The following is a 57671-nucleotide window of genomic DNA, read 5'->3' as shown; positions in this document are numbered from 1 at the left end:
CCGCGGTGACCGCCGCCATCACCAGCGGCAACGGGACGCTCGTGGGCACCGCCACGGTGAACGCCGTGAACGGCATCGCGACGTTCACCAACCTGCGGGTGAACGGCAGCGGCGCGCAGACGATCACGTTCAGCAGTGCCGGGCTCACCAGCGCGGCGTCGGCGAGCTTCACCGTGACACAGGTGGCCGCGTCGCTGAGCGTGCAGACACAGCCTGCCGGTGCGTTGAGCAGCACGCCCTTCACGACGCAGCCCGTCATCCGCATTCTCGATAACGCGGGCCTGGTGGTGACTACCGGGAGCGGGGCCTCGCTGGTCGTGACGGCGGCGAAGGCGACCGGTACCGGCACGTTGGGTGGTACGCTGACGGCCACTGCGTCGAACGGCGTCGCGACCTTCACCGATCTCGCGATCACCGGCAGTGGCGCGCACACGCTGTCGTTCAGCACGACCGCGCCGGCGCTCACTGTCAATTCGGCGAGCCTGACGGTGCTGGCTGGCACCGCCACACAGGTCGCCATCTCGACGCAGCCGGCGGGCGCGGTGAGTGGCGTGGCCTTCACCACGCAGCCCGTGGTGCAGCTGCGCGACGCCGATGGCAACGTGAGCACGAGCACGGCCGCGGTGACGGCCACCGTCGCGAGCGGTGCCGGGACCCTCGGTGGCACGACCACCGTGAACGCCGTGAACGGCGTCGCCACGTTCACCAACCTGGCCATCACGGGGACGGGCGCACATACACTGACCTTTACCAGTGCGGGGCTCACGAGCGCGACGTCGGCGAGCTTCACCGTGACCGCCCCGCCGGCGACGCAGCTCGCGATCACGACGCAGCCCGGGGGGGCGGTCAGCGGCGTGAATCTCACGACGCAGCCGGTCGTCGAAGTCCGTGACGCGGGTGGGGCGGTGGTGACCGGAAGCACCGCTCCGGTGACGGCCGCCATCACGACCGGGAACGGCACGCTCGTCGGGACGGCGACGGTGAACGCGGTCAACGGCATCGCCACCTTCACCAACCTGCGCGTGAATGGCAGCGGCGCGCAGACGATCACCTTTACCAGCGGCAGTCTCACGAGCGCGGCGTCCACCAGCTTTACCGTCACGCAGGTCGCCGCATCGCTCAGCGTGCAGACGCAGCCGGCGGGGGCCGTGAGCGGTAGCGCGTTCACGACGCAGCCGGTCGTGCGCATTCTCGACAATGCCGGGCTGGTGGTCACCACCGGCAGCGGCGCGTCGCTCGTCGTCACCGCCGCCAAGGCCACGGGGACCGGCACGCTGGGCGGCACGCTCACCGCCACGGCCTCGAACGGCGTCGCCACCTTCTCGACGCTGGCGATTACCGGCAGCGGCGCACACTCGCTGCAGTTCACGACGGCGTCACCGGCCCTGTCGGTGAACTCGACCAGCTTCACCGTGGCGGCTGGCGCGGCAGATCAGCTGGCGATCACGACGCAGCCGGCGGGTGCGGTCAGTGGTCTGGCCCTCGGGACGCAGCCCGTGGTGGAGATCCGCGACAACACCGGCACCCTGGTCACGGGGAGCACGGCGCCGGTCACGGCCGCGATCACGACGGGCACGGGCACGCTGGTCGGCACCGCCACGGTCAATGCGGTTGGCGGCGTGGCCACCTTCACGAACCTCCGCATCGATGGCAGCGGAGCGCACGTGATCACCTTCAGTAGTGGCTCGCTGACGACCGCGGTATCGAACAGCTTCACGGTCACGCAGGTGGCGGCCGCGCTCAGCGTGCAGACAGAGCCAGCCGGCGCCGTGAGCGGCACCGCGTTCACCACGCAGCCGGTGGTGCGAATCCTCGACAACGCCGGCCTCGTGGTCACGTCGGGCAGCGGGGCCTCACTGGTGGTCACGGCCGCCAAGGCCACCGGCAGTGGCACGTTGGGTGGCACGCTCACGGCGACCGCGACCAACGGGGTCGCGACATTTGGCACGCTGGCCATCACCGGCAGTGGCGCGCATACGCTGCAGTTCACCACCGCGTCTCCCGCATTGTCGGTGAACTCGAGCAGCTTCACCGTGATCGGACCCGCCACGCAGCTCGCCATCACCACCCAACCGGCGGGCGCGGTCAGCGGCGTGGCGTTCACCACGCAACCCGTCGTTGAGGTCCGGGATGCGAGCGGCAATCGCGTCACCTCGAGCTCGGCGCCGGTCACGGTCACCATCGCCACCGGCACCGGCGCCCTCGTCGGAACGGCCACCGTGAACGCAGTGAACGGCGTCGCCACCTTCCCCGATCTGCAGATCAACGGCAACGGCAGTCATACCCTGACGTTCTCGAGCGGCGCGCTCACCGACGCGACCTCGAACGCGTTCACGGTGACGCAGGTCGCCGCCTCGCTGGTGATCACCACGCAACCGGTTGGTGGCACCAGCGGCACGCCGCTCACCACGCAGCCGGTGATCGAGATCCGCGATAATGCCGGCCTCCTCGTGACCACCGGCACCAGCGCCACGCTGCCGGTGACTGCCTCCATTCAAGTCGGGACCGGTGGGACGCTGAGCAACGCCGTCGTCACCGCGAGCGGTGGGATCGCCACGTTCAACACGCTGACCCTCACCGGCACCGGCAGCTTCACGCTCCGCTTCGCCACCACCGCGCCCGCGCTCACCGTGGACGCCGCCCCCATCACCATGAACCCGCTGGATCATGAGTAGCACATCCCGCGGTCCCAGCTCCCGCAGTTCCAGCTTCCGAGGTTCAGGCTTCCGCCTGTCCCTCTCCGTCCTGTTCGCCGCCACACTCGCCGCCTGCACCCAGGACAGCACCACCACGCCCATTCCCGTCGCGTCCATCGCGCTCACGCCTGAGAACGCGAGTGTCAGCGCGGGTGCGACGGTGCCGCTCAGCGCGACGCTCAAGGATGCGGCCGGCCAGGTCGTCACCGGCCAACCCATCACCTGGTCGAGCAACAACACGGCCGTGGCGACGGTCTCGCGCTCCGGTGTGGTCACGACGTTGAGCCCGGGCAGTGCGCGGATCGCCGCCAGCTCCTTCGGGAAGAGCGCCACGGCTACGATCACGGTCACGGCCAAGCCGGTCGCAGCGGTCGTGCTTTCACCGGCGTCGGTGAGCATGCAGGTCGGCACGACGTCGCTGCTGCAGGCGCGACCGGTCGATGCCGATGGCGCGACGCTCACCGGGCGCAGTGTGGCGTGGAGCAGCAGCAACACCGCCGTCGCGACCGTCAGTCAGACGGGTACAATCACCGCGCTCTCCCCCGGGGCCACGACGATCACGGCGACCAGTGAAGGGCGCAGTGCCCAGTCGGCGGTGACGGTGACGCTTCCCGCCGTGAACTCCGTGACTGTCACGCCGACGCGAGATACCATTGGTGTCGGCACCGAGCGCCAGCTCACCGCCGTGTTGCGCGATGCGGCGGGCAACGCGCTCACCGGTCGTGTGCTCACCTGGGGCTCGAGCAACGTCGCCGTGGCCAGCGTCTCCTCCACCGGGTTGGTCGTCGGGGTCGCGCCGGGCACGGTCACGATCACGGGGACCAGCGAAGGCCGTGTCGGCAGCGCCACCATTGTCGTGCTGGCGCGCCTCGCGAGTGCCGTCATTCTCACGCCGGGCTCTGGCACGTTGGTGGTGGGCACCACGCAACCGCTCACCACACAGATCACCGATGCGCTCGGCAATCTGCTCACCGATCGACCGGTCAGCTACGCGAGCGACGCGCCCGCCGTCGCGAGCGTCTCCGCCACCGGTGTCGTGACCGCGTTGTCGGCGGGCACCGCGCGCATCACGGCGACCAGCGAAGGGAAGTCCGGCACCGCCACGTTCACGGTCATCCCGATTCCCGTGGCGCGGGTGGACATCACCCCAACACCCGTCGTGCTCTTGCCCGGTGGCATCCAGCAGCTGACGGCGGTCGCGCGCTCGGCGAGCGGGGCCATCCTGACCGGGCGCACGGTGACCTGGGTCAGCGGTGCGCCGAGCGTCGTGACCGTGTCCTCGACGGGGGTGCTGACGGCGGCAGGGAACGGAGTCGCTGTGGTGCTCGCGCTCGTGGACGATGTCGCCGGATCGGTGACCGTGACGGTGGGGCCGCCAGCGATCGCGTCCATCACGATTTCACCGGCGAGCCCGTCGGTGAGTGTGAACACCAGCCTGCAACTCACCGCCACGCTGCGCGACGCCTCCGGCAACGCGCTGGCGGGGCGCAGCATCACGTGGACCTCGGCCGATGAATCCATCGCGTTCGTCTCGAGCACCGGACAGGTGTTGGGGCTCAAGCCCGGCACGGTGCGCATCACGGCCACTTCGGAGGGAGTCAGTGCCTCGACCGTCCTTACGGTTCGCTGAACCGCGGCGCGCCCTGCTGTGCGGCGTGCTGCTCCTGGGCGCGTCCGCGCTCAGCGCGCGCGCCCTCGATGCCCAGCAAGGGCCGCCACGGCTGTCCCCCAAGCGCACGCTGACGGTGGGACCGGCGCCAGGCTGCGACGTGGTCCCGCCGGGGCAGGCGCCCGCCGCGCGTCGCGACAACGCCGAAGCGCGTCGCTTGGCGACCGCCGGGCAGGAAGCCTCGCTCGTGGGTGATCAGACCGCCGCGCGCGATGCGTTCCTGCGTGCCGCCCAGCTCAATCCCGGCGACGAACGGATCGCCTACGACCTCGCGCGCGCCCTCGAAGAACTCAACGATTCCACGCGCGCCGTGACAGAGCTCTGCCGCTATCTCACCCTGTCGCCGGCGGGTCGTGAAGCCGCCGACGTGCGCGATCGCCTGCAGCGGCTCGTGCCGCAGGCCAGGCAGCGCACCGCCGAGAACGTGCAGGTGCAGTTCCGGCTGGGGCTCTCCTTCTTCGACGACGGCCGCTACGACGCTGCGCAGAAGGCGTTCGACGACGTGGTGCGCGACGCCCCCAAGTCGGCCGAAGGGTGGTTCAATCGCGGGCTCGCGCGCGCCGCGCGTGGCGACCGCGCCGCAGCGCTCACCGATCTCGAGCAGTATCGCGTGAACGCGCCCACAGTGGACGATCGCGTTGAAGTCGGGCGCGCCATCGAAGTGCTGCGTCGCCCGGTGTACAGCCCGGCGGGCGCGTTCGCGCGCAGCCTGATCCCGGGCGTCGGGCAGTTCTATGTCGGGCACACCATCCGTGGGGTGCTCACGCTCGTGGCCAGCGGTGCCGGCCTCGGCATGGCGATGGTGCAGCAGACGACGACCGAAACGATCAACTACACCGATCCCAACGGCGTCCCCGCGCCCTACACGCAAACGACGCAGCAGCGCAAATACTTCACCGCCGGCGCGGGCGCGGCAGTGGGCATGACCATCATCGGCCTGATCGACGCCACGGTGGCCGCGAACAAATCGCAGCAGGGCGCCTCCATTCTCGCCCCGCGCACGCCCCGCGCCGCGCTGGTCCCCATCGTCACCCCCCGCGGCGGCGGGCTCTCGGTGGCGGTACGCTTCTAGGCGCGCCGTACGTCGATCGTGCCTGCTCTGCGGAGGGGCGGAGGGGCTGAGCAACGGAGATCGGTTTGCACTCTCTTCGTTGCTTCGCCTCTCCGCCCCTCCGCATGTCAGGTACAACCAGTTCGCGGCATCGCCGTAGCGTGCTACTTCGCGCCCGCCTTGAACGCGGCGATGCTGTTCCGCGTGAACTCGCTCAGCACCAGCGTCCCGCTCATCGCCGCGCGCTCGGCGAGGAGCGCATCCCACGATTCGGTCCCCGCCCAGAAGACGCGCTTCATCATCGCCATCGCCTCCGGGTTGGCCTTGGCCAGTACGGCTGCCTGCGCGTCCACCGCCGCGTCGAGCGCCGCGACATCGGGTACGACCTTCGCGTAGAGCCCGCGGCGCTCGCACCAGGCCGCGTCGCGCCAGTCGGCGTCCACCGCCATCTGGCTGAAGCTCGCCAGTCCGATCTTCTTCTCGATCACCGGGCCCACCACGAACGGGCCGATGCCGACGGCCAGTTCACTGAGCTTGGCCGACGCCTTCTCCACCGCAAACGAGAAGTCGGAGGCGGCGATCAGTCCCACCGCACCGCCGGCCGCCTTGCCGTGCACCCGGCTGATCACGAACTGCGGGGCGCGGATCATCGCCAGGATCACCCCCGCAAAGCCGCTGAAGAACTGCTGCCCCTGGTCCCGGTCGGAAATCGCGGCCAGCTCGTCAAAGGAGGCGCCGGCGCAGAATGGGCCCGTGCCGCCACTCTGCAGCACGATCACGCGCACGGCCGGGTCCTGGCTCACGCGCGTGATCGTCGCGGCCAGGTCGCGTAACAGGACCCCGGGGAGCGAATTGCTCTTGGGGTGAAAGAACTCGACGCGGCCGATACCAGCGGACACGTCGGTCCGGACGTAGCCATCCGGACCCGTTTCGGAGGGGGAATTGGTGGCGGGTGTCATGGCCCGGAAGATAGTCCGGGAATTACATTACTGAAGCAGTTTCCCACCTACCCGTCTGCGCATGTCTCCCACGACGACCGTTCCTGCCGACGACGCGGCCCAGCTGGCCGCCTTCGAAGCCCGTATTGCCGCCGGTGAAAGCATCGAGCCCAAGGACTGGATGCCCGACCGCTATCGCCAGCAGCTCACGCGCATGATGTCGCAGCACGCCCACTCGGAAATCGTGGGCATGCTCCCCGAGGGCAACTGGATCACGCGCGCCCCAAGCCTGCGCCGCAAGCTGTCGCTCATCGCCAAGGTGCAGGACGAGGGCGGCCACGGCCTCTACATCTACTGCGGCACCGAGACGCTCGGCGTCGATCGCCAGGAGCTCATCGAGCAGCTGCTCGACGGGCGCGCGAAGTACTCGAGCATCTTCAACTATCCCACGCTGTCGTGGGCCGACATGGGCGTGATCGGCTGGCTCGTCGACGGCGCTGCCATCGTGAACCAGACCGTGCTCGCCAAGGCGTCGTACGGCCCGTATGCGCGCGCGATGGTGCGCATCTGCAAGGAAGAGAACTTCCACAAGCGCCAGGGCTACGAGATCTGCTCGGTGCTCGCCAAGGGCACGCCGGCGCAGAAGGCCATGGTGCAGGACGCCGTGAACCGCTTCTGGTGGCCGTCGCTCATGATGTTCGGCCCCAGCGATACGAACTCGCCGAACAGCGCCGAGCTCCTCAAGTGGCGCGTCAAGCGCAAGACGAACGATGAGCTGCGCCAGCGTTTCGTGAATCTCACCGTGCCGCAGGCGATCGCCATCGGCCTCACGCTCCCCGATCCGGATCTCCGCCTCAACCCGGAGACGGGCGACTGGGAGTTCGGCGAGATCGACTGGAGCGAGTTCTACGACGTGCTCAAGGGCAATGGCCCCTGCAATCGCGAGCGGCTCGAGGCGCGCCGCAAGGCGCACGAAGACGGCGCCTGGGTGCGTGCCGCCGCGGCCGCCTACGCCGAGAAGCAGCAGGCGCGTTCGTCCACTGCGGCCGCCTGAGGACACCACTCATGAGTGACCACCAGCATCCGCTCTGGGAAGTCTTCACGCAAGGCAGTCACGGCGAGCCGTTCGAGCACGCCGGCAGTGTGCACGCACCCGATGCCGAACTCGCCCTGCAGAACGCGCGCGACGTGTATGCCCGCCGCGGCGAAGCCGTGAACCTCTGGGTGGTGCCGAGTGCGGCGATCGTCGCGTCGGCGCCAAGCGACGCGGGCCCGTTCTTCGACCCCGGCAACGACAAGGCGTATCGCCACCCGCAGTTCTACGTCGCCCCGCGCGGCGTGCGGATTTTCTGATGGCCGCCGAGCAGGCTCCCATGGGCGGCCAGGCGGGTATCGTCCACAAGCAGCCCGACTTTCAGGTCGCCGCGCCGCGGCGCGCGCCCATCGCCGATCCGCTGGTGGAGTATCTGCTGCGTTTGGGCGACGATCGTCTGGTGCTCGGCCACCGCATGAGCGAGTGGTGCGGGCACGGGCCGATCCTCGAGGAAGACATCGCGATGTCCAACATCGCGCTCGATCTCATCGGGCACGCCCAGTCGCTGCTGCAGCTCGCCGGTGAGCTCGAAGGGCAGGGGCGCGATGCCGATGCGCTCGCGTACTTCCGCGACGGTGTGCAGTACCGCAACTGCCTCATGGTCGAGCTGCCGAATGGCGACTTTGCGTTCACCATGGTGCGGCAGTTCCTGTTCGACACGTACAGCGTGCTGCTCTGGGACGCGCTCTCGCGCTGCGAACATCCGCAGCTCGCCGCGATCGCCGCCAAGAGCCTCAAGGAAGACAAGTATCATCTCCGCCACTCGAGCGAGTGGGTGGTGCGCCTCGGTGATGGCACCGAGGAAAGCCACGCGCGGGCGCAGGCCGCGCTTGATCAGCTGTGGCGGTATGTCGGTGAGCTGTTCGATCACGACGAAGTGAACGACGCCGTGGCCGGCGAAGCGCTCATCGCGGTGGATCACGCCGCCATTCGCGCGCTCTGGGAGACGATGGTGAAGGATGCGCTCCAGCGCGCCACGCTCACGCTGCCGGCGGAGCAGGGCACGCGCCGCGGCGGTCGTCGCGGCCTGCACACCGAGCACCTCGGCCACATGCTCGCCACCATGCAGAGCGTCGCGCGCGCGCATCCCGGCGCCTCGTGGTAAGCATGTCGGACGCGCCGCCATGCTGACGCGCGACGAGATTTTCGAGGTGCTGCAGACCGTGCCAGACCCCGAGGTCCCCGTGATCTCGGTGGTCGAGCTGGGTGTGGTGCGCGACGTGGTGATCAGCGGCGAGGCGGTCACGGTTACCATGACGCCGACGTACAGCGGTTGTCCCGCCATGAGGGAGATGGAGGCGGACATTCGCACGGCGCTCAACGCCCGTGGTATCGCGCAGGTGGATGTGCAGCTGGTCCTGTCGCCGGCATGGACAACCGACTGGATCGGCCCCGAGGCGCGCGAGAAGCTGCGGAAGTATGGCATCGCGCCGCCGGGCAAGGCCGAGCCGCAGGGGCTCGTGATGCTCACCCGAGCACGTCAGCCCGTCCCGTGTCCCCGGTGCGGCTCGCGCGATACGCGGTTGCAGAGTGAGTTCGGGAGTACGGCGTGCAAGGCGATTCATACCTGCAACGCCTGCCGCGAACCCTTCGACGAATTCAAGGCGCTCTGACGAGCGCGAGGGCGCGGAGGCTTTTGAGGAACGCCCCTGGACTTCGCCTGGGGCGTTTTTCGTTGCTTTCGCGGAGCGGGCGCGGAGCGCAGCTCACTTTGTTCGCCGCGGGTAGCGAAAGATTACGGCGGGGTGACGGTGCGGTAATGCGGATCCATAGGCTGGTGGCATGGATGACGCGAATGAGATTACCCGCACGATTATCGGCGAAGCCATCGCGGTGCACCGCAAGCTGGGGACGGCGGCGCGCGAGGTGAGCTATGAGACGCTGCTGATGGCCCGTCTCGAACAACGCGGCCTGCACGTCGCACGACAGGTGGAGATCGACGTGCGCGACAGCGGCATCGTGCTGCATCGTGCCTGTCGCATGGATCTCGTGGTCGAGGAGTGCGTCGTCGTCGAGATCAAACGCGCCGTCCGCTTTGCCCCTCTCCACAAGAACCAGCTGCTCACGTACCTCCGCTTGTCCGGCCACCGCCTTGGTCTACTGATTGACTTCGGCCGCCAGCGACTGGTCGACGGCGTCATCCGCGTGGTCAACGACTACGACGGCCCCCCACTCCCTCCACGGTCAGGCAAGCGAAGCGCCGCCTGACTCTCCGCGTCCCCCTCCGCGGAAGGAATGAAAAACGCCCCCGGGCGAAGCCCAGGGGCGTTTCCTCATTCACCTCCGCGTCCTCGACGGGCAGAACCCGTTAGCGGAGCTCACCAAACGAGACGCGGCCAGCCTTTGCGTCGGCCGGGCGGCAACTGGTAGGCGGGTTCTGCCCGTCCAATAGCTGCCAGACTTCCACCCGACGGTTCGGGCTCTGCGCCTGCTTGTTGTCGGCAGACACGCGGCCACGGTTCGCCGGCGGCGGCTCCGGCTCGCTCGCGCCATCGCGCGACACGACGCACTGCTCACCGAAGCTGTTCGTGAAGATGCGATCCTTGATCGACTTCGCATCCTTGCCCGCGAGCTTCAGGATCTGCTTGGTGACCATGTCGGCGCGGCTCTTCGCGAGCTTGTTGTTGTACGCTTCCGAGCCGTACCAGTCGGTGTGGCCTTCGACCGAGATGCGGAGCGTCGGGATGCGCTTCATGGCCTCGACCACGACCTTGAGCGTGTCCATGCCCGACTTCAGCACCTGCGCCTTGTCGAAGTTGAAGAGCGTGTAGTCGAGCGCGATGCGCGCGGCCGGCTTCACGACTTCCTTGCACTCGACCGAGGCCGACGCCGTCTTCGTGCTGCCGTACGCCGTCTTCGAGACCGTGATCGTCGTCGTGCCGGCGGCGTTGCACGTCACGGTGCCGTTGCTCACCGACGCGATCGCCGGGTTCGTCGAGCTCCAGGTGATGGCGCCGAGGTCCACGTTGTCCGCGTCCGTCGCCTTCGAGGCGAACGACAGCGTCTTGCCCACATCCGTCGAGCCCGAGGTCGGCGTCAGCGTGAGGTTCCACGCCGGCGGCGGCACGGTGACCGTGGCCGACACCGAGCGGGCGAGCTTCTTCTGCGTACCCGAGCAGGTGATCGTGGCCGTGCCGTACTTCACGCCCGTCGCCACCGCGCCGTTCGTGACCGTCGCGATCGCGGCGTCGCTCGTCGAGCAGGCGAGGTCCTTGATGTTCTTGAGCGGAATGACCTTGCCCTTCATGTCGGCGGCGCTCAGCGCGAACTGCTTCGTCGCGCCGCGGTTCACCGTCGCCGAAGCCGGGTCGATCTTGAGCGCCCAATCCCACTTCACGGACTCGCCGCCGCACGCGCCACGGAGCGCATACGTCGCACCGATGCGCAGGCCGCCGTTCGTCGACGTGCCCGTCAGCGCCTGCTGGTTCGGCGACGGGTTGTAGTCCACCAGGGCGTCGGCCCGCGCGCCCCACTTGCCACTGCCACACAGCTTCACGCCGAGCATGCCGGCGAAGCCGTCTTCGTACTTGTTCGGCGTCGCGCGGCCATTGAACACCGACTGCAGGTAGCCGGCGCCAAGAATGATCTTGGCCTTGCTGCCCGCGGGCAGCGTCAGCGTGCCCAGGCCACGCCACGGCGTGTAGGTGATCTTCTCGAACGGCGCGACCTGATTCTCGGTCTTGCCATAGTTGCCGTTCACTTCAACGCCCAAGCCCTTCCAGATCTGCATGGCGAGCATGCCACCGATCCCGGGGACTTCCTTCTTCATGCGAAGGTCTTCGTCGAGCTTCGTGAACTGCCCGAACGCGCCAATCTCGATGCGCTTGCCGATATCGCCCGTGAGCCCCTGCGCCTGAACCATCGGCGCGGCGACCACGGAGGCCAGCAGCGAAAGTCCGACCAAGCTTTTGTTCATGGAGTCCTCTGTGATAGAGCCGAAAAACGGACCGCCAGCGTCCGCCGGCCCCGTGGGCACGCATGCCAAGGGGCCTGTCGAATACTAAGCCATTGTGCCGGCGTGCGATACGTCACGTTTACCCCCCTCGAGGGTGGTGATGTGTGCACGTGAGGACGAGACGATCGGAAGGCGGTGTGCGTTTCGTCACGCGCCGGCACTGTTACAGCGCCAGCAGCGCATCCACGGCCCGGCGCACGGCGGTTACCGTCGGGACGACCGCGTCCAGCAGGGTGGGGTGGTACGGCACCGGAATGTCCTCCGGGGCCAGCCGCTGGACCGGGGCGTCGAGGTGCCAGAAGGCCTCCTGGGCCACGGCCGCCGCAATCTCGGCGCCGAACCCGGCCGTCCGGTTGTCCTCGTGGACGACCAGGCAGCGCCCGGTCTTGGCCACCGAAGCAAGCACAGCCGTCTTGTCCCACGGCGCGATGGTCCGCAGGTCGAGCAGCTCCACCTGTCCATCCAGATCCGCCACCGCCTCGGTGCAGCGATGCACCATCGCGCCCCAGGTCACCAGCGTCAGCGCCTCGCCCTCGGCGACCACCCGCGCCTTGCCGAAGGGCAACACGTAGTCGTCGCCCGGGTACCGCGCGCTGCCGTCGCCCGTCATGAGCAGCGAGCGATGCTCGAAGAAGATCGTCGGGTTCGGGCTGCGCATCGCCGCCCGCAACAGCCCCACCGCATCGGCGGCGTTCGAGGGAATCGCCACCTGCCAGCCGTACGCGTGCGCAAAGCGCACTTCGTCGGAGAGCGAGTGCCACGGATCCCCGACATCCTTGCCAAAGCCGCCCGGCATGCGCACCACGATCGGTGCGGCAAAGCGGTTCGCCGTGCGCCACCGCATCGTGCCGGTGTTGTTCAGCTGCTCCGTCGCGGGGTCGGCATACTTGCGAAACTGAATCTCAGCGACCGGCACCAGCCCGCTGATGGCCATCGCCACCGCCCGCCCGATGATCCCTTCTTCCGAGAGGCTGGTGTCGAACACGCGCTCCTTGCCGAACTGCTTCTGCAACCCTTCGGTGACGAGATGCACGCCGCCCTTGCGGCCCACGTCTTCACCGAACACCACGACCTTCGGGTTCACCGCGAGCTCGTGCCGCAGCGTGCGGCGCACCGCCTCGGCAAAGCGCAGCAGCTCGCCGTCTTCATTCGCGATGTCGGTCCCGCCCAACGCGTCGCGCTCGGCGCGCGAGAGCCCGCCCATCGCGTCGTACCCCACGGCGGGGTCGGCGTACAGATGCTGCGCGATCGTGGTCGGGTCGGGCATCTGGCGCGCACGCGCGCGGTCCACCGCAGCGATCACGTCCCGCTGCACCTCGGCTTCGAGCGCGGTCCACTCCGCGGCGCTCATCAGCGCCGGCACGAGATACTCGCGCAGTCGCGGGAGCGGATCCCGTTCGGCGTTGGCGGTGATCTCCGCCTCGGTGCGGTACCCCTTCTGGTTGTCCGGACCGGAATGGCTCGAGAGGCGCGGGACCGTCAGCCGCACCAGCGCCGGACCATTGCCGCCTCGCACATGCTCCACCGCTTCCTGCAACAGCCCCGACGCGTCGTGCGGATCGGTACCGCTGCCGTCGCGAATGAACAGATTGCCGAAGCTCGCCAGATTCTTGGCGATGTTCGCGCCCGGCGTCTGCATGTCCCCGCGCACGCTGATGCCGAGGTCGTTGTCTTCGATGTAGAAGAGCATCGGCAGCCGCAGCGTCGTCGCCATCGTGAGCGCGGCCCAGAAGCCATTGGTGGCCACGCTGGCATCCCCGCCGAGCGAGACGCTCAGGCAGCGATCCCACGCCTCGTCACGCAGCGTGTCGCGATGGTAGACAATGCTCTGTGCCCAGCCCGCCGCGGGGGTGTACTGCGACCCCACATCGCCGGCCATCGGCAGCACGGTGCAGCTGTCTTTCCCGGGGAGGTTGCACACCACGCCGATGTCGCGCCCGCCGCTGAACCCGCCGGCGCGCCCGAGCGGGCTGCCGTGCGCGTCTTCAAGGCTCAGCCCAAGCGACAGCAGTAGCGGTCGTGAGCGGTAGTAGGCGCCGGCGCCGTCGCGCTTGCCCGTGAGCAGCGACCCCAGAATAACCTGCGCCATGTCGTGACCACGCGCCGAGAACTGGTAGAGCACCTGGTGCTCACGCGGAACCGACGCACGATTGCGGTTGGTCTGTTCTTCGAGGTCATCGAGGGCGCGCGACGCGAGCGTGGTATACGCGATGCGGCGCCAATCGAACCCGGGGCGGGGCCCGTCGGTGCGCCCAAACAGGCGGGCGACCGGCCGGGTGGCAGTCTTGGCTGGCATAGCCACCTAATCTGCCTGCCGAACCCCCGGAGTGGCAGGGCGGCCCAGGACGCGGCTCGCGGTATTCAGCAGGGAGATCGGCGGGCTGCCGTCCACCGCGATCAGCACGAGGCGCACCGCCGAGGTGGCCGCCGGAATGCCGACGCCAAGCAGGACCAGCAGCAGATTGGCGGCGAGCCAGGGGGCGACCCACTGCTGGACCAGTGCGCGGTCCTTCTTCCACACCCACGCCGCGATGGCGGCTCCGTTCACCACCAGCAGCCCGCCAAGGGCCCAGACAAAGGCGGTCCAGCCGATCGTGGTCAACCAGGCGGCGAGATTGGACGTCATGCGCGCGGCTCCTGAAGGAGACACCGGGAGAGGTGGGACGACCAGTGCACATTACGCCCCGAACCGCGAATGCGCGAGCACCGCGCACGCGCGCGCCGGCGCGTGTGGTGACCCGGCGCCATCGGCAGGGGCGGGTGCTAGTTTTGACCGGATGTCTCCCACCTCCCCCTCCCTCCAGGTCGAGCGGGGCGACGGCGTCCTGACGCTTACGCTGAACCGCCCCGACGTTCTGAACAGCTTCAACCGCGAGATGGCGCTGGCGCTGCAGGCCGCGCTCGCGGACGCCGCCACCGACCAGACGGTGCGCGCCGTGGTGCTCACCGGCGCCGGCCGTGGCTTTTGCGCCGGACAGGATCTCGCCGAAGCGCTGCCGCAGGATGGCGGCCCCATGCCGGATATCGGCGAGATCGTGAAGGCGAGCTACAACCCGATCATCCGCGCCATTCGCACGCTCGAGAAGCCGGTACTCTGCGCGGTGAACGGTATCGCCGCCGGTGCGGGCGCCAATCTCGCGTTCGCGTGTGATCTCACCATTGCTGCCGACGACGCCAGCTTTGTGGAGAGCTTCGCCAAGCTCGGGCTCATTCCCGATACGAGCGGCACGTTCTTCGTGCCGCGCCTGGTGGGCATGCAGCGTGCCACGGGGATGTTCTTCCTCGCCGAGAAGATGCCGGCGGCCAAGGCGAAGGAGTGGGGACTGATCTGGGATGTGGCGCCCAAGGCCGAACTGATGGATCGCGTGATGACGATGGCGAAGCAGTTGGCCACGCAGGCGACGCGTGGCTTCGGGCTCACGAAGCGCGCGCTCAACGCGAGCTTCGCCAACGGGCTCGACGCGCAGCTCGACGTGGAAGCGCAGGCGATGCACGAGGCGGGGCGTACGGCGGACTATGAGGAAGGCGTGCGCGCGTTTCTCGAGAAGCGGGCCCCCGTGTATCGCGGCGCGTAACGGCCCATGACCGTGACGAGCGAAACGCCAGTCGGCGTGGTCGGCGCCGGCGCGATGGGCGCCGGTATCGCGCAGGTTGCCGCGATGCACGGCCATCCGGTCGTGCTCGCCGATGCCATGCCCGCCGCCGTGGCGCGCGCGAAGGCGGGGCACGCCAAGGCGCTGGCGCGCGACATCGAGAAGGGACGCCTGACGAGCGAGCAAGCCGATGCCGTGCTCGCCCGCATCACGTACGTCGAGGGGGTGGACGACGCGGCGCTCCAGGCATTTGCCCCCTGCGGCGTGGTGATCGAAGCGATCATTGAACAGCTGGCGGCCAAGCAGGTGCTCTTTCGCGCGCTGGAGGCCGTGGTGGCACCGGACGCCATCCTGGCGAGCAACACCTCCTCCCTCAGCATCGCGGCCCTCGCCGGCGCCTGCGCACGCGGTGAGCGCATGGTGGGTGTGCACTTCTTCAATCCGGCCACGATCATGCCGCTGGTGGAGATCATCCCCGCCATCGGCACGGCCGACACCGTGCGCGATGCGGCGCGCGCCCTCGTGACGAGCTGGAAGAAAGTCACCGTGCTGGCCGCCGACACGCCGGGGTTCCTGGTCAATCGCGTGGCGCGACCGTTCTACGGCGAAGCGTTGCGCGTGCAGGAAGAGGGCATCGCCGATATCGCCACGATCGACTGGGCCCTGCGCACCATCGGCGGCTTCCGCATGGGGCCGTTCGAGCTGATGGACTTCATTGGCCACGATGTGAACTTCGCCGTGACGCGCTCGGTCTTTGAGGGCATGTACCACGATCCGCGCTACCGGCCGAGCATCGCGCAGCAGCGCCTGCTCGAAGCGGGGTGGCTCGGTCGCAAGAGCGGCCGTGGCTTCTACGACCATCGCGAGGGCGCCGCGACCCCGGCGGCCACGGAGGATGCGGCGCTCGCGCAGCGCATTGTCGATCGCATTCTCGCGATGCTGGTGAACGAAGCGGTGGAGGCGGTGCATCTGCGCCTGGCGTCGCCGGCCGACATCGAGCTCGCCATGACCACCGGCGTGAACTATCCCCGCGGCCTCCTCGCCTGGGGCGACACCATCGGTCCAGCCACCGTGCTCGCGCGTCTCGAGGCGCTGCAGGCGGAGACGGGGGACATGCGCTATCGCCCGAGCGTGCGGCTCCGGCAGGCCGTGCGCGCCGGTGCGTCGCTCCTCAGCGCCGACCGGTATGTCTGACACGGTGCCCCCGCCGAGCGCCCCCGAGATCATCACGCACCTCATGGCGCGTGACCGGTTCTCGCAGTGGCTTGGTGTCGAGGTGGTGGAGTCGGCGGTGGGCCGCTCGGTGCTTACCATGACGGTGCGCGAGGAGATGGTGAACGGCTTCGGCACGCTGCACGGCGGCGTGCTCTTCAGCCTGGCCGACAGCGCCTTCGCCTTCGTGGTGAACAGCGGCGGTCTCCTGAGCGTCGCTATCGACTGCACCATCAGCTTCCCGGTGGCCTGCAAACCCGGCGATCGCCTGCGCGCGGTCGGGGTGGAACAGAGCGCCTCCAATCGCCTCGCCTTCTGCGAGGTCACCGTCACCAATCAGGACAACGTCACCGTGGGCTTCTTCCGCGGCACGGCGTACCGCACCACGCGCCCGCATGTCATCGGGCAACACTTTGCGTAACACCAACCGCGCTCCCCATGTCTGAGTTGCAGCAGGCGTTTCTGGTTGACGGCGTGCGGACCCCCATCGGCAATCTCGGTGGGGCCCTCTCGCCCGTACGCGCCGACGATCTGGCCGCGCACGCCATCACCGCGCTCCTGGCCAAGGTGGCCGAGCGCTTCGCGGTGTTCGATGTGAAGGACATCGCCGATGTCATTTTGGGCTGCGCCAATCAGGCCGGTGAGGATAATCGGAACGTGGCGCGCATGGCGGCCCTGCTCGCGGGGCTCCCGGTGAGTGTGCCGGGGGAGACGGTGAATCGCCTCTGTGCCTCGGGGCTCACCGCCGTGGCCAACGCCGCACGCGCCATCAAGGCCGGCGAGGGCAGCGTGTACATCGCCGGCGGTGTGGAAAGCATGACGCGCGCGCCCTACGCCATGAGCAAGGGCGCGACACCCTTCGCCCGCGACGTGCAGCTCTTCGACACGAGCCTCGGCTGGCGCTTCGTGAACCCGCGCATGAAGGCGCTGCACGGCACCGACAGCATGGGAGAGACGGCCGAGAACGTCGCCGCGCAGTATGGCGTCTCCCGTGCGGATCAGGATGCCTTCGCGGTGCGCTCGCAGCAGAAGGCCGCCGCGGCCCGGGCCGCGGGACGGTTTGCGCGCGAGATCGCGCCGGTGATGATCCCGCAGAAGAAGGGCGATCCGGTGGCGGTGGCGCAGGATGAGTTCCTCCGCCCCGACACCACGATGGACACGCTTGTCAAGCTCAAGCCCGCCTTCCGGCACGACGGGCAGGGGAGTGTCACTGCCGGCAATTCGAGTGGCCTCAACGATGGCGCGGCGGCATTGCTGCTCGCGAGCGGTGCGGCGGTGGACATGAACCGGTTCGAGCCGCTCGCGCGCATCGTGGCGAGTGCGGCGGCCGGCGTGGAGCCGCGCATCATGGGGATGGGCCCGGTTCCGGCCACACGGCTGGTGCTCGAGCGTGCGGGGCTCACCCTCGACCAGGTCGATGTGATCGAGCTCAACGAGGCGTTCGCCGCGCAGGGACTCGCCTGTCTGCGCGAGCTTGGCGTCGCCGACGACGACGCTCGGGTGAACCCCAACGGCGGCGCGATCGCGCTCGGCCATCCGCTCGGGATGAGCGGCGCCCGCCTGGCGCTGACCGCGGCGTATCAGCTGCGGGAGACCGGCAAGCGCTACGCCCTCTGCACGATGTGCATCGGCGTGGGGCAGGGGTTTGCGATGATCCTCGAGCGCGTCTAGCGGCGACTCAGCATGATCTACGCCTTTGACGGGTTCATTCCGGTGGTGCACGAGAGCGCGTGCGTGCATCCGCAGGCGGCGGTCACCGGCAACGTGATCATCGGCCGCGACGTCTACATCGGCCCCGGCGCCGCCATTCGCGGAGACTGGGGCGGCATCGTGATCGAAGACGGCTGCAACGTGCAGGAGAACTGTACGGTGCACATGTTCCCCGGTGTGGTCGTGACGCTCGAAGCGGGCGCGCACATCGGCCACGGCGCCATCGTGCACGGGGCGCGCATTGGCGCCAACGCCCTCATCGGCATGAACGCCGTGATCATGGACAATGCCGTCGTGGGTAGCGGCTCCATCGTGGGCGCGCTCACCTTTGTGCCGGCCGGGATGGAGATCCCCGCGCGCAAGGTGGTCGTGGGGAACCCCGCCAAGATCGTGAAAGACGTGAGCGACGACATGCTCGCGTGGAAGACCGAGGGCACCGCCCTCTATCAGCAGCTGCCGGCGGCGATGCGCGAGCGTTGGCGCCCGGTGGAGCCGCTGCGGGAGCTTCCCGCCGACCGGCCCACGCAGATGGCGATGCTCGCCACCTGGCAGCAACGAAAGACCGAGACACCAACCCCCAAGGAGTCGTGATGTACCGGCTGCAGAACTACGCGCTCGGTCAGTGGGTGGCCGGCAGCGGCCCCATGAGCGATCTCATCGATGCCGTGACCGGCGAAAAGATCGGCGAGACGTCGGCGGCCGGTCTCGACTTCAAGGCCATGCTGCACTACGCCCGCACGGTGGGTGGCCCGAAGCTGCGCGCCTACACGTTCCATGAACGGGCGCTGATGCTCAAGCGCATCGCGATCACGCTGATGGAGCGCAAGGAAGAGTTCTATCCGCTGTCGTATCTCACCGGCGCCACGCGTGGTGATTCGTGGGTGGATATCGAAGGCGGCATCGGCACCTTCTTCGCCTACGCCAGCCGCGGGCGCCGCGAGTTCACCAACGAGCGCTTCCACATCGATGGCCCCACCGAGCCGCTCTCGAAGAACGGCACGTTCGTGGGGCGGCACATCATGGTCCCGATGGAAGGCGCCGCGGTGCACATCAACGCCTTCAACTTCCCCGTGTGGGGCATGCTGGAGAAGATGGCGCCGGCGCTGCTGGCTGGTGTCCCCTGTGTCGTGAAGCCCGCCACCACGGGCAGCCATCTCTCTCACGCGGTGTTCAAGGCCATCCTCGACACCGGCGTGCTCCCCGAGGGCGCCATTCAGCTGATCTGCGGCGAGGCCCGCACCCTCCTCGATCATGTCGAGGAGCTGGATGTGGTGGCGTTCACCGGCTCGGCGGCTACCGGGCAGAAGCTCAAGGCGGCACCGGCCATCATGGGCCACTCGGTGCGCTTCAACATGGAAGCGGACTCGCTCAACTGCTGCATCCTCGGGCCCGACGCGGCACCGGGCACCGAAGAGTTCGACCTGTTCATCAAGGAAGTCACCCGTGAGATGACCACCAAGGCGGGGCAGAAGTGCACCGCCATCCGGCGTACGATCGTGCCGTCGGGGATGGAGGAGGCGGTCATTCAGGCACTGGCGAAGCGGCTGAGCACCACCACCATTGGGGCGCCGACCGCCGAGGGTGTGCGCATGGGCCCGCTCGCCAGCCGCACGCAGGTGCGCGCCGTGGGCGAGAGTGCCGATCGCATTCGCCTGGCCACGGAACAGGTCTACGGGGTGACCGACTTTGCGGTGATCGGCGCCGATCGTGACAAGGGCGCCTTCTACGCGCCGGAGTTGCTCTACTGCAGCGATCCGCTCCATCGTCTGGAGCCGCACGACATCGAAGCGTTCGGGCCGGTGAACACCATCATGCCCTATCGCGATCTGGGTGAGGCGGTGCAGCTCGCCCGCCTCGGTCGTGGATCGCTCGTGGGGTCACTCGTCACGCACGATCCCCACGTGGCGCGTGAGGTCATCCTGGGCACGGCGCCCTATCACGGCCGCATGCTGGTGCTCGACCGCACCAGCGCGAAGGAGAGCACCGGGCACGGCTCGCCGCTCCCCAATCTCGTGCACGGTGGCCCCGGCCGCGCTGGCGGCGGTGAGGAGATGGGCGGGGCGCGTGGCGTGAGCCACTACCTGCAGCGGGTCGCGCTGCAGGGGAGCCCCAACATGCTCACCGCCATCACCCGCGAGTGGACGCGCGGCGCCGATGAGATCACCGACGCGATCCATCCGTTCCGCAAGACCTTCGATGAGCTCGAGGTCGGCGACACGCTGATCACGAAGTCGCGCACGATCACCCTCGAGGATATCGAGGCGTTCGCCACGCTCTCGGGTGATACGTTCTACGCCCACATGAACGACGAGCACGCCCGCAGCAACGGCGTGTTCGAAGGGCGGGTCGCGCACGGGTACTTCATCGTGTCGGCCGCGGCCGGGCTGTTCGTGCAGCCGGATCTGGGGCCCATGCTCGCCAATTACGGACTCGAGAAGCTGCGCTTCACCAAGCCGGTGTATCCGGGCGACACCATTCACGTGCGCCTCACCGTCAAGCAGAAGACCAAGAAGGACACCCCCGAGGGCACCATTCCGCAGGGCGTCGTGGAGTGGGACGTGGAGGTCTTCAACCAGCATCAGGAGCCGGTGGCGGTGTACTCCATCCTCACGCTCGTCCGTCGCAGCACCGCCGCCGCGGCGGCCTGACGATGGCCACCGCCGCCTCCACCACCGCGACGCGCAAGATCGACCGCAGCATCGTCGAAGGGCCGATCGGCCCCGCGGTGTGGAAGGTGGCGTGGCCCACCGTCCTGCAGAACGTGATTGCCGGTCTGCAGGGAATGATCGACCATGCGCTGGTGGGGCAGTATGTCGGCTTCGCCGGAAACGCGGCGATCGGAGTGGGCTTCCAGATCTTTCTGGTGGTGATGGTCTTCATCTCGTCGCTCTTCAGCGGGATGGGCGTGCTCGTGGCGCGCTACGCCGGCGCCGGCGACGAAGCCAGCATGAACAAGGCGGCGAGTCAGGCGTTCCTCCTCGCGCTCATCCTGAGCGTCGGCGTGCTGGCGCCCATCGGGTACGTGGCCGCGCCCTTCCTGCTCGGCCTCGTGAACGCCGCGCCGGCCGTACAGCACGAGGCGCTGCCGTATCTGCGCATCATGTTCGTCTTCGGCTTCGGCATGATGCTCTTCTTCATGCTGGGCGGTGCGCTGCGCTCGGCGGGCGATGCCAAGACCGGGCTGCGCCTCGGCATCGCGCTGACGATCGGCAACATTGCCTTCAACGTGTTGCTGATCCGAGGGCTGGGGCCCATCCCGGCGATGGGCACGGCTGGCGCTGCCGCCGGCGTGATGATCTCCAGCGGGCTCGTGGCCGTGTACTCCATCTACAAGCTGTTCAGCGGCACCTGGGTAATCGACTTCCGCGGCATGAGCTGGAAGCCCGACTGGGAAATCATCCGCGCGCTCTTTCGCTTCGGGCTCCCTACCGGCCTGCAGGGGATCGCGATGAACATCGCCGGCGTGCTGCTGCTGCGATTCATCGGCGGTACCGCGCAGAGCGCCGAGGCGCAGGCCGCGTATGCGGTGGGGTATACGGAGCTCTTCTCGCTCGTGACGTGGACCAGCGTGGGCTTGATGGGCGCGGCCGCCGCCGTTGCCGGTCAGAACCTCGGGGCCAAGCAACCGGAGCGTAGCCATCTCGCCGTGCGCGAAGCCGCCAAGATCGGGCTGGGCATCGCCGTCGTCGTGGGCGCGCTCTTCCTGCTCATCCCGGGCCCGCTGCTCGCGATCTTCGGCATGCACGAAACGGACGTGGTGCGCATCGGCCGCGAGCTGCTCGCCTATCTCAGCATCTCCGGCCTGTTCATTACGGTCGCCCTGACGTTCACCGGCGGCCTGCAGGGTACCGGCGATACGCGCAGTCCACTCTATATCTCGCTCATCTCCCAGTTCGCGCTGCCGATCGGCTTTCTCACCTTCATGCAGACGCAAGGCCGGTTGGAGCCCCACCACATCTGGCTCGCGATCGTGATGGGGCACTTCCTGCGGGCGGTGCTGAGCGTATGGCGGTTTGAGCAGGGGGCGTGGAAGAAGATCCAGCTGGGGGTGAGGTAGGCGCGCTGGCTGAACTGGAGAGACAAGAGGCGAGCGGGAGTTGGGGACGTGTGCATGAGTGGCGTGACGATCGCCCCAGCACTCACGCTCGTCACTCCCACTGCCACTCGCCTCTCGCTTCTCCATTGCCATAAGCGCGCGCCAGCGCGCGCCCGCGCCGCGCAGCAAGCGCTCCTCAAGGAACCCAGTCCTGGCCGGCGCGGTACACGCGTCATGCCCCGCGCCGGCCTCCCCCTCCGCCACGCCCGCGATGCGTTTGCGATTTACGCGGGCGTGCGTCTGGTGCTCAGCGTCGCCGTCTCGGTCGTGCACCTCGATCGGGTCGAGGGCCGCCCGTGGCTTGGCGTGTCCACGGTGCTCTGGAGTGTTGGCGTCTCACTGCTGCTCTCGGAGGTCGACCTCCGCCGCGCGGGCGCCCCGGAGCTGCTCGCGAATCTCGGGATCGGACAGCGCGAGCGGCTGCTGATCGCGGCGCTCCCGATGTTGGTCGCCGAAACGATCCTGCACGCGGCCGGTGCGTGGTGGTGGTGAATCCGTCGCCGCTCCTCGAAGCCGACGGCGTCAGTCTGCGTCGTGCGGATCGCTGGATTCTGACGTCGGCGAGTCTGCGTGGGCGCCCCGGAATCGTCACGGCGCTGCTCGGCCGAAACGGAGCCGGGAAGACCACGCTGCTGCGATTGCTCGTAGGCGATCTGGCCCTCGAAAGCGGCACCGTACGCTGGGAAGGCGCACCGCTCGAGCGGCCCTCGCGCACGCGGCTGGCGCGCCTGGGCGTCTGCTTTCTGCCCGCGCGCGAGGTCCTTCATCCGCGCGTGGCCGTGGCGAAGCAGTTGGGTTGGATAGCCCGTGACGCGGACCGTGTTCCCGGCGTGCTGGACGCGCTGCGGCTGACGGCGCTGGGCGCTCAGCGTCCGGCCGCGCTGTCCGGGGGCGAGCGCCGTCGCGCCGAACTGGCCGCAGCGCTCGTGTATGCCCCGCGGGTGCTCGTGCTCGATGAGCCGCTGCGCGGCCTGGCACCGCTCGATGCGGCGCTCATACTCACCACACTGCGCACCTTTGCGGCCGATGGCGGCGCGGTGGTGCTGACGGGGCACGAGCTGCCGCTGCTTGAGGCGCAGGTGGATCGCGTGACGTGGTGCTATGCGGGGACCACCCGCGAGTTCGCGAGCTTCGCGGAGGCGGCGGGGGATCACGCCTTTCGACGGGAGTTTTTGGGGGGGCGGTGAGGGTTGGCGCGCGCTGCCGCGCGCCTGTGGCAGTGGAGAGGCGAGAGGCGAGGGGGAGTGAGAGCCGCGAGCCGGGGTGATGAGTGCACCCTCATCACCCCAGCGCGACACCCAAACTCCCCCTCGCCTCTCGCTTCTCCAGTTCAACCAGCGCGCGCGCCTTACCTTTGCACGCGCGACACCAGCTCCCAATACCGCCGCACCCCGTCCACCCCGCTATCTCCCACAAACCCCGCCAGTGGCGACGTGAGTTGCGTGGTGTGGTACCCGGCCACATTCAGCGGATGCGACCCTTCGCCGCCGAACCAGCTGCGGATCACCACCGCGTTCGGTTGCCGCGGCAGCGCCCGCACCGCGCGTACGAAGGCCGCGAACCGACCGTCGCGAATGAGGTAGTCCTCGACGTTGCTCGTGTAGAGCACGCTCACGGCGTCGCCGCGCTCCTTGAGGACGGTGCCGAGTTTGCCGAGGACGGCGCCGGAGAGATCGCCCACGACCGGCACGACGAGATTGCGGCGCTCGAGTGACTGCACCACGCGAAACGCCGTGTCCGACGCGAGATAACTCGATTGCCGCCCCAGGAGATCCCGCTCGCGCAGCAGCTCGCCCAGCGTCGGGTAATACCACTGCGGCGGCCGCCCGGTGGACGTGAAGCGCAATCGGACGCCGTCGGTGATGAAGGCGGTGTGAAAGCGGGTGATCGTCGCCAGATCCGCCGCCGTCAGAGCGATGCCGCTGGCCGCGACCTGCTCACGAACCACGCGCAACGCCCGTTCCCGGCTCGTGGCTGTCGCGGGCGTGCGCTCTGCCCACGCGACGAGTTCGTCAATCGAGACCGGCACCGGCGCCGACGGCATCGGGCGTCCGGTCCAGAGCGCCAGAAACTCCTGCCGCGAGCCGGCGGCGGCAAAGAGCGCCTTGAAGAGCAGGTGATGCAGCAGGTTGTCGCGGCGAATGTCGGCAATGATCGCCAGCCGCGGCTGCACGCGCGCGATGTAGTTGAAGTTCTGGTCCGGCCCCACGCCCACGTAGACGCCGCCGCGCACCCCCCGCGCGTCCAGCAGCGACAGCGGATGCAGCAGACTCTTCTCGTTGGAGATGAGGTTGTCGGTGTCGAAGTATCCACCGGCATCGCTCAGCCGCGCCGACAGCGCCGCAAACTGCGCCGTCGAAAGACTGTCGCGCGCCCCCTGCGCCCCAAGGGGAGCAACCGCCGCCGCCATCGCCATGACCCACCCAACAACTCGTCTCACATCCCCCCGCAGTTCCCGCCCCATGTATACGCCCCACGTATACGCCCCATGTATACGGCTCACGTATGCGCCCCACGTATACGCCTCACGTATGCGCCCCACGTATGCGCCCCACGTATACGCAGTTCAGCCTATTTGCGCCGAGGCGCCCGCCCCGACGTCGTCCAGATCACCACCACTCCGCACCCCGCATTGGCGCCCGCAAACTCCCCCGGCACATCACTCGCGCCCGTATACACCTCGATCCCCTGGATATCGCGTACCGGAATCACCGGCCCGAACGCGTTGTCCACGCGCTCATCGACGACATAGTCGGGGAAGCAGCCCATCGGCGCGCGCGTCATCTGCGCGGCACAGAAGCTCCCCGCGCACGAGAACTTGATGCCGCGGAGCGTGCGCATCGCGTCCTGCAGGGAGCCGTAGTTCCCCTGCTCGATATCGGCGCGCGTGAGGTACTGCCCGCGCCCCGTCTGGCGCCGGCGCTCGAAGTCGGCGTAGCGCCGGCCGAGCGCGGGATCCGCGGTCACATCCACCTTCGCGAGCCGCTGCGCGCCCTTCGCGCTGTCGGCCGGCGTCGTGATCGGGGTGCCCAGCGGATCGAGGGAGAAGTCCTTCTCCATGACCTCGCGGGCGGCAAAGGCGAGGGAAATGCCGCCCCGCGCGTACCCCTCGCGGCTGACCAGGAACTTGTGGATGCCGACCTTGAGCCCGCTCAGCACGAAGCGGCCGAGGGAGTCGGTCTTGACGCTGAGCCCCGCCGAACTGGACGCAACCGTCGCATTGGCAAGCGGTTGCCCGGTCGTCGCGTCCAAAATCCGTCCCTGCAAGGATGCGGTTTGTCCCGCTGCGATTCTGCTAAATCCCAAAAAAACTGTGACGAACGGCAGGATGCATCGGCCGATGTAACGGATGAGTTCGTCCTTCATACCCGATAACTCCATGCGGAATAACAACGTAGGGACGGCGTGACTGAAACAATACGAAACATTGACGGTTTCGATTACCTGCCACAAAATGGGACGCGCGGAAAAGACGAGTTGTCGAGCCGCATTAGACCGGGACGGTCGTCCCAAAGCCAGGAGCCTGAATGCTACACCTCTCGCGTCGGCTGCTCGCCGTCGCCACGGCAGCCCTGCTGCCGCTTGGCGGTTTGGCGGCGCAGCAGAACGCCACCGTGACGGGTAAGGTCACGTCCAACGGCGAACCCCTCGGTGGTGCCCAGGTCGGCATCGTTGAGGTGGGCGTCGGATCCGTGACCGATGCCCAGGGTCGCTTCACCTTTACGGTGGATCTCGCCCGCGCCGGTGGCAAGCCGGTCACCGTGCTTGCCCGTACGATCGGCTATCGGCCGAAGAAGCACATCCTCACGCTTGTGGCGGGTCGGAACCAGCAGGACTTCGACCTGGAAAAGGACATCCTGAACCTGGACGCCGTCGTGACCACGGGCGTCTCCGACGCCACGTCGCAGAAGAAGACGACGTTCGCGGTGGCCGCGGTCGACAACTCGCAGATCAAGGAAGCGCCCGCCACTTCGCCGCTCGGCGCGCTCAACGGCCGCGTCGCGGGCGCCAGTGTGACGGCGACCTCCGGTCAGCCCGGCTCGGCGCCGGCCATCCGCCTGCGCGGCCCGACGAGCCTGACCGGCTCGCAGGATCCGCTCATCATCGTGGACGGCACGATCTCGCGCATCTCGCTCGCCGACATCAACTCGGAAGACATCGAGCGCATCGAGGTCATCAAGGGTGCCGCGGCCAGCTCGCTCTACGGCTCGGACGCCGCCAACGGTGTCGTCCAGATCTTCACGAAGCGTGGCGCCACGCTGGCCGCCGGCCAGACGAGCGTGACGGTGCGCAACGAGATGGGCTCGAGCGAACTGCGCAACACCATCCCGAACAACATGTCGCATGCCTGGCAGATGAATGCCGCCGGCACCGACTTCGCCCGTGACGCCGGTGGCAATCGCATCCGCGAAGCCGACGGCATCTCGGACAACAGCTACCCGGTCACGTTCAACCAGCTCGACCAGGTGTTCCGCCCCGGCACGTTCATGACGAACTACGTGTCCGTCGGCCAGCGGAACCCGTCGTCGAACTTCAATGCCTCGTTCCAGAACACCAAGGATCAGGGCATCGCGAACATCCTGAGCGGCTTCAACCGCCAGAACTTCCGCATCAATCTGGACCAGGAGCTCAACTCGAAGCTCGACTTCCAGACGGGTGCGTTCTATGCGCAGTCGAAGGCCGACCAGGCCGACGAAGGCGCGGGCACGGCGTGGTTCGGCCTCCGCTTCCTCGAGCCGAACATCGACCTGCGGGCGACCAACCCGGATGGCTCGCCGTACAAGGCCGCCATTCGTCAGGCGCCGGCGTCGGGCAACGTGTCCAACCCGCTCTACATCTGGAACAACGTCAAGAACGCCAACGAGCGCACGCGCTTCACCGGCACGTTCAAGGCGCGGTACCGCCCCACGTCGTGGCTCACCGCCGAAGGCAACACCAACTTCGACAAGTCGAGCCGCAACTACCGCTCGTACACCCCGCTCGGCTTCATCGGCTCGACCGGCACCACGAGCAAGGGCAACATCTACAACGAAAGCGGCTCGACGCGCGCCTACAACCTCGGCGGCACGCTCACCGCGATCAAGAACACCAGCTGGTTCACCAATACCACCAAGCTCGCGTGGGTCTACGAAGACCAGCTCAACACGCAGGTGTCGGTGTTCGGGACGGCGCTCTCGGTGCCCAAGGTCACCGAGTTCTCGGCCGCCTCGCGTGACCCCGAGAACCCGATCATCCCGGGCTCGTTCACGCAGCCGATCCGCAACCAGAACTACTTCGCGATCACCACGTTCGACATCAAAGACAAGTTCATCGTCGACGGCCTCGTGCGTCGCGACCAGTCCTCGCTGTTCGGCAAGGATCAGCGCAACAAGCTCTTCAAGCGCCTCTCCGGCGCCTATCGCGTCTCGGAAGATCTGCACATCCCGGGCGTCGATGAATTCAAGCTCCGCGCCTCCTACGGCGAAGCCGGTCTGCGCCCCGTGTTCGACGCGCAGTACGAGCAGTTCGCCATTCAGGGCGGCAGCCCGGTCAAGATCACGCTCGGCAACCCGAACCTCCGTCCGGCGTTCTCGCGCGAAATCGAAGGCGGCTTCAACCTGACGATGCTGAAGCAGCGCCTGACCTTCGAGTACAGCTACTCGAGCAAGATCACCGACGACCAGATCCTCAACGTGCCGGTGTCGGCGGCGTCCGGCTTCCAGAACCAGTGGATCAACGCCGGTACGCTCTGGGGCAAGACGCACGAACTCCTCATCGGCGCGGTGCTCGCGTCGAAGAAGGATTTCCAGTGGCGCCTCAATATCGCGGGTGATCGCACGCGCCAGGAGATCACCAAGCTCAACGTGCCGCCGTTCCTCGTCGGCCCGGTGGCCAACACCACGATCTTCCGTCTGGCCGCGGGCCAGCCGTTCGGCGTGATCTACGGTTCGCGCTGGGTCCGCTCGGCGGCGCAGCTCAACGACATGATCACGAACAAGAAGCTCACGGGCGCGGCGACGGACTATCAGCTCAACGAAGAGGGCTACTACGTCTCGAAGACGAACTGGCGCACGATCAACGAGCGGCCGATCAAGTACGTCGACGGCACGGGCAACTCGCTCTTCACGATTGCGAACGTGAACCCCGACTTCAACCTGAACTTCAACTCCCAGATCAACATCAAGAGCCTCGCCATCACCGGCGTGTTCAACTGGGTGAAGGGCGGGCAGATCTACAACTACACGCGCCAGTGGCCGTTCTTCGACGAGCGCGACCCCGCGTTCGACCAGCGCGGCAAGAAGGCCGAAGAGAAGAAGCCGACGGCGTACTACACGACGTTCTACAACAACTTCGACGCGAACGAGTACTTCGTCGAAAACGGCACGTACGTCCGACTGCGCGAACTCGCGGTCAACTACACCCTGCCCGCGGGTCTCGTGAAGCACTTCGGCATGACCGATGGCCGTACGGCGCGCTTCGGCGTCGTGGGTCGTAACCTGTTCACCAACACCAAGTACTCGGGATACGATCCGGACGTGTCGGGCGGCGGCGCGAATCCGTTTGCGTATCGCGTGGACTACTTCACCTACCCGATCTTCAAGACGTTCACGTTCATGCTGGAGCTCGGACTGTGAGCGCCGCCAACCGGACCATCCAGATGAAGCGCATCCTTCCTTTCGGGATCGGCGCGTTGCTGCTCGCCGGGTGCAACTCGCTCGACGTCACCAACCCCAACGCCCCGGACGCCAAGCGCGCCCTCGCCGACCCGGCCGCCATCGAGGCGGTCGCCGGCGGTACGCTCCGCACGTGGTTCAATACGTATGACGGCATGGAGGGCGGCGGTCCGCTCGTCACCATGGCGCAGACGTTCTCCGCGTCGTGGAACAACTTCAACATGAACTTCTACTCGTCGATCGACGCCGATGGCACGCGCAACACCCGCGCGTACCAGAACGATCTGGCGTCGGCCGGCCGGACGACGGTCGTCCAGTACTGGCAGGGCTATTACAGCGTGCTCTCCAGCGCGACGGACGTGCTCACCGCCATTCGCAAGAACGGCCTCGTGATCACGAGCCCCGCGCAGACTAAGCGCGCCGAGACCATCGCCGTGCTCATGCGCGGGGCGGCGCTCTCGGGCATTGCCCTCAACTACGACAAGGGCTACGTCATCGACGAGAACACGGACTTGGGCGCTCTGGCGTACAAGAACCGCAAGGAAGTCCGTGATGCCGCCATCGCGGCGTTGAACGAGGCGGCCACGCTCGCGTCGGCCAACACGTTCACCACGCCGGCCGGTTGGACGAACGGCGTGTCGTACTCCAACGCCCAGATCGCGGCCATCGCCAGAACGATGGCGGCCATGACCCTCGCGTACTATCCGCGCACGGCGGCGGAAAACGACGCGGTGGACTGGAACACGGTGGCGACGCTGGCGTCGCAGGGCATGTCCGGCGGGTCGAACAACTTCGACTTCGTCTTCACCGGCGACGGCTGCAGCTCGTGGTGCCACGAGATCCTGTACTGGTTCGACGCCTTCGACGGCGGGCGCGTCAGCACGCGCGTGGCCAACCTGATGGATCCGGTGACGCAGCGGCATCCGTATCCGGATGGCGGCAACCGCCAGCCGAACAGCCCCGACAAGCGTATGGGCAACGGGTCGTTCGGTCCGAACGATCCGGGCTTCATCGACGGCTTCGGCACGATTCCGAAGAACGCCGGGGCGGGTACGGACTTCGTGTACTCGTCGTACGAGATCTTCCGCCCGGCGCGCGGTATGTACCACCAGTCGAACATCGGCCACATCCGCTATGATCGCTCGGGCGAGCAGTCGCCCGCCGGCATCTACGGCGGCTACGGCCCGGCGCCGGTCATCAGCGCGACCCAGAACGATCTGCTCTGGGCCGAGGCGGAACTCCGCCGCACGGGTGGCAGCCTGGCGACGGCGGCCACGCTGATCAACAAGACGCGTGTGGGGCGCGGTGGCCTCTCGGCCGCCACGGCCGCGGAAGGGCAGGCGAGCCTGCTCACCAAGCTGCTCTACGAGCAGGATGTCGAGCTTCTGGGCCTCGGCCCGGTGGGCTACTACAACCGCCGCCGCGTCACGGGCGGGCTGCTGGCCGGTACGCCGCGCGAAATGCCGGTGCCGGCGAAGGAGCTTGGCGTGAAGGGCGAAACGTTCTACACGTTCGGTGGCTCGGGGCTCGCCAACAGCCCGACCCCGCCGTAAGCACGCGCTGCGCACAACGCCGGGAGGCCGGGCCGAAAGGTCCGGCCTCTCTGGCATTTTGGACGGCACTGATTGAACGTTCGCGCACCTATGCGGACTCTGCGAATCGCTCTGGGTAGTCTCACCGCGCTGGCCGCGGTCAGCGGCGTGGCCTGTCGATCGGAACAGCCGGCGCCCGCATCATCGCGGCCTCGCACCGTGCCCGCGATCCCATGGCCGGCCGCGCTGCCGCTCACGGGCCGACTCACGACGACCGGTGCGGAGTGGCTGGCGGCGCGCGCGTCGCGGGCCGATTCGGTGGGCGTGGTGCGCGGCGACTCGGCGATTCGCCTGCGCCTGTGGCCCATCAGCGACGCGCCAACCGCCAGCATGCGGCAGCTCTGCGGAGCCATGGCACTTGGCCGCGCGCCGCGCCTCGCACTCGACACGCTGGCGCTGCCCGCCGACAGCACGCTGCCGGCGCTGGGGCGCCGCCGGCTCACCGATACCGTCGCTGCCGGCGGGGCGCGCGATCCCATCGGCGTGCGTTGGATCGTGCCCGGTGCGCAGGCGCAGTACCACTTCGAAGGCGTCACTCGCGATGGCGCGCAGCGGGTGAGCTTTCGCTGGCCGGTGCGGAGCGATACGAGCGTGCGGCTCCCGGTCGGCGCCCCGGATTCGGTCATCGAGGCGGCGCTGCAGCCGAGCCCAGACTCACTCGACGCACTCGTTCGCCGCGTCGTGGCGAGTGCGACCACATCACCCGTCGTTCCCGCCGACGATGCGCAGCCCCCGCGGCAGGTCGACGCGGTGGCGCTCGTCTCCGACCTGCCGTTTCACGTGGTGGCGCTGCCGCTGGCATGTCCAACGGCCACGTATCGCGTGCCCATGATCGCTCGCGTGGAACAGCGCGTGCGCATCCCGGTAAAGGCGGGCGATGAAGTGGACGCCTTCGCCTCGGTCGAGTACGGCGCCGTTCAAGTGGCCTTCGAGGAGGCCGGCCTCGACGCGCCGTCCGCGCGCTTCACCAGTGTCCCGCGGGCGCGGGTTGTGGCCGCGGCGGACGGTGCGGTGACCCTGCGTCTGGCCCTGCAGGTCGTCTCCAAGCAGCAGCGGGCCGATCAGAACGTGCTGCTCCGCCTGACCCGACGGCATCCATAGCGCGACGAACAGCGGGAGGGGCGCTCGGCGCGTAGTTTCGAACGGACCTTCACCCCCCTCCCATGGCTCACGCGCCTCTCGTGCCTGTTGTTGCTGCCCTGTCGTGGCGTCGCCTGCGTCAGGCCGCGGCTGGCATCTCCCTCGCTGCCGTGCCCCTCGCCGCGCAGCCGATCAAGAGTATCGCCGGGTTTCTGTCGCCGGCGTCGCCCCTCACGCTGGTGAGCGCCGAGAAGGCCGACCGCATCGCGTGGATGGCGTACGACAAGGGCCTGCGCAATGTGTACACGGCCGCCGCGCCCACCTTTGCGGCCGTTCGGCTGACGAACTTCACGAAGGATGACGGGACCGATCTCACGGACGTCGAGATCAGCGCCGACGGGTCCACCATCGTGTTCGTTCGCGGTGGCGCGCCCAACCGCACCGGCTGGGTCGCGAACCCCGGCCACAATCCGGATGGCGGTGAGCGCGCGATCTGGGCGGTGCGTGCCACAGGTGGTCCGGCCTGGCGCGTGGCCGTGGGCGCGGCGCCCGAGCTGTCGCCCGATGGCAAGTGGGTGCTGTACACGAAAGACGGGCAGATCTATCGCGCGCGCGTCTACCGCAGCGGCCCCGTCACCGCCATGGACACCGGTGGCGTGCCCTTCATCAATTCGTGGGGGCGCAACGGTTCGCCCAAGTGGTCGCCCGATGGCAAGCGCATCGCCTTTGTGAGCGATCGCGAGAATCATGCGTTCATCCTGGTGTACGACGTGGCCACGCGCGCGCTGGCGTACATCGCGCCGAGTGTGGATTGCGATGGCGGCCCGACGTGGAGCCCCGATGGCAAGCGCATCGCGTTCTATCGTCGCCCGGGTACACCATTCGGCTTGCAGGCGCAGCGCGGCACCGGTGGAATCGGCAATCCGCCGGGGCCGGCCGCGAATCTCGCGCAGCCGGCGCCCGCTCTCGTGGGCAACCCGAGCGGTGGCTGCGGCGGTGGGTTCGGCGGCGGCTTCGGTGGTGGTGGCGGCGGACGTGGCGGCGCGCCGAACGACTCGGCGCCGCGCGGTGGCAATCCGCTGCGCCGCTCGCCGGGGCTGTATGCCTCGGCGTTCCCCGGTGGGCATACGCTGCAACTCATGGTCGCGGACCTCACGGGGGCGGTGTACGGCTCGCCCGATGTGGCCAAGCAGATCCCGGCCAAGGCCGTGTGGCACAACGCGCCGCGCGACAGCGTCTTCACCAGCCTCAATCGCATGCAGTGGGCAGGCGAGCACATCGTCTTCCCGGTGGACGTGCCGAAGGATGAGTGGGATCGCTGGTACTCCATTCCCGCGAGCGGCGGTCAGCCGGTACGGCTCACCACCACCGATGGTCTTATCGAAGACGCCACGAGCGTGCAATTCTCCCGTGATGGCGGGAAGACGCTCTTCTACTGCACGAATGCGCAGGATATCGAGCGTCGGCACATCTGGATGGTGCCCACGGCGGGGGGCACGCCGGTGCGCATCTCGCAAGGCGAGGGGATTGAGACGTACCCCATGCCGCTCGCCAGCGGCAAGCAGGTCGCGGTGATCTACTTCGATGCCAAGACGCCGGCTTCCATCGCGCTCGTCCCCACGAGCGGTGGCAAGCCGAATGTGATCTTCCCGAAGCTCACGAAGGAGTTCCCGCAGGTGGCGCATGTCGTGCCCGAGGTCGTGCACACGAAGGCGGCCGACGGGCTCGATATCAGCAACACGCTCTTCATGCCGAAGGATCTCAAGCCGGGTGAGAAGCGCCCCGCGCTGATCTTCGTGCATGGCGGCCCGAGCCGGCAGATGATGCCCGGCTATCACTACATGCAGTTCTACCACTGGGCGTACGCCGCCAATCAGTGGCTCGCCGATCAGGGGTACGTGGTCCTCTCGATCAACTACCGGAGCGGCATCGGCTACGGCAAGAGCTTCCGCAACGCTCCGAACACCAACGCGCGCGGCAACAGTGAGTACCAGGACGTCCTCGCCGGCGCCAAGTTCCTTCAACAGCATACCAATGTGGATGCGTCCCGCATCGGGATCTGGGGGCTGTCGTACGGCGGTCTGCTCACTTCGCAGTCGCTCGCCCGCAACAGCGACATCTTCGTGGCCGGCGCCGATCTCGCGGGTGTGCACCTCTACGGCAACGTGATCGACACGGCCGCCGTCTCGTTCCGCTCGAGCGCCGTGGGCGCCATCGATGGGTGGAAGAGCCCGGTCTTCCTGGTGCACGGCGACGACGACCGCAACGTGGACTTCGCGCAGACCGTCGGCCTCGTGCAGCTGCTCCGCGCGCGCGGCGTGTACCACGAACTCATGGTCGTGCCGGATGACCAGCACGAATCCATGATCCATCAGAACTGGGTCGATACCTTCGACCGCATGGGCGCGTTCCTCAAGCGCTTCGTGTGGAACAAGGAACCCGCGCCCAAGGCGATCAACTAGCGAATCGCCGTTCGTCTTCCCGCCGTACGTCTTCCCGCCGTACGTCTTCCCGCCGTACGTCTTCCCGCCGTACGTCTTCCCGCAGTACCCGCTACTTCCGCACCGCCCCCGCCGCCCCCGCGCGGCGGGGGTCGGCGCCGGCAGTAACCGACTTGGCATCGATCTTCACCGCCGCGCCGTAGCCTTCGCGCACTTCACCACGTGCGGACACGAAGCTCAGGTCGTATCCCAGCGCGCGAAGGCGGGCAATGACCGACGGCGCAAAGCCGTCTTCGAGCTGAATGGAGTACGGCTGCGCGCGCCCCGCCGTCGCCGCGCCCCCGCCAAACCCGCCACCGGGCAAGAAGCGCGGCTGCTCCAGCGCCGCCTGCGGGCCAAGGCCGTAGTCCAGCGCGCCGAGCAGCGTCTGATAGACCGCGCTCGTGATCCACGCGTTGCCGGCCGCGCCCACGGCGAACACCGGGCGGTTCCCCTTGAAGGCGATCGTCGGGGCCAGCGTGCTGCCATGGCGCGCAAAGGGCAGGCGTGACCCGTACTGCGTGGGATCGGTGCCGTAGCTGGTGAGCTTGTCGTTGCTGAGGAAGCCCAGCCCCGGCGTGACGTAGAAGTTGCCGCCCCACGTGCCCAGCGTTTGCGTGACGGCCACGGCATTGCCGTCGGCGTCGGCCACCGTGAACGCGGTCGTACCGGCCGCGTGGCAGAACGTGACCTCGGCGGCGTGATCATCGCCGCACGGCGCATGTGCCTCCTGAGCGTCCGTCGCGTCGCGTGAGGAACCCGATGCCGGCTTCGCGCTGTCACGCTTCGCGGCGAGGCAGGGCAGCGTATCGCCCCGCACCGACGCCGGCGTCAACGCCTTGTCGGCATCGTAGCACCGCCAGCGCACCGCCGCCGTGTCCTTGTGCACGATGCTCGCCACATCCACCGGCCAGAGCGCCGGATCGGCAATCTTGTTGCGACTCGACGGCACGAGGAACCAGGCGGAGAGCGCCGCATGCATCGTCGCGGCGTCGTCGCGGTACAGCTTGGGCGTGGTGAACCGCTCGAGGAGGTTGAGCCGCGCCACAAGCTCGGCTCCACCGCTCACCGGCGGCGCGCTGGAGCAGAGGCGATAACTGCGATACGTGCCGCACACCGGCTCGCGCTCGTTGGCGAAGTAGCGCTCCAGGTCCGACACCTTCATGGCGTTCCCCTTGGCGCGCAGGTCGCCCGCGTACTTCTTGGCCACGTCGCCCTTGTAGAAACCATCGGCCCCCTTCGCGGCGATCTGCTCCAGTACCCACGCGAGGTCCGGGTTCTTCACGGTGTCGCCGGCCACCTTGGGCTGCCCGTTGGTAAAGAACAGCGCGCGGCTCCCCTCGTACTTGGCGAAGTGCTCCCGTTCGGTGGCAAGCGTGGTGGCGAGCCCCTGGCTCACGATGTAGCCGTTCCTCGCTGCACGAATCGCCGGCGCCACCAGATCGGCCCACGCCACCTTCTTGCTGCCATGCCGCTGCCACGCGGTGTACATCCCGTGCACGGTGCCCGGCACGTTCACCAGCACGGGGCCATCGTTCGGATAGCGGCCGTTCTGCAGCAGACTGGTGTTCGACAAACCGCCCTCTTCGGGCACACGGCTCATGAACTCGATCAGCGTCGGACGCTGGTTCTTGAGCGCGATCACCATCTCGCCATACCCGCCCACGCCGCTCGCATCGGGCTCCACGACGCCCAGCGCAAAGCTCACCGCCACGGCGGCATCCACGACATTGCCGCCCTTGCGGAAGATCTCGAGCCCGGCCTCGGTCGCCACGGGATGCGCGCTCGACACCGCCGCGCGCCCCGTCGCGGCCTCGCGCAGCGGTGGGCGCTGCGTGAGCGCGGTATGGATCACCTCCTGCAGGGCGCTGTCACTGCCGGCCGCGACCGCCTGTGGGCGCAAACGATCGCGCACCGCCTGCCAGGCCGTGCGCCGCGCCTCGGCGCCGGGCGCGCTGAAATACAGCCGATCGCTGCGATTCCACACGCGATCGAAGGCCGCCGCGTTGGCCGCCGAGCGATCGGTGGATACCGCACTCGTCAGCGTGGCCCGACGGGCATCGGGGGCCGGAGGAGCCGGAAGCGCGTACACGCGCGTGGTGGCCGAGCCGCGTTCGCTTATGCTGCGGTCCACGCCACGATCGGGATCGCCATTGTAGGCGACGGCCGTCTCGGTGAACTCGGCGATCGTGAGCGTGGCGCCGTCGGGCGACCAATCGAGATCGCCGTGCATACGCGAGGCAAGATTGGCATAGGGTGCGCCGTCCGTCGGCACGATGAGCACCCCGGTGCGCGTGGACAGCGCCACGCGTCCATCGGGGGCCCACGCCACATCCTCCAGCGAGCCCTCGGTACTCAGCACCTGTTCGCCACCGCCACTGAAGGGGCGCACGACCGCCTTGCGCCCCGTTTCGGTGATGACGAGGTAGGCCACGCGCGTCCCGTCGCGGTTCACGCGCGGGCGGCGCTCGTTCTGCTCCATGGTGCCCAGGCGATGTTCACGCCCATCGGCCTCGCGCACCCAGAGTCGCGCGTCGCCGCCCAGGCCACGTTGAAAGACCACGCGGCCGTCGGCGAGCGGCGAGGGGCTCACGTCGTGCAGCGGGCTTGTCGTGAGCCGCTCGGGCGCGCTGCTCGCCATGCCGCGCGCATCCAGCGTCACACGCCACAGGTCGTAGTTGCCAAGCGAGTCGGAGGCGTAGTAGAGCACGGCACCGGCGAAGGCCGCATCACGATGCCACGCACTGCCGCGGCTGATGCGCGTCGCCTCGGTTGCTCCCGACGCGAGCGCGTACAACTGCCCGTCACGGTCGAAGACCAGCACGTTGGCCGTCGACCGTGCCGGGTGGCGGGCGCCGCGGAGCGCGAGGGAATCGGTGACTTGCGCGTCGGCCAGGGCGGCCGTCGCGGTGAGGAGTGCGAACAGTACACGAAGTCTCATTTCACGGCGCGGACGAGGTCGGCCTTCAGGATGCGGATCGCACTGATCACATCCCCTTCCTGAATACGGTCCATGACGTCGAGCCCGCGCACGATCGTGCCGAAAACCGTGTAGTCGCCGTCGAGTCGCAGGTTGTAGATGAGGTTCATATAGAGCTGGCCATCGCCGGTGTCACGACCGCGCGTGGAGATGCCGAACGTGCCGCGGCGGTTCTCGCCGCCCACTTCGTCGCGCATGAAGTCGGCCGTGACCGGATCGTACTCGTCGGCGCCCGGGCTGCCACCTTGCACGACGAAGTTGGGGACGATGCGATGGATGGTGTTGCCGGTATAGCGGCCCGCCCGCGCCATCCGCACGAAGGTCGTCACGGCCATGGGTGCCTCACTCGGCTGCAACAGCACCAGCATGGTCCCTTTACCGCGAATCGTGATCTCGGCGGCGACGGAATCGGCCATGAAGAGCTCGACGGCCGACGGGAACGCGGCCGGCGTGTACATCCGCGTGACGGGCTCCACGGCCGATCCGGTCAGCGTCTTGATCTGATCGGCGGCCGCCTTGGCCACGCCCGGATCGCGATCATACAGGCGCGCGCCGAGCCAGTTGAGGGTGGCGGCATCGCGGCCGCGCATGGCCTTCATGATGCCCACGAGCGGGTCGCGCCAGGTCATGCCATGGTCACGCGCAATTCGTGCGAACGCGCTCGCGAGCGGCGCGGTCCACCGCGCGTCGTACGCCGGCTGTTTGGCGAGCAGCTCGCTGGCTTCGAGCACGACCCCGGCGTGATCGCGCGTCAGGGCGGCCAACGCCTCGGCCGGTGTGCTCATCGCGGCAATGGCCACATTGGGCGCGGCGTCACGCGCGAGTCGCGCCAGCGTGGCTGAGTCGCGCACAGCGCGCGCCGCCTGCGCCGCCCAGGCGCGGGCCTGCCAGGCGGGGCTCCCGGCGAGCGCTCGGGCCGCCGCGCGGGCGGCGGCCGTATCCACCTTGGTGAGGGCCATCGTGGCGTGTGCACGCTGGCGCCACGGCGTCGTGGCGGCGGTGAGCGCGCGCAGCTTGGTGGCATCGCACTTGAGCGTGCCCAGTTGATCGATGGCGAGCAACACCACGTGCTCACTCGCATCGGTGAGTCGTTGCGCAGCGCGGTCGCACGTCGGGGCCGCCTGCAGCGACTGCCAGCGGACAATCGCGCTCGTGTCCTCCACCCACACGCGCCCCATCGCCACGGCCGTGCGGCGCACCTCCGGATCGCGGTCGGTCAATGCCGCTGCCACGGTGGTGGAGTCCCGATCGCGCGCGCCGGTGAGCGCGAGCAGCGCCACCAGGCGTGTTTCGCTGTCACGCGTCTCGCGCACGACGCGGCGCAACTCGCTGACCGTTTCGGGGGACGGGCGAAAGGTGCGTGCATTCAAGCGGATCATCGCCTCGAGTCCGCGTACTGCGCCGCGGCGGACCATCGTGCTTTGCTCGGCGAGTCCGCGCACCAGTTCCAGCTCCCACTCCACCGACGCCCCCATGGCGCGCCCCGCCGCGGCGTACCACGCGCCGCGCACATCCGGGTCCCGCTCACTCGGCAGCGCCTTGCCCACGACCGGAGCCTTCATCTGGCCTACCGCGCGGGCGACCGCTTCACGCACCGACGCCGCGGGCGAGGTAAACAGCGGTTCGAGCAGCGCGGCATACTCCGGCTTCTCGAGCCGCCCCAGCGCGCGCACGGCAAGGCGCTGCACGACGGTATCCGGCGACTGCAGCCCCTGCCGCAGCACGGGGACGCCGGCCTCGCGCAGGTGCTCGGCGGCGAGGACGTCGTAGCGGGTGACGGGAGGCGCAGGCTGCGCCGCCTGGAGGGTCAGGAGGAGGATTGGCCACATCTGTCTAAAGTGCAGCGGAGCGGGGGAGATGGGGAGCAGTGAGACGTGAGGAACCCCTGAGAGCTCAGGGTGGAGAACGTCAGGGGGGAGGTGTCAGGACAGCGGCCGTCCTGATACCTCACCCCTGACCTTCTGCCCCCTGAGCTCTCAGGGGTTGCTCCTCTCGCATCGCTCACGCGTTGCCGCAGCACCCACCACACCCGCCACGTATCTTCATTGTGCCACGACCACTCCCGTGGCCTCTCCCCTCAGCACCCGGAGTCCATCCATGCGGCCCGTCCGCACTTTGCTCTCTCTCGCCTCACTCGCGCCGGTTCTGGCGCAGGCGCAGGCGCAGGCGCCCGCGACCAATCGCTTTGGCAATCCGCAGCGTATCCGCCCTGCGCCGACCACGGCGGCCATCACCGTGCGCGATCTGCAGATCCGTCTCTACCAGTTTGCCGACGACTCCATGCAGGGGCGTCAGGTCGGTCGGGTCGGCAACAAGAAGGGCACCGACTACATCGCCGCCGAGGTGAAGAAGCTCGGGCTCATCCCCGGCGGTGATAACGGCACGTACTTCCAGAACCTGCCGTTCCACGTGCGCAAGTACACCGATCATTCGCGTGTCACGGTGGACGGGAATCCGCTCGCCTGGAACGTCGATGTGGTGGCGGTGCCGGGACAGCGCGCGCCTCGCCCGATCGTCGACGCGCAGGTGATCTTCGGCGGCGTGACGGGTGACACCACGACGCAGATCTCGGCGGCCGATGCGGCCAACAAGATCGTGGTGCTGCTCCCGGCGCCAGCGTCGACGCGTCCCGCCGGCGCGCCCGGGTTCGGCGGGCGTGGTGGTCCACCGCCGGCGGTGCCGGCGCGCTTCGCCAATGCCGTTGCCATCGCCACGGTGGACCTCGATGCGCTTACCCCCGCGCAGCGTGCGGCCATCAATGAGCCGACGGTGTCCTCTCAGCTCGTCGGTCGTGGCGGCGCTCCCGCCGGGCGCGGCGGCGGTGCCCCGGTGGACTCGCTCACGCTCCTCAAGCAGCAGTTCCTCGCGCCGGCGGTGTTGCGGGTCACGAAGGAGGGCGCGGCCAAGCTCCTCGGCCGCACCAGCATCGACGGCATAGCCGCCGGCGCCAAGGGCGGCATCGTGAATGCCACGCTCGACTTCGTGGAGCTTCCCACCGACTGGGCGCGCAATGTCATCGCGATCCTCCCGGGGAGCGATCCGAAGCTCAAGGCGCAGTATGTGGCCATCGGTGCGCACAACGACCATGTCGGCATGACGACGCCGGTGGACAAGGACTCGATCAAGGCGTTCAACGACATTCGCAATCGCCTGCTGCTCGGCAACAACATGAACGGGCTGGGCCCGGAAATGCTGTCCACCATCAAGGTGAACATGGACAGCATCCGGAAGCTCTATCCCAAGCCGCGCCTCGACTCCATCAACAACGGCGCCGACGACGACGGCTCGGGCTCGATGGGTGTGCTCGAGATCGCGGAGGCGATGTCCAAGATGCCCGTGAAGCCCAAGCGCAGCACCATCTTCATCTGGCACGCGGGCGAAGAAGCCGGTCTCCTCGGCTCGGCATACTTCGTGAAGAACCCCACGGTGCCGATCGACTCGATCGTGGCGCAGATCAACATCGATATGATCGGCCGTGGCCGGGCCGAGGACCTCCCCGGCGGCGGCGACGACTATGTGGGTGTCGTGGGGTCGTTCTTCGACTCGAAGGATCTGGGCGAGACGGTACAAGCCGTGAACAAGAAGCAGCCCAAGCCGCTCACGCTCGACTACAAGTTCGACGAGACGATCTCCTGGGCCGGCTACAACAACATCTACGGTCGCAGCGATCACTTCAATTACGCCAAGGAAGGCGTGCCCATCGCCTTCTTCTTTACCGGCCTGCACGGCGATTATCACCAGCGCAGCGACGAGCCGGAGTACATCGACTACCCGCACTACGCCAAGATCGCGAACTACATCAAGGACATCGTGGTGGAAGTCGGCAACGGGCCGCGCCCGCGCCTGAACGGGACCAAGCCGGCGAAGCCCAAGAGCATCACGCCGTAAGACGCCCTATTCATTGCCCCGCGTCCAACGCAGCGTGAGCAGGTGCGAGTTCATCCCCGGATTCGCCCCGCCCATGCTCGCGTTGGACAAATGGTGCAGCACGTAGCCGAATGACAGCGCCTGGTGTTCGCCGATGCGGCGCTCCAGCAGCAGCCCCGGCGCCACGGTGAAGTTGGCCTGCGTCGCGCGGCCGTACGGCACGACGCGATTGAACCACGCGCCCCCCGACGTCACGTTCAGCACCACATTCGTGCGGGCCCCGATCGCTTTGGTGGCCTCGGCGCCGAGCGGCGAGAGGCCGACGCCGTAGCCATTGTGTGGCGCATACCGCGCCATGATGGCCGCATCGCGCGAGACTGGGTCACTCGCCGCGGGCAGTCGGCTTGGCGGTGCCGCCGAGCGCACGAGCATCACCGGCGAGATCTCGCCCAGCCACGCAATTGAAACGCCGCTCACCCGAAAGACCGGCTTGGCGACCTGGACTGCCGCAGTACGGAAGCGGCCGTCCATGTACTCGTTGTGCGACGCGGTGTACGTGGCGAGCTCCGAGGTCAGCGCGACGGTGACGCGGACCGGCTCTGGCCGAAGGTCGGAGAAATGGCGCTGCCATTGGGCGGACGCCATACGCGGGGTCAGCAGAGGCACGAGCAGCAGCGCCGACGCCACCAGGCGTCGCGAGTGAACCAGACCAGAGGACATGAATCAGGGAGTGGTGGAGTGTCGTGCCCAGCGCGCGACGAGCATGCGCGCGTTGATGCCCGGGTTCGCCTTGCCGAACCCGCCATTGGAGATGTGGTGCAGCCCCACGCCCACCGCGAACGCCCCGCGCGTGTGCAGGCGATGCTCCAGCATGAGCCGAGCCTCGAAGGTGTAGTTCGTGCGGGTGGCATCGCCACCGTAGGGCATGATCTGCGTGTAGTGCGCGCCGCCCCCGGTCATCTCCAGCATGGCGCGCGTGTGCGACACGGTCGGCTGACCAAGGGCACGTGCCAGCTGAATACCGAGCGGTGCCACGCCAAAGCCCATCCCCTGTCGCACGGCATACTCGGGGCGAAGGCCGGGGCCGATCTGGGCGAGACGGGCGGAACTCGCACCCATTCGGGCCACGATCAGTGGAGTGGCCTCCAGCACGTAATGCCACTGAAGCCCCGCCCAACTGCCCAGCGGATGCGTGAGCTGAACACTGATCCCCGTCAGTGAGCCATTCAGCGCTTCCTTGGGCTGGACCGATGCCGCGCCTACCGAAGTGGTGACGTCGATGCTGAGCGTGGAGGACCGGTCAGCGGGACGCTGCGCCCGCACCGAGGCGGCTGATCCGAGGCTGATGGCCACAACGACGAGCCCACGGACCCGTCGGGCGGAAACGAAAGGAATGCGCACCCGGGAAACCTTCGCGTCGGATCACGAACTCGCCAGCGCGCTGTTCCGGTCGTTTCACAGGGGACTCGGCCGCCATATGCTAGCCCGGTGATGTTTTGGCCCGCTGGGTGATGGAGATGAACGACAAAAAACGAGGTATCGGACCGCCTCGTCTTAACCTGGCGGGCGGAAGAGCCGAGACTGGCTCGGGACGGTGGCGACGACGCCGCCGACCCATCTCCCATCCATGAAATCGCTCTCGCTCGGTACCAAGCTGCTCACGCTGGCCATGGCCGGTGTGGTTGCCACGATTGAAGTCGCCGCCATCGCGACCCGCGGACTGTCCGCCCTGTCCGCCACCTCCCAGGAGCTCGAACGCTCCGTGGTGCTGCAACGCAGCCAGATGATGGCCGACATGATGCACGATGGCCTCCGCGGCGCGGTCTACAAGGCGCTGCTCGACGCGAAAACCAAGCGCGTCTCCGACGAAGACCGGCAGGACGCCGCCGCGATCGGCGATCGCCTGCTCGCCAACATCGACTCTGTCACGCGGCTCAGCAGCGACAGCGCCATCCGTACCGCCGCGCAACAGTCTCGGCAGATCGCCGTCGCGTACCGCACGGCTGGTGACGCCGCCGTCGCCGCGGCCGCCGCCGATCCCGCAACGGTAGCCGAGCGTACCGCGGCGTTTGACACGCGCTTCAGCCAGCTCGAGGCCTCCCTCGACAAGCTGGGCGACCTCGTGGAGAGTGCCGCCGGCGCCACCGCTGATCGCGCCAGCGCCAACGGCGCGGCGCAGCAACGCCTGCTGTTCATCATCGCGCTCGCCACGCTCGGCTGCGTCGCCTTCGGCAGTCGGCAGATCACTCGCAGCATCCGGCGACCCATTCAAGAGATGGCGCAGGCCGCCGAGCAGCTAGCGACCGGCGACACGAACCTGACCGTCACGGTCGACGGGTCGGACGAGATCGCTCGACTCGGTGAGGCGTTCCGCACCGTGGTGGGCTTTGTCCAGGCGTCGGCGCACGCGGCGGATGCGGTGAGCCGCGGTGACTTGTCCACGACTCTGACGGCGCGATCGAGCGCCGATGCGCTCGCGCATAGCATGAATCGCAGCGCCGACACGTTGCGCCGGCTGGACGCCGAAGTGCAGCGCCTGGTGCGCGCCGCGCGTGCCGGCCAACTCGACGTACGCGCCGATGTAGTCGGCTTCGACGGCGCCTATCGCGAACTGCTGACCGGCATCAATGCGATGGTCGCCGAGAGCGCCCGCCCGATCCAGGATGCCGCCGATGTGCTCGATCACCTGGCCGAGCGCGATCTGTCCGCGCGCATGACCGGCAGCTATGCCGGTGACTACGCGCGTATCCAGACGTCGCTCAACAGCGCCATCGAGCAGATCGAGCAGGCACTTCACGAAGTGCGAGCGACGAGTACTGAGCTGTCGGCGGCGTCGCAACAGGTGAGTTCATCGAGCCATGCCATGGCCGAGGGCGCGACCGAACAGGCGAGTGCGCTGGAAGAGGTGAGTGCCAGCCTGCAGGAACTGGCCGCCCTCGCGCGGCAGAACGCGGAGGCGTCGACCCGCGCCAATGCGTCAGTGCAGCAGGTCGGCGAGCAGGCGCAGCAGGGGACCAGCAGCATGACGCGTCTCACGGAGGCGATGCACGACATTCATCGCTCGGCGATCGAGACGGCGCGCATCATGAAGACGATCGACGAGATTGCCTTCCAGACCAACCTCCTCGCGCTCAACGCCGCCGTGGAAGCGGCGCGTGCCGGCGACGCGGGGCGCGGGTTTGCCGTCGTGGCGGATGAAGTACGGGCGCTCGCCCTGCGCAGTGCCACCGCCGCCCGCGAGTCGGCGGATCTGATCGAACGCTCCGTGCAGCACGCGCAGCGTGGCGTTGCCCTGAACGACGAAACGGCCAAGGCCTTCAGCGCCATCGGCGCGGCGGTGCAGGGGACGGCGGCGGTCGTGGATGAGATTTCGATGGCCAGTCAGCAGCAGGCCGAGGGCGTCGCGCAGATCCTCAAGGCGACTGAAGAGATGAACCACGTGACGCAGCGTGCCGCCTCGGAAAGTGAGGAGTCGGCCGCGGTATCGCAGACGTTGCTCGGGCAGGCGCATGTCCTGACCGATATGCTCGAGCGCTTCGCGTTCAGCGACGACGCGGTGGACATCTTCCCCGCCAGCAAGACGCCCGCGTCCGGCCAGGCCGAACGCGGGCGTGCTCGCCAGCCGATGATGACCGGGACTACTGCATCGTGGTGATCTTCTTGGGCTGATTGGCGTTCTTCACGTACTTGTCGAGCCACGCCACCCAGCGGGCCCACTGGTCCATCACCGTTTCGCGGGCGATGGGCCCGTGGTCTTCATAGGGGTACATGTACAGCGACGTCGTCTTGCCGAGCCCCTGGAGCGCATGGAACATGCGCACCGAGTTGATGGGATCGGTGCCGACATTCTGGTCTTCGCTGCTGTGGTACATCAGCACGGCGGCATTGACCTGATCTGCGTACAGGAACGGGCTCATCTCGAGGTACGTCTGGCGGGCCTGCCACAGATCGCGCCGCTCGCTCTGGAAGCTGTTCGGCGTGAGCGTGCGGTTGTACGCGCCGTCGCCGGCGATACCGGCCTTGAAGAACGGCGTGTGCACCAGCGCATTCATGGTGCTGAAGGCGCCGTAGCTGTGGCCGCCGATCCCCAAGCGCGTGCGATCGATGATCTTGAGCGAGTCGAGGCAGTCGATCACCGCGCTCAGGTTGTTGCGCAGATCCACGACATAGTTGTCGTTGGGGAGCTGCCCCTCGCTGGCGAAGATCGGCGAATCGGGCTCGACCACGGCATAGCCCTGCGTCACCAGGAACTGCAGCGACCGCGGGCCATACGTCGGGAAGCGACGCTCGGCCGGAAGCCCCTGCTGCACGTAGCGGTCGTAGTCGGCCTGGTTGTCGTACTCGTACGGATAGAACCAGAACATCGCGGGCAGGCGCGTGCCGTCCTTGTAATCAGCCGGCAGGGTGACCTTCACCTTGAACGAAAAGCCATCGGTGCGGCGCGCGGTGTACGTGCGCTTGATGGCCTTCGTCATCTCCGGCATGATGTCTACGTTCTCCGTGAGCTGCTTCGCCTCCTTCGAGGCGAGCGTGAGCACGAAGCTCTGCGGCACCATGGTGGTGGACTCGCGCTGAATCACGGCCTTCGTGAAGTCGTCGTCGAGCGGTGCCGAGATGGACTCGACCACCGAGCCGTCGCTTTCGTAGAGGCGCGTGCGCGTGCCGGTCTTGATCTCGATCTTCTCCACAAACACGGTCGCCTTCTTGGCCGTGTCCGGTGAGGCGCCCTGCGAGAAGACGAACTTGCCGTCGGTGGACACCATCACCACCGGATCGCCATGCTTGCCGGGGCGCATCACGAGCCCGCCCGCACCACCACGGCCACCCGGAGCCGCGCCACGCGGCGGCGCGGCATCGCCCCCGCGACCACGCGGCGAGACCACCGTGTACTTGGCATTGTTCTCGGTGAGGAAGATCGCCTGCTCGAACGTGCCGCCCGCACCGGTTTCCGTCACGAATAGAATCGTGCCCGCGTCGTTGCTGCGAATCGCCGAGATGCGGTTCGTGGTCGTGTAGAGCTCCGTGCCCTCGGCGTCGAACGGCGCCTTCCAGAAGAGGAGCCGGTCGCCGCGGCGCGCGAGCGCGGCGCTGTCCGGGCGCGCACCAGCGGTCGGTGCCGCTGCGCCGTTGCCGCGCCCACCGCCATTGGCCGGTGCGGGCGCGAGCTGCGCATAGAGCAGGCCACTCTGCGTCGGGTGCCACGTGAACAGGCGCTTGCCCGTGTCGGCCACGGCGCCGCCACGGCCACCACCCACACCGGCGGCGGGCGGGCGCGGATCGTTCGGGTCAGTGGGCTCATCGCTTTCGCGCAGCGGGCGCTTCACGATTTCCTTGAGCACCTTGCCGGTACCGTCCACGATGACCTCGTGCATGCCGTAGCTCGTCACCGGCTGCACGTACGAGAACGGCTTGTCCATGTAGCCCACACGGAACAGCTGGCCGTCGGGCGATGGATCAATGCTGCGAATCATCCCCGGCGCGCCGATCTTCTTCACCGCGCGCGTCTTCACATCGTAGAGCACCAGCTGGCCGGTGCTCCAGTACTCCACGAGTTCCTTCTCGTACGGGCTCTGCACGAGATCGGGATACGTGCGCGTCTTGAGCTTGTTCGCTTCGTTCATGCGCACGAGCGGCCCCGTCGCCAGCGCCGACTCCTTCGGCTCGGGCTTGCGCAGATCGGGGATCTGCACCGCCAGGATCCCCTTGCCATCGGCGGTCCACACCGGTGCGGTCACGTGGGTCGCCAGCAGCGACACCTTCGACACCGGGCTCGACTTGCCGGTCACCGGATCGGCCACGTACAGCTGCGTGGCGTCCTCGAACAGGGCGAGGAACGCGAGCTGCGATCCATCGGGCGACCACACCGCGGGGCTCACGCGCGCGCCGGCCGGCACGGCAATCGTGGTGCGCTTGCCGGTGGTCCACTCGGTGACTTCGAGCCCCGCGGCGCTGCGCATCGTCATGCCGCGTTCGCGATTGCCTTTGTAGTCGACCTGAAAGCCACCGAGGTTGTAGTGCACCTTGCCGACCTGCTTGAGCGCCGGCAGCCCATCGCTCACGGTGCGGGCGAAGAAGCGGCGCGCGCCAGGGCTCGGGGCCGTGAAGCTGCGGTTCTGCTCACGCGGGGCGGCAATGAGCTTGGCGATCGCTTCAGGGGGCGTGACATAGCCCTCATCCGTAAGCGGATCGGGCTTGTCGCCCTTGGTCTGGCCGGCGGCCGGTGAGGTGGCCGCATTCTGCGCGACCAGCGTGCCGGGGAGGGCGAGCACCCCGAGCAACGAGAGAGCGCCGAGGGGGCGCCCGGCGAAGAACGAACGAGGGGGCATGGGGCAGGTCTCGGGAGAACGGGACGTGCGGGACAACGGCGAACCGCGACACCGCTACAATACGCGCGCCCGCTATCTTCCGCTCATGTCTGCTGCCGCCACGCCCGCCGATCTCGCCCGCCTCGAGCAGGTGCGCAAGGACCTCCTGCGCGTCCACCGGGGCCTCCTCGAAGCGGAACGCCTGCGCTACGAGGCCGTCAACGGCCCCGTCCCGAACAACATGGCGTTCCTGCAGCTGGTCATCGATGACCCCTGGTTCGAGTGGTTGCGCCCCATGGCCCAGCTCGTCCTGCTCATCGACGAAAAGGCGTCGGACAAGCAGACCCCGCTCGGGGCCGACGAGGCCGCCGAACTCTATCGGCAGGGGCGAGCGCTCCTGACGCCCGACCAGGCGGGGGATCCGTTCCAGCGCCTCTTCCACGATGCGGTGGAATCGTCCCAGAAGCTGGCCGTGCTCGTGCACCACGTGCAGCAGGGGTATCTCGCGCACTAGGCGAGAACCTCGGCGCTGAGGGAAGCGGGCGGGGCCGTCCTGCTGGTCCCATCCACTTGCCCCCTCGGTCTGGACCTGTGCTGGTCCACGCCACAACGTAGACGGCATGCGAGTCGCCACACGGTGGAATGTCGTGCTGGCCTTGGGGTTGGCCTGTGTCACGGCCGGCTGTGGAGCCCATCCGCATCCGCGCAGCGACATCCCGCCCGCCGCCCTGCGCCCGACGTTTCTCGACCAGTTCGATACGCTCTGGACGCGTTTCAACGACGTGTATCCGTCGTTCGCGTACAAGCGCGTCGATTGGGCGGCGCAGCGTGATCGCTACCGGACGCGAGTCGCGCGCGTGCGCACCCAGGACGAGCTCATCGTGGTGCTGCGCGAGATGCTCGCGCCGCTCCACGACCAGCATGTCTGGTTCGTCGATCCGCGCGGCATGGTGGTGCCCACCTATCAGGCGCCCACGATTCCCAACTTTGATCGCAAGCGCTGGTCAGCCGCGATGCGCACCGCTGGCTACACGCCGCGGCCGGGCGGGCTCGGGGAAGCGAACGTCGGCGGCTACGCCTACATCTACGTGAGCTCCTGGCGCCCGCCCGTCGATATCGAGACGCTGGATCTCATGCTGCTGCGTGTCCGTGACGCGCAGGGGCTCATCATCGATGTGCGCACGAACGCCGGCGGCAGCGATCAGACGGCGCTCGAATTCGCCAGCCGCTTCACCACGCGCTCGTTCGCCGCGTCGTATCGGGAAATCAAGACCGATCCGCGTGTCACCGATGTGGAGATGCCGCTCGCGCGTTCGATCAGCCCGCGCGGCCCGTTTCAGTTCACGCGCCCGGTGATCGTGATCTCCGGGCGTGGCGGCTTGAGCGCGACCGAGAGCTTTGTGGCCGCCATGCGCACGCTGCCGCAGGTCACGGTCATTGGCGACACGACCGGCGGCGCGTCGGGCAATCCGGGGACGTATGCGCTCGGCAGCGGCTGGCAGTTCACCGTGCCGCGCTGGTTCGAGCTCGCGCCCGACAAGCAGCCTATCGAAGGGCGCGGGGTGGCGCCCCAGATCGTGATTCCGTTCACCTCGCAGTACGACAGCGCGCGTGATCCGCTCATCGATGCGGCCGTGGGGCTTCTCGGGGAGCGCCTTGGCGTCTATCGCATGGCGCCGGCGGAGCCCGGTCCGCGCGACAAGGAACGGCAGCAGGACCAACCCTCGCGACTGCGCCAGTGAGCTGGCGGCTCAGTGGGCAGCAGGCTCCCGTGTGGGAGGACGAGCAGTGGGCGCCGCTCCCAGCGCTCAGCGCCGATGTGAGTGCGGACAGCTGCGTCATCGGCTTGGGCGGCAGCGGGCTCACGCTCGTGGAGGAACTCCTCGCCCGCGATGAGCGCGTCGTGGCGCTCGATGCGATGGACGTCGGCGCCGGCGCGGCAGGGCGCAACGGCGGCTTCCTGCTCGCCGGCACGTACGACTTCTATCACGATGCCATTCGCCGCCACGGCCATGCGCGCGCTCTCGGGATCTATCGCGCGACGCTGGCCGAAATGCAGCGTATCGCCGAGGCCGCACCGGGCACCGTGCGGCCGCTGGGCTCATGCCGAATCGCCGCCGACGAGTGGGAAGTGGGCGATTGCCGCGCCCAATTCGACGCCATGCGCGCCGACGGGTTGGATGTGGAATGGATCGACGGCGCCGACGGCACTGGGCTCTATTTCCCGCACGATGCCGCCTTCAACCCGCTCGCACGCTGTCGCATCCTGGCGACGCGCGCGCGCGCCGAGGGCGCGCGGCTGTTCGCGCGGACGCCCGTCACCAGCATCGACGGCACCCGCGTGGTGACCCCTGGCGGCACGGTGCACTGCGGTCGCGTGTTCGTGGCGGTCGACGGTGGTCTGGAAGTGCTGCTCCCTGAGCTCGTCGGGCGTGTGCGGACGGCGCGACTGCAGATGTTGGCGACGGCGCCCACGGCTGAGACCGTGGTGCGCTGCCCGATGTACTACCGCGAGGGGTATGAGTACTGGCAGCAGTTGCCAGGGGGCCAGATCGCCTTGGGTGGATTTCGGGACCACGGGGGCGCCGGGGAGTGGACCACCGACGCCGAACCCAGTGAGCCGGTGCAAACGGCACTGGAAACCTTCCTCCGGGAGCACCTGGGGGTCAAGGCGCCCATCACCCATCGCTGGGCTGCAAGCGCCGGATACACCGAGACGGGACTACCCGTAATAGAGCAGGTGCGAAACGGTGTCTGGGCGCTGGGAGGCTACTGCGGGACCGGGAACGTCATTGGCGCGTTGGCGGCCCGTGGGGTCGCCGCTGCCGCAGTCGATGGTGACCCGTCGGGCGTGCGTCTCCTGCTCGGAGCGGAGTGGTCTCCGGAAGCCCGTTCGCCCGCAGCGATCACGATGGCCTAAGTTCGCCTCCCGCTGGGGCCCACGTGGCGGCATGCGGCGAGACGTGGGTCCGAATTGGCCCGAAAAATTGGATCGGCGCGGCCCGTTCAGGCGCTTCCGGATTTTCGTTTTCCCTCTGAAGACGCGTCGATCTGGGTGAGGCCAAAGTTCCTTCTTCACGACCAGCCAAAAGTCCTGATCGGACGCTGCGGCCGGTCAATTCTTGCGCGTGTTCCGACGGACCGCACGCGGCAACCGTGACGACAGCGACCACGGTCAGGGCGAGCCGGGCCATACGTGTTCGTGTCATTTGACGCGTGGGCGAAGCAAAAAGTCTTGACCCGAATGGTGGACCAAAAGTTTTGGTCAGGCTGTCGTTTAGGCGGACGGACGACTCTCGCGCTGTCGAAAACAGGAAACAGCTTACCGGGCAATCCGTAGAATCGGATGCAGCTCAAACCCGTTTCGCGCACGCCCTCGTTGGTTGTGAATGAAGTCAAAGAATCCAACGCCCTCGAATGCGGCCATCGCGGCTCGAGGGACCCGTCGGAGCGAGTCGCGCGCGGCAGAAAAGCGGGCCGCGTGAGCCTGGTTTGTCACGCAGCTCGGGTCGGGAATCTCAACGATCATCGTCGCCGCCGGATTGGCTGAGTCCCGGAGCACCACGTGCCAGTCACGATCATCCTCCACGATGATCTGGGCAACCTGAGCGCGCACGCGATAGACGCGAAGCTCGTGAGGCGGCAGCCGTCTGGCCTGCGGGAACGCCATCTCAGGTATCGGACGCTCGTTCAGCGCCGCGACGGTGGTTTCAACAATCCGGCTATCAATAGCCGCCGCATCCGAATCGGCGAGCACTTTCACCGGCCAACGATCCGTTCCGCAGTTCGGTTGAGGACCGCGGTTTGCCCCAGCCTGCCAAGTCCAAACGGATCCACTAAGCGCAACGATTGCCGCTATCCGTCGCATCGCCGTCCGTAGGCACCGCGATTGCCTTGAGCCCTGTCGTCTCTCTCACTCATGAACACGCCATTCTTCGTCGTGCCGTAGTTCCGGCTTCCCGGACAATGATAGATATGACTCGAACGGTTGACCCACACCTTGGCACTGCCGCCGCCCTCCTGGGCTCCGGTAGCCGAGCTTGAGTCCTTTGGCCTCAGCGCGCTCGAGTCGATGAGCGAACGAACAGGCGCTGGCGTAGCCTCCGCGGGCGCGGGCGCCGCGGCAGGCGCACCCACTCGACAGGTTCGGTTTGCCGCGATGCAGCTATTCCCACACGGGATGCCCTTCTTGCATTGGCGTTGGGCCGATGCGGGGGATGCAACACCAACGATGGTGATCACAGCGGCCGCGAGGCGGGCAATCGTTCGCATGCGAAGTTCGGACTCGGGACAGAGGGATGTCGCTAGCGGCGACGGCGACCGGAACTCGATGTGCCACCCTTACTCTTGGTGCTCCCTTTACTCGACGGCTTTGCGCGCGTGTGCGGTGCCACGCAGACACCATCCTTCCGGCAGTAGCCCTTCACCTGGACCACGTCGCCAGACTTCGCAGGCGCGCCGAGCCGGGAGGCGCCAATAGCGCTCGCTGCCCGCGCGGACGAGATGGATCGAACGGCCGCGAACCCCGCTGAGTCTAGGTGCACCGCGACGAGCGACCGCTTGTCACGGCGCAAAAACGCGTTCGCTCCCGCGCTCGCGACAGTCTCCCGAGCCTGCTTCCGCGCATTGATTGCGTCGGCCGAGAAGCCCTTCAGGGCTTTCTCCCCGATGATGCCAACGCGCTGAACATGCGCGGCATCAACCTCCTCGAGCGCGACATCGTCGAAAAACTGGACATCGCCAGGCGGCACGCTTGCGAGGACCGGATGTGGCTCAAGTTGCACCGCCCCGCCCGGCGCGCAGGCCGCCGATAGGAGGCCAGCAAGCATCAGCGAGCCGACTCGTAGCCCTTTAGGTAACCGCGACTGGACTCTGCGCATTTGCATTCTCGTTGATGTGACGGTGAAAGACGTAGCTCAAGATCCGCGTCCTACGGGAACGTGCAGGTCAGCGCGTAGGCGGGCGCTACGCTTGGTGTCTTGGTCGCATTCACGGTGTAGTACGCGAGTGCGGTCCCGTTCTTCACAATGACCGGCGGTGTTGAAGTGAACGGGTTTCTCGCCGAGAGGCTGCTATACGGACTGCCGTAGGTGCCGTACTGATTGTTGGTGCTCAGCGCCGCATACGGACTCCCGTACTGGCCAAACTGGTTCAACACGGACTCCGAGTCGAAGCGATTCGTAAAGCGCCCGAGATACTTCCCGTCATTCGCGATAATCGAAGCCCCGGCAATGGCCGTACACACATTCGTCGTCGGGGCCAGTACGGTGACCGTGATTCTGGCTTGCCGTCCTTCGACGTTAGCGGTGACCACGGCTGCGCCGGCGGTGAGCCCGGTAATGACTGCGGTGTCCCCGAAGACCTGACCGTCTACGACGGAGAGATTGCTCGAGAACCAGCTGACCGATCGTCCGGTGAGCACATTGCCCTGCGCATCCCGAGAGGTCGCAATCAGCGTGCGGAAGTCCCCTGCGAGCATGCTGAACGAATTGGCCGATAGAGTCACGGACGCGACGGCGGCGGCAGTGACGGTGATAGCTGCCGTGGCTGACTTGCCTTCACTGGTCGCGGTAATCGTGGCGCTCCCCGACGAAAACCCTGTCACAACGCCCGACGACGAGACTTGGGCAATAGTCGCATTGCTGGTGGTCCAGGCAACCGTTCGTCCCGTCAGCACGTTCTGAAGATCGTCGCGCAGTGTCGCTTGCAATGCGGTGGACTGGCCAACCGCGAGGGTGCTCGTGCCTGGAGTGACTTGCACGGTCGCGACGGGAGCCGGTCCGACCGTGAGTGCAGCACTGCCGGTCACGCCTTCACTCGTCGCCGTGATCGACGCAGCGCCTACACCGATCGCGGTGACCACACCACTCGTGGAGACCACGGCCACCGATTCGTTCGTACTCGTCCACGTGACCGTGCGACCGCTCAGCGCCGCCCCGCTCGCGTCTCGGGTAAGGACCGTGGCTTGCGTGGTGCGGCCAGGCGTGAGGGTCGTGGTAACCAGACTGACCACGACACTTGCCACCGGCGGCTGCGTCACGGTGATCGTCGCGCTCGCGCTCCGCCCTTCGCTCGTGGCGGTAATCGTCGCGGTTCCCGGCGCGATCCCCTGCACGAGCCCCGTCTGGGAGACGGTGGCAATCTGCGACGCGCTGGTCGTCCACGTGATTTGCCGACCCGAGAGCGCGGCGCCGGCGGCATCGCGAGCCACCGCGGTCGCCTGTACGCTTGTATTCGCCGCGATCGACGAAGCGGCGAGGGACAGGCTGATGCTCGCCACGGGCACAGGCGTCACGGTCACGACCGCCGATCCGCTGCGCCCATCGGCGGTCGCCGTGATTGTCGTGGTTCCGGCACTCAGCCCCGTTACCGTTCCCGATCCGTCGATGGATGCGACTGTTGGGGTGCTTGATGACCACGAGACCGCTTTGCCGAAAACGATCGAACCGGTCGCAGTGCGAAGCGTAGCAGCGGCTGTCGTGGTCGCGCCGACAGCTAGCGCGCTCGCGCCTAGCGAAACTTCAACGGAAGCGACCGACGCGACCGGTGGTGGCGCTGTCGTCCCCGCGTCGCCACTGCTCCCGCCACAACTAGCGGCACACAGTACCAGCAGCGAGCCAAGGACTCTCTGCGCGATTCGCCTCATACGTCCTCCGATTCCCGTCACGTTGCAGCACGACGGCTTCAATGAAATACCTGCATGCAACCAAACAACACGCCCGAAGGTAGGCGTCGCGCGGGGTAATGCAATACGGCAATTACTGTGTTGTTCGTCCCTGCGCATGTTGCGTGCGAGCGCCATCAAAGTGCATCAACACGCGCAGGGACGATATGATCGCGCGCGACGGAATACATTAGCAATTCGAATTGGTATCCATTACAGCTGATCCCGAATGCAGTGCGCCACCCACGGCGGGTGAGCGCGGCGGGGCTACGCGCTCGCCTGTACCGCGGGATACCGGCTCTGACAATCTGGGTGCTCGCCGTAGGCGGAGGCACGTGTCGCCCACGACGCTGCACATCGCTTTGCGTGCGGTATGCGGGGCGCCGGTCCGCTGCTGCATATCGGACGGTTGACGTGGCAAAAGATGACGGCGCGGTGATACCCCGGCGTATTCTCTGCGCATGGACACTACTCCAGCACCACTCCGGGATCGGATGGTTCAACGCATTGCGTGGCGCAAGGCGCAGGCGGATGAACCGACGCGGCTGACCTGCGATACACCAACCCAGGGAAGGGTCGACGTAGTTGCGGCACACGTGGGCCTCGCCACACGCTGGTGCGCGTTAGCGTCGACGATCTTCGTCAGTCCCCGGTACTAGCCGCGAGGCGTGTGCTAATCGAGCGCGCTAAAGCGGAGAACCTTCTCGATAGAGCCGTGCTGTCGTGCTCCGATCGAGACACCGTCCCGCGCCATCTCTTCAAGCCGATCTGCCGCGAACACCACTAGGGCCCCCGTGAATGCGCACTCGGCGCCATCGTCTTGGGAGACCTACAAGGTGATCTGGTCTACGATTAGTGCTGACGTGCGGACCCGTGACATATGGGACTATTCGGGTGACGCTAGAATGACGCCGAAAGATATCATCCAGCGCCGAGATTCCCGGCCAGAATAGTGTGATGTCTCATCCCGAGAGGTGCTAATGAAGATTCCCAAGGTATTCCCCAGTCCTTGGCGCTTCGGATGCCATTCGTCCCTTGAGTGGACACTCACTGCGCTGCTTGGTCTTGGCGCGGTCGGCTGCCGCGACTCGATCACGCCTCCCTCGAGGAACTCGCCGTCACAACCGACGATAGACAACGTCCGTCCTCGGCTTACCACCCTGTCAGAGACTACGCCGACGCCGTGCGGGACCGACTGCATTTTCGTCCCCGGAGAGGTACCCGGTACGCGGACGCGAATTCTGGAGACGGGGCCGAACAAGTATACGGCGGAAAATTCAGTAGCATGGCCTGACACGCTCGCTGACCTGACGTACATGCTGATGAACGTTAAGGGAACGATTCCCCGTGCGTACGTGTCTGCGATGACGCCGGCCTTTGCGTACTTACAGGGATCGTATTACAAGCCCATAGATGCGGACGGAGCATTCAGCTCAAGCTTCTGCTACGGCGAGATCAGAACCAATTTCCGAGTGTTTGGTTCTGAGATGTATACCCTTCGCTCGTGCGGTCTCTCGTACAACAATAACGACGGAGACAACGTCATCGTCGCAGAGAAGACTGTGATTGGGCCTCTCCGGGGCAGTGGCTCGGTGCTGCGAACCGGTATGAATCAGCCGAGCTGGCCCGGCTGGTACAATTGCCTCAACGGACCGTGCGTCATTGCAGGTGACGCCTCGCAGACTATTACAATGCATCCGTGGATGGACATGCTCAGCCTGACGGCGACTCCATCCACTGTGTACGAAGGTGACTCCGTGACGTTCACTTCCGCCTCGGCGAGCGGCTTCTCGTTGGTTGCCGGATCGCAGCGCTGGGCGTGGGTGCCGCACAACAGAAGGATAGGCGGGTCGCTGCAGATCACACCGCCAGATTATCAAACTGGCGTCTGCGCTAATGGCGCCGCAGGTTGCCGTGTCCCAGTGTTTCGCACAGGGAATATGTTCGTGAAGGGGTCCCTGACCCCTGGACCTCGCGTTGAGCAGGCGTTTGCGAAGGTTGTGGTCAATCCGTTGAAGCTTATAGCCACCCCCATGCCGCGCGCGGTCGGCTCCACAATGGACGCGCTTCCAGTGAGAGTGAGAACGTCACCGGTAGAGCGCGACTTTGCCTCAATCAGCATTAGTGTCAGCGCCCCACCAATTTCCCTCCGACGAGCGAGCCTAATTGCGAGCGTAAGCGCCTCATCCAGCTGCGACGCCGCGGCCGCCGAGTGCGTGGTCAGCGGAGACGCTCCTGCTATTCTCACGGTGACAGCTATCACCAAGACGGGTGTAACGCTCACGACCACGACCGAGGTGGAACAGATCCCCTGTCCAGTCGGAGACTCGCTCTTGGATAGCTTTCAGATCCGTTCGACTATGGATAGCCTTTGGAAGATAGGCGGCGACGCACCTGTGGATAGCGCGCGTCGCGAGCGAACCGCGCTTCTCATCGACTCTGCCGGGACTCTTATCACCCGATACCAGTCGATCTCGACGCTTACGACCCCCTGTCAGACACCCGCAGCCACTGAGGATATTAGGGCCTTCTTGCCGCCCAACTGGGTGCCTGGTGTAATGAAGATCGTCGCGTCCTTCCACACACACCCCTTTAAGCAGGGCCAGCAAACGCCTGGCAACTGTCGGGAGCTGAGCTATCAGTGGATGCAAACTGGACCGAGCGCCTCCGACTGGCATACGAGTGTTTTCGACGCGTATCTCCAAGATCGGTATTATCGCGAAACACTTCTGTATCCGGGGCTGCTCGATGCCAACTTTCGCCACGTTGTGATCGAACCGGATCGGATCTGGGTGATGAAACAACCGACCTCGTGGCGTCCAGTCATCACCCCAAAAGGAGTAACGAATTTTCTGCCCGACTACGGCAAACTGAAGCCCGCAGTGAAGGGTTGGGAACGGACCACTCCCAGGAACAGCCATTTCTGTCTGTCGCCAAGCTCGAAGTCGCCTTACTTCAACCCGTAAAGGTCATCATGAATATGAGAATCTTAGTAGTGGTGGTGGCCATTGCTGCCTCAGTGTTTGCGACCGCAACGAGCCGGGCTTCGAACGTGAAGGCGCGATCGACGGGTACGCCGTGTCAAATCGACGGAGTGGGCTACGACACCAGTGCATGGTATAGAATTACAACGGTGTTGACGGATACTGGAGAACTTGGAGCAGACTTCGCTCCAATGCGCTCCGCGTTAGGCATCACGGGTGTCAAGCTGAGCGACCTAGTTGTTATCTCAGATACAATCAAATGCCGTCAGGCGCTTGCTGCGTGGAAGACTTACTACAATGCACTCGGTCCCACGTATGCAGATAACGCATCCTACGTGCAGGGAGGTCTGCTTGTCCGGATGACGCCTAATCGTTACGCACTAGCTGTTGCCGTATTTCACCCGTACACAGTAGCAACCTTTTTCGTAACAGATTCGACCTTCGCCATGGTGAGCCCTAGCATGTGACGGCTCTTTTTGCCGACCGAAGGAAGACTGTTTGCAAGACGTGCGAACCTTGATCTTGAGATTCGGTTGCGCCCCTCGCGCGCGATGGCCACAGCATAAACTCCGGGAGCACTCGCGAAAGGCTTGCTGGCAATCAGTGCGCGAGCGCCGCTTTCGCTCCCGACCGACGAGAGCGAAAGCAAACGCTGGCGCCAGCCCAAACTGGGTTTTCGCCACCGTGTACGGCCCTACCACCAGATCCGGGACGGCGGAGGCGCAGGCCAACAGGACGCGCCTGCGCCGCATCGCCAACGCCTGTGGCGACGACACACCAGAGAACGTAGTGCCATACCTCGCACTACTGCTCGCCTTGGGGGATGCTGGCTCTAAAGAGCTCGCTCCGGTCTGTGCAACGGCGAGAGTACTAGCGCCGACAGATTGGCAGTCGGATCAGAACTCTTGATCCACCCTCCTGGTCAAGACTTTTGGCCTCGCCCATCGATCCCCCGCCGCTGACGCAGCTCCGATTTCCCCGGTGGACACCTCAAATCCGGCCACTGATGTACACCGCAAAACCGGCCACCACGCTGACGGGCTGAGGCTGGTT

Annotated in this window: 41 protein-coding genes (1 of these 41 running past the window's edge); 28 read left to right on the top strand and 13 right to left on the bottom strand. The window is 67.2% G+C overall.

Going from position 1 to position 57671, the window contains the following annotated elements; all coding sequences use genetic code 11:
- The 3 genes in view from K2R93_14010 to K2R93_14000 are tightly spaced (each overlapping or abutting the next) and all read left to right on the top strand, a layout consistent with a single transcriptional unit that may run on beyond the window.
- Positions 1 to 2675: the end of an Ig-like domain-containing protein gene (locus K2R93_14010; protein MBY0490953.1), read on the top strand. It extends 10114 nt beyond the left edge of the window; 2675 of the gene's 12789 nt are visible here — the last part of the coding sequence; its start codon lies off the left edge, out of view; the stop codon is at positions 2673 to 2675.
- Complete coding sequence (locus K2R93_14005; protein ID MBY0490952.1) at positions 2668 to 4326, top strand: Ig-like domain-containing protein; 1659 nt, start codon at positions 2668 to 2670, stop codon at positions 4324 to 4326. Before K2R93_14010 ends, K2R93_14005 begins: the two co-directional genes overlap by 8 nt.
- Entirely contained in the window at positions 4298 to 5437 is a 1140-nt protein-coding gene (locus K2R93_14000) for a tetratricopeptide repeat protein (GenBank protein ID MBY0490951.1), read from the top strand. The genes K2R93_14005 and K2R93_14000 overlap by 29 nt, the downstream gene beginning before the upstream one ends.
- Positions 5438 to 5580: 143 nt before the next feature.
- Here K2R93_14000 and K2R93_13995 read toward each other — a convergent pair whose 3' ends face one another.
- A complete protein-coding gene (locus K2R93_13995; GenBank protein ID MBY0490950.1) occupies positions 5581 to 6375 on the bottom strand; it encodes an enoyl-CoA hydratase/isomerase family protein in 795 nt (264 codons plus the stop codon).
- 61 nt (positions 6376 to 6436) lie between these two features.
- Between K2R93_13995 and paaA the strand changes: the two genes are divergently transcribed.
- From paaA to K2R93_13970, 5 genes are all read left to right on the top strand, one after another.
- Positions 6437 to 7408, top strand: a complete 972-nt coding sequence (gene paaA / locus K2R93_13990; GenBank protein ID MBY0490949.1) for a 1,2-phenylacetyl-CoA epoxidase subunit A — start codon at positions 6437 to 6439, stop codon at positions 7406 to 7408.
- A gap of 11 nt (positions 7409 to 7419) precedes the next feature.
- Complete coding sequence (gene paaB, locus K2R93_13985) at positions 7420 to 7707, top strand: 1,2-phenylacetyl-CoA epoxidase subunit B (protein ID MBY0490948.1); 288 nt, start codon at positions 7420 to 7422, stop codon at positions 7705 to 7707.
- Between the two features lie 20 nt (positions 7708 to 7727).
- The gene (gene paaC, locus K2R93_13980) at positions 7728 to 8552 is read left to right on the top strand and encodes a phenylacetate-CoA oxygenase subunit PaaC (protein ID MBY0490947.1); all 825 of its coding nucleotides are present in this window, start codon (positions 7728 to 7730) and stop codon (positions 8550 to 8552) included.
- Between the two features lie 19 nt (positions 8553 to 8571).
- Positions 8572 to 9060, top strand: coding sequence for a phenylacetate-CoA oxygenase subunit PaaJ (gene paaJ / locus K2R93_13975; GenBank protein MBY0490946.1), 489 nt, complete (start codon positions 8572 to 8574; stop codon positions 9058 to 9060).
- 169 nt (positions 9061 to 9229) lie between these two features.
- Complete coding sequence (locus K2R93_13970) at positions 9230 to 9655, top strand: GxxExxY protein (protein ID MBY0490945.1); 426 nt, start codon at positions 9230 to 9232, stop codon at positions 9653 to 9655.
- A gap of 100 nt (positions 9656 to 9755) precedes the next feature.
- On the opposite strand, the gene K2R93_13965 is transcribed toward K2R93_13970, so the two are convergent.
- From K2R93_13965 to K2R93_13955, 3 genes are all read right to left on the bottom strand, one after another.
- A complete protein-coding gene (locus K2R93_13965) occupies positions 9756 to 11363 on the bottom strand; it encodes an OmpA family protein (GenBank protein ID MBY0490944.1) in 1608 nt (535 codons plus the stop codon).
- A gap of 202 nt (positions 11364 to 11565) precedes the next feature.
- Positions 11566 to 13698 carry a pyruvate dehydrogenase gene (locus K2R93_13960; protein ID MBY0490943.1) on the bottom strand — a complete coding sequence of 711 codons (2133 nt, stop codon included), beginning with the start codon at positions 13696 to 13698 and terminating at the stop codon, positions 11566 to 11568.
- A 6-nt stretch (positions 13699 to 13704) separates the two neighbouring features.
- Entirely contained in the window at positions 13705 to 14028 is a 324-nt protein-coding gene (locus K2R93_13955) for a hypothetical protein (protein MBY0490942.1), read from the bottom strand.
- Between the two features lie 151 nt (positions 14029 to 14179).
- Between K2R93_13955 and paaG the strand changes: the two genes are divergently transcribed.
- The 9 genes from paaG to K2R93_13910 are packed head-to-tail and all read left to right on the top strand — an operon-like array spanning position 14180 to position 23200.
- A complete protein-coding gene (gene paaG / locus K2R93_13950) occupies positions 14180 to 14977 on the top strand; it encodes a 2-(1,2-epoxy-1,2-dihydrophenyl)acetyl-CoA isomerase PaaG (protein MBY0490941.1) in 798 nt (265 codons plus the stop codon).
- A gap of 6 nt (positions 14978 to 14983) precedes the next feature.
- Entirely contained in the window at positions 14984 to 16189 is a 1206-nt protein-coding gene (locus K2R93_13945) for a 3-hydroxybutyryl-CoA dehydrogenase (protein MBY0490940.1), read from the top strand.
- Positions 16182 to 16628, top strand: a complete 447-nt coding sequence (locus K2R93_13940; GenBank protein MBY0490939.1) for a hotdog fold thioesterase — start codon at positions 16182 to 16184, stop codon at positions 16626 to 16628. The genes K2R93_13945 and K2R93_13940 overlap by 8 nt, the downstream gene beginning before the upstream one ends.
- A 26-nt stretch (positions 16629 to 16654) precedes the next feature.
- A complete protein-coding gene (gene pcaF, locus K2R93_13935) occupies positions 16655 to 17878 on the top strand; it encodes a 3-oxoadipyl-CoA thiolase (protein MBY0490938.1) in 1224 nt (407 codons plus the stop codon).
- A 12-nt stretch (positions 17879 to 17890) separates the two neighbouring features.
- Positions 17891 to 18508 (top strand): transferase hexapeptide repeat family protein, encoded by a 618-nt coding sequence (locus K2R93_13930; protein ID MBY0490937.1) that lies wholly within the window; start codon positions 17891 to 17893, stop codon positions 18506 to 18508.
- A complete protein-coding gene (gene paaZ, locus K2R93_13925; GenBank protein ID MBY0490936.1) occupies positions 18508 to 20565 on the top strand; it encodes a phenylacetic acid degradation bifunctional protein PaaZ in 2058 nt (685 codons plus the stop codon). The genes K2R93_13930 and paaZ overlap by 1 nt, the downstream gene beginning before the upstream one ends.
- 2 nt (positions 20566 to 20567) lie before the next feature.
- Positions 20568 to 21974, top strand: coding sequence for an MATE family efflux transporter (locus K2R93_13920; protein ID MBY0490935.1), 1407 nt, complete (start codon positions 20568 to 20570; stop codon positions 21972 to 21974).
- A gap of 54 nt (positions 21975 to 22028) precedes the next feature.
- A complete protein-coding gene (locus tag K2R93_13915) occupies positions 22029 to 22505 on the top strand; it encodes a hypothetical protein (protein ID MBY0490934.1) in 477 nt (158 codons plus the stop codon).
- On the top strand, positions 22502 to 23200 hold the full coding sequence (locus K2R93_13910) for an ATP-binding cassette domain-containing protein (GenBank protein MBY0490933.1): 699 nt from the start codon (positions 22502 to 22504) through the stop codon (positions 23198 to 23200). The genes K2R93_13915 and K2R93_13910 overlap by 4 nt, the downstream gene beginning before the upstream one ends.
- 161 nt (positions 23201 to 23361) lie before the next feature.
- Here K2R93_13910 and K2R93_13905 read toward each other — a convergent pair whose 3' ends face one another.
- On the bottom strand, positions 23362 to 24453 hold the full coding sequence (locus tag K2R93_13905; protein MBY0490932.1) for a hypothetical protein: 1092 nt from the start codon (positions 24451 to 24453) through the stop codon (positions 23362 to 23364).
- Positions 24454 to 24584: 131 nt separating this feature from the next.
- Positions 24585 to 25265 (bottom strand): carboxypeptidase-like regulatory domain-containing protein, encoded by a 681-nt coding sequence (locus K2R93_13900; protein ID MBY0490931.1) that lies wholly within the window; start codon positions 25263 to 25265, stop codon positions 24585 to 24587.
- Positions 25266 to 25540: 275 nt separating this feature from the next.
- Between K2R93_13900 and K2R93_13895 the strand changes: the two genes are divergently transcribed.
- The 4 genes from K2R93_13895 (at position 25541) to K2R93_13880 (ending at position 33800) form a co-directional block, all read left to right on the top strand.
- Complete coding sequence (locus K2R93_13895; GenBank protein MBY0490930.1) at positions 25541 to 28627, top strand: SusC/RagA family TonB-linked outer membrane protein; 3087 nt, start codon at positions 25541 to 25543, stop codon at positions 28625 to 28627.
- Positions 28624 to 30219 carry a hypothetical protein gene (locus K2R93_13890; GenBank protein ID MBY0490929.1) on the top strand — a complete coding sequence of 532 codons (1596 nt, stop codon included), beginning with the start codon at positions 28624 to 28626 and terminating at the stop codon, positions 30217 to 30219. Before K2R93_13895 ends, K2R93_13890 begins: the two co-directional genes overlap by 4 nt.
- Before the next feature lie 198 nt (positions 30220 to 30417).
- The gene (locus K2R93_13885) at positions 30418 to 31359 is read left to right on the top strand and encodes a hypothetical protein (GenBank protein MBY0490928.1); all 942 of its coding nucleotides are present in this window, start codon (positions 30418 to 30420) and stop codon (positions 31357 to 31359) included.
- Positions 31360 to 31421: 62 nt separating this feature from the next.
- Complete coding sequence (locus K2R93_13880; protein MBY0490927.1) at positions 31422 to 33800, top strand: prolyl oligopeptidase family serine peptidase; 2379 nt, start codon at positions 31422 to 31424, stop codon at positions 33798 to 33800.
- Between the two features lie 91 nt (positions 33801 to 33891).
- On the opposite strand, the gene K2R93_13875 is transcribed toward K2R93_13880, so the two are convergent.
- Both K2R93_13875 and K2R93_13870 read right to left on the bottom strand, forming a co-directional pair.
- Positions 33892 to 36759 (bottom strand): gamma-glutamyltransferase, encoded by a 2868-nt coding sequence (locus K2R93_13875; GenBank protein MBY0490926.1) that lies wholly within the window; start codon positions 36757 to 36759, stop codon positions 33892 to 33894.
- On the bottom strand, positions 36756 to 38627 hold the full coding sequence (locus K2R93_13870; protein ID MBY0490925.1) for a peptidylprolyl isomerase: 1872 nt from the start codon (positions 38625 to 38627) through the stop codon (positions 36756 to 36758). The genes K2R93_13875 and K2R93_13870 overlap by 4 nt, the downstream gene beginning before the upstream one ends.
- A gap of 268 nt (positions 38628 to 38895) precedes the next feature.
- Between K2R93_13870 and K2R93_13865 the strand changes: the two genes are divergently transcribed.
- A complete protein-coding gene (locus tag K2R93_13865; GenBank protein ID MBY0490924.1) occupies positions 38896 to 40686 on the top strand; it encodes a M28 family peptidase in 1791 nt (596 codons plus the stop codon).
- Between the two features lie 6 nt (positions 40687 to 40692).
- On the opposite strand, the gene K2R93_13860 is transcribed toward K2R93_13865, so the two are convergent.
- Positions 40693 to 41385: an acyloxyacyl hydrolase gene (locus K2R93_13860; protein MBY0490923.1), complete on the bottom strand. Its 693-nt coding sequence runs from the start codon at positions 41383 to 41385 to the stop codon at positions 40693 to 40695.
- Positions 41386 to 41388: 3 nt separating this feature from the next.
- Positions 41389 to 42066 carry an acyloxyacyl hydrolase gene (locus K2R93_13855; GenBank protein ID MBY0490922.1) on the bottom strand — a complete coding sequence of 226 codons (678 nt, stop codon included), beginning with the start codon at positions 42064 to 42066 and terminating at the stop codon, positions 41389 to 41391.
- A gap of 226 nt (positions 42067 to 42292) precedes the next feature.
- Here K2R93_13855 and K2R93_13850 point away from each other — a divergent pair, with 226 nt between their 5' ends.
- The gene (locus tag K2R93_13850; GenBank protein MBY0490921.1) at positions 42293 to 44320 is read left to right on the top strand and encodes a HAMP domain-containing protein; all 2028 of its coding nucleotides are present in this window, start codon (positions 42293 to 42295) and stop codon (positions 44318 to 44320) included.
- On the opposite strand, the gene K2R93_13845 is transcribed toward K2R93_13850, so the two are convergent.
- Positions 44304 to 46991 carry a prolyl oligopeptidase family serine peptidase gene (locus tag K2R93_13845; GenBank protein MBY0490920.1) on the bottom strand — a complete coding sequence of 896 codons (2688 nt, stop codon included), beginning with the start codon at positions 46989 to 46991 and terminating at the stop codon, positions 44304 to 44306. The two genes, K2R93_13850 and K2R93_13845, sit on opposite strands and share 17 nt — an antisense overlap.
- An 85-nt stretch (positions 46992 to 47076) precedes the next feature.
- On the opposite strand from K2R93_13845, the gene K2R93_13840 reads away from it, so the two are divergent.
- The 3 genes from K2R93_13840 (at position 47077) to K2R93_13830 (ending at position 49890) form a co-directional block, all read left to right on the top strand.
- Positions 47077 to 47484 (top strand): hypothetical protein, encoded by a 408-nt coding sequence (locus K2R93_13840; protein ID MBY0490919.1) that lies wholly within the window; start codon positions 47077 to 47079, stop codon positions 47482 to 47484.
- 106 nt (positions 47485 to 47590) lie between these two features.
- Complete coding sequence (locus tag K2R93_13835) at positions 47591 to 48712, top strand: hypothetical protein (protein ID MBY0490918.1); 1122 nt, start codon at positions 47591 to 47593, stop codon at positions 48710 to 48712.
- Positions 48709 to 49890: an FAD-binding oxidoreductase gene (locus K2R93_13830; GenBank protein ID MBY0490917.1), complete on the top strand. Its 1182-nt coding sequence runs from the start codon at positions 48709 to 48711 to the stop codon at positions 49888 to 49890. The genes K2R93_13835 and K2R93_13830 overlap by 4 nt, the downstream gene beginning before the upstream one ends.
- Before the next feature lie 402 nt (positions 49891 to 50292).
- Here K2R93_13830 and K2R93_13825 read toward each other — a convergent pair whose 3' ends face one another.
- Positions 50293 to 50733, bottom strand: a complete 441-nt coding sequence (locus K2R93_13825) for a hypothetical protein (protein MBY0490916.1) — start codon at positions 50731 to 50733, stop codon at positions 50293 to 50295.
- A gap of 775 nt (positions 50734 to 51508) precedes the next feature.
- On the opposite strand from K2R93_13825, the gene K2R93_13820 reads away from it, so the two are divergent.
- Positions 51509 to 51784: a hypothetical protein gene (locus tag K2R93_13820; GenBank protein ID MBY0490915.1), complete on the top strand. Its 276-nt coding sequence runs from the start codon at positions 51509 to 51511 to the stop codon at positions 51782 to 51784.
- 116 nt (positions 51785 to 51900) lie between these two features.
- Here the strand turns inward: K2R93_13820 and K2R93_13815 are convergent, their stop codons facing one another.
- Positions 51901 to 53772 carry an Ig-like domain-containing protein gene (locus K2R93_13815; protein MBY0490914.1) on the bottom strand — a complete coding sequence of 624 codons (1872 nt, stop codon included), beginning with the start codon at positions 53770 to 53772 and terminating at the stop codon, positions 51901 to 51903.
- Positions 53773 to 54950: 1178 nt separating this feature from the next.
- Between K2R93_13815 and K2R93_13810 the strand changes: the two genes are divergently transcribed.
- Positions 54951 to 56600, top strand: coding sequence for a hypothetical protein (locus K2R93_13810; GenBank protein ID MBY0490913.1), 1650 nt, complete (start codon positions 54951 to 54953; stop codon positions 56598 to 56600).
- Positions 56601 to 57671: the final 1071 nt, after the last annotated feature.

The sequence above is a fragment of the Gemmatimonadaceae bacterium genome (assembly GCA_019752115.1).
Classification (GTDB): Bacteria; Gemmatimonadota; Gemmatimonadetes; order Gemmatimonadales; family Gemmatimonadaceae; genus Gemmatimonas.
The sequence above is the reverse complement of the archived record's forward strand: the minus strand, read 5'-3'. Positions and strand labels throughout refer to the sequence as shown.

What these genes read in the sequence shown, in the direction of transcription:
- K2R93_13815 (MBY0490914.1), bottom strand. Translation starts at nt 53,772, where the DNA reads ATGGCGCTCGCACGCAACATGCGCAGGGACGAACAACACAGTAATTGC.
- K2R93_13895 (MBY0490930.1), top strand. Translation starts at nt 25,541, where the DNA reads ATGCTACACCTCTCGCGTCGGCTGCTCGCCGTCGCCACGGCAGCCCTG.
- paaC (MBY0490947.1), top strand. Translation starts at nt 7,728, where the DNA reads ATGGGCGGCCAGGCGGGTATCGTCCACAAGCAGCCCGACTTTCAGGTC.
- K2R93_13870 (MBY0490925.1), bottom strand. Translation starts at nt 38,627, where the DNA reads ATGTGGCCAATCCTCCTCCTGACCCTCCAGGCGGCGCAGCCTGCGCCT.
- K2R93_13875 (MBY0490926.1), bottom strand. Translation starts at nt 36,759, where the DNA reads ATGAGACTTCGTGTACTGTTCGCACTCCTCACCGCGACGGCCGCCCTG.
- K2R93_13840 (MBY0490919.1), top strand. Translation starts at nt 47,077, where the DNA reads ATGTCTGCTGCCGCCACGCCCGCCGATCTCGCCCGCCTCGAGCAGGTG.
- K2R93_13835 (MBY0490918.1), top strand. Translation starts at nt 47,591, where the DNA reads ATGCGAGTCGCCACACGGTGGAATGTCGTGCTGGCCTTGGGGTTGGCC.
- paaA (MBY0490949.1), top strand. Translation starts at nt 6,437, where the DNA reads ATGTCTCCCACGACGACCGTTCCTGCCGACGACGCGGCCCAGCTGGCC.
- K2R93_13845 (MBY0490920.1), bottom strand. Translation starts at nt 46,991, where the DNA reads ATGCCCCCTCGTTCGTTCTTCGCCGGGCGCCCCCTCGGCGCTCTCTCG.
- K2R93_14005 (MBY0490952.1), top strand. Translation starts at nt 2,668, where the DNA reads ATGAGTAGCACATCCCGCGGTCCCAGCTCCCGCAGTTCCAGCTTCCGA.
- K2R93_13930 (MBY0490937.1), top strand. Translation starts at nt 17,891, where the DNA reads ATGATCTACGCCTTTGACGGGTTCATTCCGGTGGTGCACGAGAGCGCG.
- K2R93_13865 (MBY0490924.1), top strand. Translation starts at nt 38,896, where the DNA reads ATGCGGCCCGTCCGCACTTTGCTCTCTCTCGCCTCACTCGCGCCGGTT.
- K2R93_13850 (MBY0490921.1), top strand. Translation starts at nt 42,293, where the DNA reads ATGAAATCGCTCTCGCTCGGTACCAAGCTGCTCACGCTGGCCATGGCC.
- K2R93_13960 (MBY0490943.1), bottom strand. Translation starts at nt 13,698, where the DNA reads ATGCCAGCCAAGACTGCCACCCGGCCGGTCGCCCGCCTGTTTGGGCGC.
- paaB (MBY0490948.1), top strand. Translation starts at nt 7,420, where the DNA reads ATGAGTGACCACCAGCATCCGCTCTGGGAAGTCTTCACGCAAGGCAGT.
- K2R93_13860 (MBY0490923.1), bottom strand. Translation starts at nt 41,385, where the DNA reads ATGTCCTCTGGTCTGGTTCACTCGCGACGCCTGGTGGCGTCGGCGCTG.
- K2R93_13940 (MBY0490939.1), top strand. Translation starts at nt 16,182, where the DNA reads ATGTCTGACACGGTGCCCCCGCCGAGCGCCCCCGAGATCATCACGCAC.
- paaG (MBY0490941.1), top strand. Translation starts at nt 14,180, where the DNA reads ATGTCTCCCACCTCCCCCTCCCTCCAGGTCGAGCGGGGCGACGGCGTC.
- K2R93_13880 (MBY0490927.1), top strand. Translation starts at nt 31,422, where the DNA reads ATGGCTCACGCGCCTCTCGTGCCTGTTGTTGCTGCCCTGTCGTGGCGT.
- K2R93_13810 (MBY0490913.1), top strand. Translation starts at nt 54,951, where the DNA reads ATGCTGATGAACGTTAAGGGAACGATTCCCCGTGCGTACGTGTCTGCG.
- K2R93_13955 (MBY0490942.1), bottom strand. Translation starts at nt 14,028, where the DNA reads ATGACGTCCAATCTCGCCGCCTGGTTGACCACGATCGGCTGGACCGCC.
- K2R93_13995 (MBY0490950.1), bottom strand. Translation starts at nt 6,375, where the DNA reads ATGACACCCGCCACCAATTCCCCCTCCGAAACGGGTCCGGATGGCTAC.
- K2R93_13920 (MBY0490935.1), top strand. Translation starts at nt 20,568, where the DNA reads ATGGCCACCGCCGCCTCCACCACCGCGACGCGCAAGATCGACCGCAGC.
- K2R93_13970 (MBY0490945.1), top strand. Translation starts at nt 9,230, where the DNA reads ATGGATGACGCGAATGAGATTACCCGCACGATTATCGGCGAAGCCATC.
- K2R93_13965 (MBY0490944.1), bottom strand. Translation starts at nt 11,363, where the DNA reads ATGAACAAAAGCTTGGTCGGACTTTCGCTGCTGGCCTCCGTGGTCGCC.
- paaZ (MBY0490936.1), top strand. Translation starts at nt 18,508, where the DNA reads ATGTACCGGCTGCAGAACTACGCGCTCGGTCAGTGGGTGGCCGGCAGC.
- K2R93_13945 (MBY0490940.1), top strand. Translation starts at nt 14,984, where the DNA reads ATGACCGTGACGAGCGAAACGCCAGTCGGCGTGGTCGGCGCCGGCGCG.
- paaJ (MBY0490946.1), top strand. Translation starts at nt 8,572, where the DNA reads ATGCTGACGCGCGACGAGATTTTCGAGGTGCTGCAGACCGTGCCAGAC.
- K2R93_13915 (MBY0490934.1), top strand. Translation starts at nt 22,029, where the DNA reads ATGAGTGGCGTGACGATCGCCCCAGCACTCACGCTCGTCACTCCCACT.